Here is a 57,671-nt window from a genome sequence, read left to right as displayed (position 1 = left end):
CTCCGATCGCTTCAAGTTCTGGACTAGCGTTACCCCGAGGATGACTTTGCGCTTGGCGAATCGTAGCCACGCCCGCGTCAGCGTGGTCGGCGGCCGGAGGAGATGTTCCTATAGACAAGCCCAAACGCTGAATTTTCTCGACATTCACCCTTGGGACGCGGAGTAGACTCGCCGAAACGATCAAGAGTGGGGGACTCATAAGATGTCAGCAACAGCAGCTTCACCCGCCGAGGCCGGCTACAACCGAATGGCCATCCTGTCCCTGACTTGTGCCGTGGTGGCCGTAGCCGGATTCTTCTTTGGAGGCTTCACTAGTTTGGCGGTCTTCGCCGTCGGTGCGGGTCACGTTGCGCTCAACCAGATCAACAGCGACGGCGGCCAAGGGCGCCAGCTTGCACGTGTATCCCTCGCAGTCGGCTACGCCATCGCAATCTTCGGGCTACTCATCACAGTCATGTCTGTGTTGGGCCTTTACACCTAACAGCTAAGGTTGTTTGGGGCTGGTGCCTGCCCCTGGTCTCGGTGCCGTTGGGCGTCAGGCCGAACACTGCCGGGACGTACGGGAGCACAAAGATGATGAAGGCCGTCCCGCCGTCGCCGCTATCCAGCCCCGGGCGCTCATCCCTGCTCTCCGTTGCTGCGGACCATGCCAAGGGCGTTCTGCCGCCGCTGATCGGCCTGAAGGATGCCGTCACGGACCCCAGCGCGGATGACACCGTATAGGACGTAGAAGAACACTGCTCCGAGGACTGCGGCCAGGACAAGGCTATCGAGTGCCATCATTTCTGCCCTTCCTCGTCCGGCCAGTACTTCTGCACCGCTGCTGCGGCCGCCCGGAGCCGCCCTCCGTCCAGGACGATGGAGGATTCGGGCATGCCCATGCTTGTCCATTGGGCAAGCAGACGGAGCTCCCCGGCCGGAGGCAGCGGCCACAGCCAGAGCGCACCCATTGCCGACATGTCGTCCTCCCCGCCGTTGCCGCCTTTGGGGCGAAATTCGAAAACCGGGCCGTCAGGTTCCTGATCCAAGGGAGCGCCTTGCCCTTGCTCGTACATCGCCAGGGATGATGTGGTGGCCTTGGTTCCGTCCGGGAACTGCATACCGAACAGGAGGACGGAATCGACCGAAATGGCCCCGTCGCGCAATTGAGGCGCAGGCCGGTGAAAGACAGCGTTCATCTCGGACCATCGCCGGTCATCCTGGTCAGTGCGGCGCAGCATCCAGGACATTTCTAAGACGCATCCGGTCGAGTACACCTTGGCGGCTTCAATGGCCATCACAAAGGTCGGGGATTTGTAGATGAACTGGCCCACGGGAACGACAGGGGGCAGCTCGTACCGCGGGGCAGCGACCCAGGGAGGCGGTATGAACTGCGGCGTCCGTGGGCGCGGAGGCGGTGCAGGGATCGGGTAGTCCTGGAAGAAAGTCATGGCCGTTCCTTGGGTTCGCTGGCTGCGACCGACCAGCGGAACAGCGGCAAGCCGCCCTGGATCCCCCAATCCGTCCTTACCCGGCTCAGTCTAGCCCCGGGGCAATTACCGGCCCACCCTAGCCTTGCGCCGGCGAGGCTGACCGGCGAATGTATCTACAGTTCCACTGCTTACTCCGCTGGGTGTTAGGTCCCGTTTCAGGCTGTAGTAAATTTCACGGGCTACAAAGCGTTTGAGCAAGCGTATGGCGTCGGCTGATGAATGCCCTTGTGCCCTTTTCCGATCACGGTATGCCTGGGATCTTGGGTCATATCGAAGGCTTAGGCGCCGGCCATTCGCAGCCAGGTGGCGCCTGCGAGCAAAGCCAGGACCAGCACGAGGCCCGCGGACTGCCAGAGCCGGCGCTGCGGGCCGCGGGGAGCGTAGGCAATGGCTGCGGCGCAGGCAGCGCCTGTCACCAGGCCGCCAAGGTGGGCCTGCCAGGCAATCTGCGGGACGATAAAGCCGATGACGCCGTTGATGGCGATCAGGACCCACAGCTGCTTTGTGTCGCCGCCGCGGTGACGCTGGACCACCAGCATGGCCCCGAAGAGTCCAAAGATGGCTCCGGATGCGCCCACGACTCCGGCGAGGGGCTGGCCCGGGCTATAGGTCGGCGTCAGGACGAGGTAGCCGACCGATCCGCCGACGGCGGACAGCAAGTACAGCGCCAGGAAACGGATGCGTCCGAGGAGGGGTTCCAGCGCCTGGCCGAACATCCACAGCATGTACATGTTCAGCACGATGTGCAGGATGAAGCCTTGGGAATGGAGGAATGCCGAGGTCAGCATGCGCCACGGTTCAAAGACGCCGTACTCGGGGGTGGCGTAGACCGTTGCGAAAGCGAAGTTCTGGTAAATCCCGTCATTGGGGACTATCCACTGCAGCACAAAGACCAGCGCGCAGGCCGCGATGATCCCGAACGTCACCAGGGGCCGGCCGGCAACGGCGGTTCCGCCGTAAACGGTCCTGGCTGCCGGCGTCGTACGTTTTGTTTCGTTGACACAGTCAATGCATTGGAATCCGACGGCGGCCGCCCGCTGGCATTCCGGGCATGCCGGGCGCCCGCAGCGCTGGCACCGGACATAGGAAGGCCTGTCCGGGTGCCGGGGGCACACCGGAATCTGCGCGGACGGCTCGGCCGCCGGAATTCCGTAACTCATGGGGTGTTAGAGCTGCTCTACGTCGATGCTGTTGATGACGACGTCCTCGACCGGGCGGTCGCCCATTCCGGTGCGGACACCTTCGATGGCGTCGACGACCTTCTTGGATTCCTCATCGGCAACTTCACCGAAGATGCTGTGCTTGCCCTGCAGCCAGTCGGTGGGGATGGTGGTGATGAAGAACTGCGAGCCGTTGGTGCCCTTGCCCATCTGGATGCCGGCGTTGGCCATGGCCAGCTTGTAGGGCTGGTTGAAGGTCAGTTCGGGGTGGATCTCGTCGTCGAACTTGTAGCCCGGTCCGCCCACGCCGCGGCCGAGGGGGTCGCCGGCCTGGATCATGAAGTCCTTGATGATGCGGTGGAAGATGGTGCCGTTGTACAAGGGGGTGCCGGTCTTGTCCTCACCGGTTTCGGGGTGGGTCCAGGCCTGCTCGCCGGTGGCCAGGCCGACGAAGTTCTTGACCGTCTTGGGCGCGTGGTTGCCGAAGAGGTTGACGACGATGTCGCCGAGGCTCGTGTGGATGGTTGCTTTTGCAGTTGCGATGGCAGTCATAGGCCCATTGTTCCACGTCGGGCAATTGCACATCAGGCCTGCCGGGCAGTTCCGCGCTAGGTGAAATCGGCTGGAAATGGCCCTGATGAATAGCCGGTGCGGGGCAATCCACGTAGGCTAACAACAGAACCGTCACATTAATCGGGAGGTAGTTGTGAAGAAATCGGATCGTATTGCCCGTGACCTGGAGCAGTCAGTCAGCAGCGCGGTAGAGAACGCCAAGGATTGGGCAGCCCCCCGCGTTGAAGCAGCCGTCGACTGGGCGGTTCCCCGCCTGCAGCACGGCATTGACACCGCTTCCCCGAAGATCCAGGAAGGGCTCAAATCGGCAGCCCACAACCTGGCCGACGGCGTTGCCACCGTAACGCCTCGCATCCAGGACGGACTCGCCCACCTTGCGCCCAAGATCCATGACGTAGTGGACGGCGCCACACCGCGGCTCCACGAAGCACTGGACAAGGCCGCGCCCGTGATCTCACAGGCCCGCGACCGCGTGGTGGTGGAATACCTGCCCAGGCTCTCGGACCAGATCGGGCACGCCTCGGAGGCGGTGCACCGCACCCTCGAAAGCGCACCCGCCCACGTGGATGCCGTCGCGCAGAGGCTTGCGGACTCCGGCGTCGTTCATTCCCTCCAGGATCAGGCACAGGCCGCAGGCCACCAGCTCAAGGCTGCTGCCGCCGAGGCCACGCGCGTTGTTACCGGGGAAGTGGCCAAGCCGCAGAAGCCCAAGCACCGCGGATTGCTGATTTTCGGTGTAATCGCCGCAGCCGTCGCCGCCGGTGTGGCCGCATGGAAAGCCTCCAAGCCTGTGGAGGATCCCTGGAAGACACCTGCTCCGGTGACGCCCGCGCCCGTTCCGGCCACAACCGTCAATGACGTAAGTGCCGCGGCCGCCGCCGCCGCCGGTGAGAAGGCTGTTGACGCAGCGGACTCCGTTGCTGCGGCATCCGACGACGCCGCCGCGAAGACTGATGAAGCAGCCGAGGACGCCAAGGACCAGGCTGCCAACGTTGCCACGGACGCCAAGACTGCCGTGAAGAACATCGCTTCCAGCATGAACAACGGTGCCGCTAAGCCCGCCGACACCTAAAACCAGGCCTTCACCGGCCGGTACAACATCGGAGGAGCCCCGCACCCAAAATGTGCGGGGCTCCTCCGTTGTTTCCCGTATCTTCACCCGCCGTCCCGGGTTGGGACGCACAAGGGTGCTAAATTTGTGGTGATGTCACCCGATAGATCCGCCGAGGATGCCTCGCACGACGCTGCGCTTATGCCGGGCGTATCCATCGTCATACCGGCATATAACGAGGCCAGCGTCATCAGGCAGTGCCTTATTGCGGCCATCTACCAGTCGGTGCCGGCCACGGAGATCATTGTTGTGGACAACATGTCCAAGGACCGCACGGCAGAGATCGTCGGCCAGATGCAGCAGGAATATCCTGAAAGCCCCATCATCCTGCTCACCCAGGACAGGTCCCAGGGCCTCATTCCCACCCGTAACTTCGGCCTCAACCACGCCACGGGCGATGTTCTGGGCCGGATCGACGCGGACTCCGTGGTGGAACCGGACTGGGTGGAACAGGTCCAGAAAGCTTTCCACGACCCGTCCGTCCAGGCAGCGACCGGTCCGGTGGTGTACTACGACATGCCGATGCGCCGCTTCGGCCTCAAAGCTGATGACAAGATGCGCCAGCTGATGCTCAAGCTGGCCAAGCACCAGTACCACTTCCTCTTTGGCTCGAACATGGCGCTGCGCCGGTCGGCCTGGGAAACCATCCGCGACGAAACCTGCCGGGATGAGAAGGACGAAATGCACGAGGACATCGACCTGTCCCTGCACCTGGCCGACCATGACCTGCGTATCCAGTACTGGCCCCAGATGGTCTCCGGCATGTCCGCCCGCCGCCTCGAGGATTCCCCGCGCGACTACCGGTACTACGTGACCAGGTTCGACCGGACCTACAAGGCCCACAACGTCAAGAAGATGGCCCTCAAGGCTCCGATGGTGGTGTTCTTCTCCGTCTACTTCCCGGCCAAGCTCCTGCGCGCCATCCACACGGTGAGCTCCGCCCAGCCTGTGCGACGCGGCGGCCAGTAGCGTCAGTCCGTGCCAAGGTCCGCCACGCGGGCTTCACCGGCTCGTGCGGGCTTTCTGCGCCGTTGGCCTGCCACCACGACGGCGAGCCCGACCAGAATCAGCGCCAGGCCGGCGTAGGTGCCGCCCGGCAGGCTCTCATCCAGGAACACAGCCGCCAGCAGCGCGGCACCGGGAATCTCCAGCAGAATGATCATGGACACCAGCAGCGGGCTCATGGTGGCCAGCAAATGGTTGAACGCCGTGTGCCCCACCAGCTGCGCGCAGACGGTGATGGCAATGATTCCCAGCCAGCCGGCTGCCTCGAAGCCCACCAGCGGCTGCCGGGAGACCAGGGCAAGAAGCGCTACTACGGCCGCGCACATGCCGTAGCAAAGCGTTGTGTAGGTGCCTGTGCCCATGGTCTCCCGCGCCTTGCCGCCCGCGAGGGTGTAGAGGCCCGCCAGGGCGCCGCCAGCCACCGCCAGGAGGTCTCCCAGCAAGGCGTCCTGGGAGGTGCCCATGTCGAACCCGGTGATGGCCACGACGCCGCCGAAGGCCATTCCCAGGCCCACCAGGACCTGCCAGCGGTGCCGTACGCCCCGGAAAAGCTGGAACACCGCAATCCAGCCCGACTGGAGGCAGACCAGCGCGGTGGCCGCCGCTACCGAAGTGAGCTGAAGGGATGTGATGAAGCAGGCGAAGTGCAGTGCCAGGGCGACGGCGGCAAGGACCGCCCAGCGGAACTCGCGGGGCGTCACCCTGCCGAACTGCCGTGGATTGGTCACGAGGACCGGCGAGGCCATGACTGCGGCTCCAATGGCGTTGCGCCAGAAGGCGATGGCCAGGGCGCTGACAGAGGTGGCGCCCAGCGTGGCGGCAATGAGGGGCCCGGAAGAGGCCACGCCCAGGACGCCTAAAGCGGCGAGGAAGAGGTTCACCGTTCCAACAGTAGTGGCCGGGACAACAGCGCCGGGCCACCTGGCGGGCAAAGCAAAAGGCCCCGGACTGCGTTTCCGCATTCCGGGGCCTTTCTTATGGTGGAGGCACGGGGACTCGAACCCCGAACCCCCTGCTTGCAAAGCAGGTGCGCTACCAATTGCGCCATGCCCCCATAAGAAGCAACCCGTCAATCATACCCTAGTTCCGGAACGCTTCTGACCAGCGTCCGTACCAGGCTCGGGACTATTCGACTGTGTCAGTCGAATCGCTCCATACCGTCTTCCGGGCTTCGGACTCCTGCACTTTCTTGAAGAGCAGCGCGCCTGCGATAGCTACTGCAACAACCAGCAACTTCTTCACATGCACCCCGTTCCGGCCCGGTATTACCCGAACCATTTCCAAAACCTGTGCAGGTTCCGTGGGCGTACCAGGACTTGAACCTGGGACCTCTTCGTTATCAGCGAAGCGCTCTAACCGCCTGAGCTATACGCCCCGATGCCTCATCGGGCCGAGACATGACTTTACAGCACATCCCGGCCCGATCTCAAATCGAGGCATTTCGCCGGTGGAATTCCGGCGAAAATCCGCGGACTAATCGTCCGTGAGGGTCACGCCGATGCCACCTACGAGGGTGGCGGAGATGTTGTACAGCACGGCCGATAGCATCGACAGGGCGGTCAACAGGACCACGTTTACCACGGCGATGATCACCGCGAAGGAAGCCACCTGGCCCAGCGAAGCAACCTTCTTCAGTTCGAACCCGCCGCCTTCGGAGCCGGCAAGCGTTCCGAGCAGGCTGTCCACCTGGTCGAAGATGCCTGTCAGGTCCAGGACGGTCCACAGGACGATAGCCGCAACGACTGTGACGATGCCCAGGGCTACGGACAGCAGGAAGGCCATCTTCAGCACGGACCAGGGGTCCACCTTGCTGACGAGGAGCCGCGCACGGCGGACCTTCGCCTTCGGGGCCGGCTTGACCAGTCCGGGGGCGCCCTGGCCGGGTCGCTGACCGGGTACGCCGGGTCGCTGACCTTGGGGGGCCTGGCCCGGAACGCCGGGACGCTGCCCCTGCGTCGGACGCTGGCCGGGGACCACCGGGCGCTGCGCCGGGGCGCCCGGCGTCGACGGCCGTTGCTGGGGACGTACGGGGGCGTTCACGCGCGGAGCGGACGCCGGCTGCCTGATCCCGCCGGGAGTGTTGCTGTTCGGCTTGGGATATGAGTCGGAATTACTCACTCGTTACCTCCGGTATTTTCTTCGTCCAGCTCAGCGTCGTCCGATGACTCGTCGGATTCCTCGGCCGGTGCTGAATCTGCCTCTGCGGACCCATCATGTGATCCGGCACCTTCAGCCAACGTTACGTCATCCCCGGCCGCTGCCGGGCTTTCAGCCGGGTTTTCCGGGTCGGTGGCTTCCGTTTCCTCGCCCTCAAGTCCGCGTTCGCTGTTCCGCGCCACCTCGATGATGCGGTCGTTCTTATCCGGCTTGGCGAAGATGACGCCCATGGTGTCGCGGCCCTTGGCGGGCACTCCGGCCACCGAGGAGCGGACTACCTTTCCGCCTTCCATGACCACAAGGACTTCGTCTTCTTCCTGGACGATGAGGGCACCTACGAGGTGGCCCCGCTCTTCCTGGTATTTTCCTACCTTGATGCCGAGGCCGCCGCGGCCCTGGAGACGGTATTCCTCCACCGCGGTCCGCTTGGCGTAGCCGCCCTCGGTGACGATGAAGACGAACGAGCCGTCCTTGACGACGTCAGCCGCCAGCAGTTCATCGTCCTCGCGGAACTTCATGCCGGTCACGCCGGACGTGGCACGGCCCATGGGCCGCAGTGCGTCGTCCGTGGCCGTGAAACGGATGGACTGGCCCATTCGTGAAACCAGCATCAGGTCATCGGTTTCCGAAACGAGCTGGGCGGAGACGAGTTCGTCGCCGTCGCGCAGGTTGATGGCGATCACGCCAGCGGAGCGGTTGGTGTCGTAGTCCTCCAGGCGGGTCTTCTTGACGAGGCCCCGCTTGGTGGCCAGCACCAGGTAAGGGGCGTGCTGGTAGTCGCGGAGATCGAGGACCTGGGCGATGTGCTCATCCGGCTGGAAGGCCAGCAGGTTGGCCACGTGCTGGCCCTTGGCGTCACGCCCCGCTTCCACGAGTTCGTAGGCCTTGGCACGGTAGACGCGCCCCAGGTTGGTGAAGAACAGCAGCCAGTGGTGCGTTGTGGTGACGAAGAAGTGCTCCACAACGTCGTCCCCGCGCAGCTGGGCACCCTTGATGCCCTTGCCGCCGCGCTGCTGTGATCGGTAGTTGTCACTGCGCGTGCGCTTGACGTAGCCGCCGCGCGTGATCGTGACAACCATCTCCTCTTCCGGGATCAGGTCCTCCATGGACATGTCACCGTCGAAGCCCATCAGGATCTTCGTGCGGCGGTCATCCCCGTGCTTGGCCACGATCTCGGAAAGTTCGGTGCTGATGATCTCCCGCTGGCGCTCTTCCGAAGCCAGGATCGAGTTGTACTCTGCGATCAGGGCCTCGAGTTCGGCATGGCGGTCCTGGATCTTCTGGCGTTCCAGGGCTGCGAGCCTTCGAAGCTGCATGTCCAGGATGGCCCGGGCCTGCAGCTCATCGATGTCCAGCAGCTGCATCAGGCCGTCCCGGGCGGCTTCGGTGGTGTTGGACGCACGGATCAAGGCAATGACCTCGTCCAGCATGTCCAGGGCCTTGAGGAGGGCGCGCAGGATGTGCGCTTCTTCCTCGGCCTTGCGGAGGCGGTACCGGGTCCGGCGGGCAATGACATCCATCTGGTGGGTGACCCAGTGCCGGATAAAGGCATCGAGGCTCAACGTCCGCGGGACGCCGTCCACGATCGCCAGCATGTTGGCGGCAAAGTTGTCCTGCAGCTGGGTGTGCTTGTACAGGTTGTTGAGCACGACCTTCGCCACGGCGTCGCGCTTAAGTACGATCACCAGCCGCTGGCCGGTGCGGCCGGAGGTTTCATCCCGAAGATCGGCAATTCCGGAGATCTTCCCGTCCTTGACGAGTTCGGCAATCTTGATGGCCAGGTTGTCCGGGTTTGCCTGGTAGGGCAGTTCGGTGACCACCAGGCAGGTGCGTCCCTGGAGCTCCTCCACGTTCACCACAGCGCGCATGGTGATGGAACCGCGGCCGGTGCGGTAGGCATCTTCGATGCCCTTGTGGCCCAGGATGGTGGCTCCGGTGGGGAAATCCGGTCCCTTGATGCGGAGCAGGAGTTCTTCCAGCAGCTCTTCGCGGCTTGCAGTCGGGTTGGCGAGGTACCACTGCACACCGTCGGCAACCTCGCGGAGGTTGTGCGGCGGAATGTTTGTGGCCATGCCGACGGCGATACCCGAGGAACCGTTGACCAGCAGGTTGGGGAAGCGGGCCGGCAGGATGGTGGGTTCCTGGTTCTTGCCGTCATAGTTGTCCTGGAAATCGACGGTTTCCTCGTCGATGTCGCGGACCATTTCCATGGCGAGCGGGGCCATTTTGGTTTCGGTGTACCGGGGTGCTGCTGCGCCGTCGTTACCCGGCGAACCGAAGTTTCCCTGCCCGAGCGCCAGGGGGTAGCGCATGGTCCAGTCCTGGATCAGGCGGACCAGGGCATCGTAGATGGCTGTATCGCCGTGCGGGTGGTACTGGCCCATAACCTCGCCCACCACACGGGCGCACTTGTTGAACGAGCGGTCCGGGCGGTAGCCGCCGTCGAACATGGCGTAAAGAACGCGGCGGTGGACGGGCTTGAGGCCGTCACGGACGTCCGGCAGGGCGCGGCCGACAATAACGGCCATGGCGTAGTCCAGGTAGGAGCGCTGCATTTCCGTCTGCAGGTCCACCTGCTCCACGCGGTCGACCAGCACATCGCCCTCCAGGACGGGCTCGACGGGTCCGGTGGAGTCCGCGGGAACCTCGGGTGTTTCGTCACTCATAGTCTATATTTTCCGTTTCAGGTATATGTCGCTCAAGGAATATTTCGGGCTCTTGTAGAGCTCTAGATATCCAGGAACCTGACATCCTTGGCGTTCTGCTGAATGAAGTTTCGGCGCGATTCAACGTCCTCGCCCATCAGCACGGTGAAGATCTGGTCGGCCGCGAGGGCGTCATCCATGGTGACCTGCAGGAGTGTGCGGTGGTCAGGGTCCATGGTGGTGTCCCACAGTTCCGTGTAGTCCATCTCGCCAAGGCCCTTGTAGCGCTGGATGCCGTTGTCCTTCGGAATGCGGCGCCCGGCGGCCTGGCCGGCAACCAGCCGGGCATCGCGTTCGCGGTCGCTGTAGACGTAATCGTGCGGAGCGTTGGACCACTTGATGCGGTACAGCGGCGGCTGAGCCAGGTACACGTATCCGTTCTCAATCAGCGGGCGCATGTAGCGGAACAGAAGCGTCATCAGGAGCGTGGTGATGTGCTGTCCGTCAACGTCGGCATCGGCCATGAGGACGATTTTGTGGTATCGCAGCTTGCTGAGGTCGAAGTCCTCGCCGATACCCGTACCAAATGCCGTGATCATGGACTGGACCTCGTTGTTGCCGAGGGCCTTGTCCAGCCGTGCCCGCTCCACGTTCAGGATCTTGCCGCGCAACGGGAGGATGGCCTGCGTTTCGGGGTTGCGGCCGCGCTTGGCGGAACCGCCGGCGGAGTCACCCTCCACGATGTACACCTCACACTTCGCCGGGTCCTTGGAAGAGCAGTCTGAAAGCTTGCCCGGCATGCCGAAGGACTCCAGCGGGCTCTTGCGGCGGGCGTTGTCGCGGGCCTTGCGGGCGGCCATCCGGGCCTGCGCTGCGGAAATCGCCTTGCGGATGACATCGCGTGCCGGACCCGGATTGCGCTCCAGCCAGTCGCCCAGGCCATCGGTGACCACGCGCTGGACAAAGCCCTTGACCTCGGAGTTGCCGAGTTTGGTCTTGGTCTGGCCTTCAAACTGCGGTTCCGCCAGCTTCACGGAAATGACGGCGGTGAGGCCTTCGCGGATGTCATCTCCGGTGAGGTTGTCATCCTTTTCCTTGATGATGTTCTTCTCGCGCGCGTAGCGGTTGATGAGCGACGTCATCGCGGCACGGAAACCCTCTTCGTGGGTGCCGCCTTCGTGGGTGTTGATCGTGTTGGCATAAGTGTGGACACTCTCGGAATACGCGTTAGTCCACTGCATCGCCATTTCCAGGGCGATCTTCCGTTCCTTGTCCTCGGTTTCGAAGGCGATGACGTCCTCGTGGACAACGTCAACCTTCTTGCCGGAGTTAAGGTGCTTGACGTAGTCCAGCAGGCCGTCGTCGTACTGGTACACAACCGTGCGGAACTCTGCGGCGACTTCACCCTCGGTGGGAACGGCATCGAGATCCAGGTCCTCGTCCTCCGAACTTTCCTGGGCAACGCGGCGTTCGTCCGTCAGCGTGATGCGCAGGCCCTTGTTGAGGAACGCCATCTGCTGGAAGCGGGCACGAAGCGTCTCGAAGTCGAATTCCGTGCTCTCGAAGATGCTGGCGTCCGGGTAGAAGGTCTGGGTGGTACCCGTCTGGTCCGTCTCTTCACCCTGGACCAGGCTGCCCTGGGGCTTGCCGCCGTCGGCGAAGGACATCCGCCAGACGTGGCCCTGGCGCCGGACTTCGGTATCCACCCGGCTGGAGAGAGCGTTGACCACGGAGATGCCCACGCCGTGGAGGCCGCCGGAAACGGCATACCCGCCTCCGCCGAATTTTCCGCCGGCGTGCAGGATGGTCATAACAACCTCAACCGTGGGCTTGTGCTCGGTGGGGTGCATGTCCACCGGGATGCCGCGGCCGTCATCGACGACTTTGACGCCGCCGTCGGCCTGGAGAACAATCTCGATGTGGGTGCAGTAGCCGGCCAGGGCCTCGTCCACAGAGTTGTCCACCACTTCGTACACAAGGTGGTGGAGTCCGCGGGGTCCCGTGGATCCGATGTACATGCCGGGACGTTTCCGAACAGCTTCAAGACCCTCAAGGACGGTGATGTCGCTCGCACCGTATCCCTTGCGTTCGGCTGCCTCCGCCGGCGCATCAGTTGTACGGGCATCCTCAGCTACGGGTTCCACTGCCGGGATATCTGCATTGTCGTTAGCCACAGGCGCTTTCGACTCCTCTGTATTCGTATGGCCGGCCGTCACCGTCTCCGATAGAAGAGGCTCCTGCCAACAGGCACGTCACTGATAACGCCGATTACTTCGTTGACTGGCGGAACCGTGCCCGGCCGCAGGAAAAGCGCCGGAAAACGGACTCAGTCAACGTTTCACCGGCGCCCAGTTATCTACCCCGATTCTACCGTGCTGGAGAGCGTAATCCCGCATTCCAGAGCCGCAAACGCGCGGGAATATAGTGCTGGCAGGCCATTGGCCCCGCCTGCAAGGCTCCCGGGGTACCGTCTCTGGGTTCCTATACGGCCAAGGGGCGTTAGAGCGCCGTACACGCCGTTTGGCCATTTTTCAAGGGTCGAGGGTTGTGGCAGTGGAAATCTGGCGGGGCGCCACAGCCAGTGACTATCCGTAAGTGTCCCGGGGACCGCGGCCATTGACTGTCCGTCCGCCCTTCCGCCAGCTGGGCGCCGCAGGCCCGAGGACCTGGATCTTGGTCACGACGCCTTCCCCCAGTTCGGTCCGGAATTTCTCGAGGAGACTGAAGCTGAGCAGGCGCAGCTGGGTTGCCCACGCAGTGGAATCGCACCGCACATGGAGCGTGGTGTCGGTGAAGCTCTCCGGCGTGCAGTGCGCCGAAATTTCAGGGCCGACAAGCGTGCTCCACTCGGCCATCACGGATCCGACGGCAACCGGCGAAGTCCAGCCTCGTTCGGCCACGAGACGTCCCACCACTTTCCCCAGGCCCAACGGGTCGCGGCCCGTGCCGTGGAACTGGGTGAAGCCCCGCGTTCCGCCGGCGCTGCGGCCCGGCTTCTTGGCTCCGCCTCCCGGCAGCGGGTACTTGCGCCGGATTTCGCCGCGGGCAGCGGCAGCTTCGCGCATCCGGTTGAGCGCCGCCTGGGGCGCATCTATTTCGTCGGGATCGCGGCCCGGCTGCAGGCCGCCAGCGTCCTTACTCATCGGGATTCCGACTCATCGATTCCTCCGGGGACTACCTTCACCCGCCGCCCGGCCAGCTCTTCCGGAATGTCGGCGTCGACGGCGGCGGTCACCAGCACCTGTTCGGCGCCGGATACTATTGCCGCCAGTTTACGCCGGCGCTGGACGTCGAGTTCGGCAAACACATCGTCAAGGATGAGGATTGGGGCCGACCCGCCGGTGCGGGCGTCGTCGAGCATCACGTAGTAGGACGCCAGCCGCAGGGAAAGGCACATGGACCACGTTTCGCCGTGCGAGGCATACCCTTTGGCCGGCGCTTCGCCGAGGATGAGTTCGACGTCGTCGCGGTGGGGCCCCACCAGGGAAATGCCCCGTTCCAGTTCTTTGCGCCTTGATGCCGCAAAAGCCTGCACATAGCGATCAGTCAGGTCATCGACGGACAGTTCCCGGAGGTCCTCACCGCGTTCGACGGCGGCGGGTCCTGCAGCGTAACCCACACCGGCGGCGTCTTCGTCCATCATGTCCTGGAGCGTGGACCGATAGATCGCGTCCGCCTCCTTGGACCCGTCGGTCAGCTTCGCGTAAGCCGCCTTCAGGTGGGGCCGGATCCTTTCCACCAGCTCCAGCCGGGCGTGCAGCAGCTCGGCACCGGCCCGTGCCATGTGCTGGTCCCACACATCCAGGGTGGCCTCGTGCCCGGCAGTGAATTTGCCGGTCCGGCCTGATTTGAGGAGGGCGTTGCGCTGCTTGAGCACACGGTCGTAGTCAGTCCGCGTCGCTGAATGCAGCGGCATGAGGCTGACCATCAGCTCGTCGAGGAAGCGCCGGCGGTTGGACGGGTCGCCCTTCACCAGCGCAAGGTCCTCCGGCGCAAAAAGCACCGTCTGGCAGATGCCGAGGATGTCCCGGGCGCGGACGGGGTTGCTGCGGTTGATGCGTCCGCGGTTGGCGCGGCTTCCGTTGATTTCCAGTTCCAGGACGGTGGACTGCCCGCCCCGTACCAGCTTGGCCCGGATCAGTGCCCGTTCGGTACCGAAGCGAAGCAGCGGGGCATCCGAACTGACACGGTGTGAGCTAAGCGTGGCCAGGTACCCGATGGCCTCCATGAGGTTGGTCTTGCCGATGCCGTTGTACCCCACAAGGACCGTCACTCCGGGTTCGAAGGAGAGGTCCACCTGGGCATAGCTGCGAAAATCGGTCAGCGAAAGCTTTTCTAGGTACACGCCGTCTTCAGGATTCCCGGACTGCTCGGACTGCTGCTACTTGGCCGGGCGGGTGGCATGCCCGCCGAACTGGTGCCGCAGGGCGGATACCATCTTCATCGCCGGGGAATTGTCTTCGCGGGAAGAGAAGCGCGCAAACAGCGCCGCTGTGATGGCCGGCGCGGGAACGGCGTTGGCGATTGCCTCTTCAACAGTCCAGCGGCCTTCTCCGGAGTCCTCGACGTAGTCATCGATCGAGGCCAGGCCCGGATCCTCGTCCAGCGCCTTCACCATGAGGTCCAGCAGCCAGGAGCGGACAACCGTTCCCTTCTGCCAGGCGCGGAAGGTTCCGGGCAGGTCCGTCACGATGTCCTTGGCGGCCAGCAGTTCATAGCCTTCCGCATAAGCCTGCATGAGTCCGTACTCGATGCCGTTGTGCACCATTTTGGCGTAGTGTCCTGCGCCGATTCCGCCAACGTGGACGAAGCTGTCCGCGCGGTCGCCTTCGGGACGAAGGGCATCGAATGCGGGCATCGCCCGTTCGATGTCGGCTGCATCGCCGCCGGCCATCAGGCCGTAGCCGTTTTGCAGGCCCCAGACACCGCCGGAGACGCCGCAGTCCGCGAACCGGATTCCCTTCTCGGCCAGTGCGGCACCATGCTTCTGGTCTTCGGTGAAGCGGGAGTTGCCGCCGTCGATCACCAGGTCGCCGGCGTCGAGCTTGGAACCCAGTTCGGTGATCACTGCATCGGTGATCTCGCCGGCCGGAACCATGACCCAGATGACACGCGGAGCCGGAACGGCTGCGATGAGCTCATCCACCGTGGCGACGTCGGTGACGTCAGGGTTGCGGTCGAAGCCGGTGACCTCGATGCCGCCCTTGCGCAGCCTCTCGCGCATGTTGAAACCCATTTTTCCAAGGCCGATCAGTCCGATGTGCACGGTAGGAACTCTTTTCTGCGCTGGTGTGGTGGAGGGGCTGCGGTGGTGGGCCCAACTGGGTCGCAATAGATGTCGTTTTGGCTGCCCATAACGACATCAGCTGCTACCTAGTTGGGCAGGCGCACCGGCATAACCAAGTAACGGTAGTCGTCCTGGTCTTCGCCGTCGGCGTCGACCTGTGCCGTGATCATGGCGGGCTTGGGCGCCGTGGTGAAGGAGAACCGGACGTACTTGGTTTCGATGACGCTAAGGCCTTCGATGAGGTAGTGCGGGTTGAACGCAACCGTGATCTCGTCGCCGGTCAGTTGTGCTTCAAGCTCTTCCGAAGCCTGGGCGTCCTCACCGGTACCGGCATCGAGGTGGAGCTGGCCTTCGGTGAACGCCAGCCGGACCGGGGTGTTGCGTTCGGCAACGAGGGAGACGCGACGGACTGCTTCGACCAGTTCCTGGGTCTGCACTGTTGCGTGAATCGGGGTTGCATCCGGGAACAGCGAACGGATCTTGGGGTAGTCGCCGTCCACCAGCAGGGACGTGGTGGTGCGTCCGCCGCTTTCGAATCCGATCAGCCGGCTGTCATCGTCGGCCAGGGCGAGGTTGATGTCGCCGCTGTTGCCGAGAGTTTTGGCAACTTCGTTGAGAGTCTTGGCCTTGACCAGGGCACTGGTGGAGATTCCGGGGGTAACGGGTTTCCAAGGTACTTCGCGCATGGCCAGACGGTAGCGGTCCGTTGCCAGCAGGGTGATGAGGTCGTCCTCGATCTCCATCCGAACGCCAGTGAGGATCGGAAGGGTGTCGTCTTTGCTGGCAGCGATGATCACTTGGGACACGGCCTGGGCAAAGGAGTCACCCGGAACGGTTCCGCTGATGGTGGGCAGTGCGGGCAGCGGCGGGTACTCGGCCTCGGGCATGGTCGCGAGGTGGAAGCTGCTGCGACGGCAGGTGAGCGTGACTTTGTTGCCGTCGGTTTCGACCTCAACAGGGGCAGACGGCAGGCTTCGGCAGATGTCCGCAAGAAGGCGGCCGGAGACCAGGATGGTGCCTTCAACGCTGATATCAGCCGGGATTTCAAGGCGGGCCGACGTTTCGTAGTCGAAACTCGAGAGGCTGACTGTGCCGGCCTCAGCCTTGAGAAGAAGCCCGGAAAGCACCGGAACCGGCGGCCGCGGAGACAACGACCGGGCGGTCCATGTGACGGCTTCTGCCAGGACGTCCCGTTCGACTCTGAACTTCACGGAAGGGTGCCGCCTTTCATTGCTGCTGCCATTTTCTGAACGGGAACTCCCGCAGGGAGTTCGAAAACCTTGCCCCCGGACACCGGAACCTGCATGGTCCGCGCTTGCTGAACCACAAACAGACCCAAGGATGGGAGCGCTGCTGACAGCTTAGCCGGAAGATTCCGGTTTTCCCCATCCCCGGCCGGGACGCTGGCTCTTCGGAGCCGAGGCCACGAGGCTGTCCGGGGCTGGGAACGAGATTGTTGTTTGAGGGAATTTCAATTTTTTGGGATTAGTAGTGTTAATAACTGCTGTGGAAACTGTGGATAACCCTGTTTCACGGCAGGATTCCGCGGTTAAGCCCTGTTCATCCGTTGTGGGCGACGCAGGTTTTAAACAGGGTGTGGATGGGGACAACTTTTTCGGCCGTTTCGCTGATCCACAGATGCCTTAAGGGTTTTAAGCCCATTAACCGCGGTTGTCCCCTTAACTATCCACAGGCTTATCCACATGCGCCTGTTAATAAGGTAAGGAGGCGGGCGCGAAGCCCGGCTTAGGAATCCCGCTGCTGCTGCTTGATGCGGTTGGTCAGCTCCGTAACCTGGTTGTAGATCACACGGCGCTCGGCCATCAGTTCACGGATTTTGCGGTCTGCGTGGATCACCGTGGTGTGGTCCCGGCCGCCGAGCTCCTGGCCGATCTTCGGAAGTGACATGTCCGTCAGCTCGCGGCACAGGTACATGGCGATCTGGCGTGCGGTCACCAGGGTGCGGGTCCGGGACTTGCTGCAGAGCTCCTCCATGCTGAGCTTGAAGTAGTCGGCCGTCTGGGTGAGGATCTGGGCGGACGTGATCTCCTGGGCGCCGTCGTCCGTGATGAGGTCCTTGAGGACCATCTCGGCCAGGGCGACGTCCACCGGCTGCCGGTTCAGGCTGGCGAAGGCCGTGACCCGGATGAGTGCGCCCTCGAGTTCACGGATGTTGCTGGAGATTTTGGACGCGATGTACTCCAGTGCGTCATCCGGTGCGGACAGACCTTCGCTGAGGGCCTTCTTGCGGAGGATCGCGATCCGGGTTTCCAGCTCCGGCGGCTGGATATCGGTCAGCAGGCCCCATTCGAAACGGGACTTCATCCTGTCTTCGAAGCCGGCCAGCAGCTTGGGCGGCTGGTCCGAGGTGATGACAACCTGCTTGTTGTTGTTGTGGAGCGCGTTGAACGTGTGGAAGAACTCCTCCAGCGTGCGGTCCTTGCCGGCCAGGAACTGAATGTCATCGATCAGCAGGACATCCACGTTGCGGTACGTGGTCTTGAAGCTGGTGCCCTCATCGTCCCGAATGGAGTTGATGAAGTCGTTGGTGAATTCTTCGGAGTTGACGTAGCGGACGCGGATGCCGCTGTAGAGCCGGCGGGCGTAGTGTCCGATCGCGTGCAGGAGGTGGGTTTTACCCAGACCCGAGTCACCGTAGATGAAGAGCGGGTTGTAGGCCTTGGCCGGTGCCTCGGCGACGGCGACGGCGGCCGCGTGCGCAAACCGGTTCGAGGAACCGATCACGAACGTGTCGAAGACGTACTTGGGATTCAGCCGGCCGAATTCGTGGGAGGTGCTCGGCAGCATGGGCTGCGGCTTCTGCTCCACGGTTGGATCGGTCGCGAGGGAAAGTTCGACGGCGGGTTCCGGCTCCGTGTGGAGGGGCACCAGATCGGTGTCGACGTCGATGGCGCAGCGGATGTCGTCGGAGAAGACATTGTGCAGGGCGTCGTCAAGGGCTTCCTTGACCTGGGTTTGCAGGACTTCACGGGTGAGTTCGTTGGGCACCGCGACCAGGAGGGTTGAACCGATCAGTCCCTGCGCCTGGGCGAGGATTACGAAGCCGCGCTGCCGGGGTGAAACCCGGTGGTCCTGCTCCAGAAGGCTCACAACCCGCCGCCAGGAACTTCCGACAGTATTCGCGTGGTTGGCTTCGTCTACTGTCATCAATCAGTTCCTCAAACTTGCTTGCCTGCATTACCTGCAGCCACAAGTCCTGAACCAGGGGCTGGTTCCGGCTTATATCCACAGGGTTATGCACAGAGCGTGGATAATCGGCTACTGAGCCACTCTAGGGGATGAAAAGCCTAGAAGATAGCTGGGTAGAGCCTTGTGGATAATTACACCGTTGTGGTTCGAAAACGGGCCCTGTGAGCCACTTCATCCACAGGCTGTGGGCGGAGGTTAACCACAGCAGGTGCGGGGCAGTGAGGGGCAGCCCGGTTTGACTCTCGGATGCTTTTTGGCCTAACGTTGTGAAGTCCTTTGTGTCCGCTTTTCGACCTCATTTGAATCTCTCTGACGTTCTGCGTCCTACGAGCCGAGGGCAGCGTGTGCACATACAAAACTTAGCGTCGGCCAGTTCTTCCCCTTTTTGATCGGGTGGGCGCACCTTTGATCCACTGGAGTAACTAACGTGAGCAAGCGGACTTTTCAGCCGAATAACCGCCGTCGAGCCAAGAAGCACGGCTTCCGCCTTCGTATGCGTACCCGTGCCGGCCGTGCCATCCTGGCAGCCCGTCGTGGCAAGGGCCGCACCGAACTGTCGGCCTAAATACACTGACTCGTCGGTCAACACCCCTTTGCGAGTTTAACGGTGCTAGCCACCAGGAACCGTCTGAGGACCCCAACCGATTTTTCAACAACTGTACGTTCCGGCGTCCGCAATGGACGCCGGAACGTAGTGTTATATACGGTAGCTATTGCTGCTGACGAACCAAGCCGGATCGGATTCATCGTTTCCAAGAGTGTCGGGAACGCTGTTGTCAGGAACCTCGTTAAGAGGAGACTGAGGGAAGCCGGTGCTTTGTCGTTGCAGGAATACGGTACCGGGTTCGCCATTGTGGTCCGGGCACTGCCTGCGGCCGCGGCTGCCAGCTGGGACCAACTGCTGGCAGATTACAATGCCGCTCTGGAAACGACCATGAAACGGCTGGGCGGCCGCCTTCCTCGGGCCGCGTCAGCGGTTTCACGGGAAACAAGACAGGAAGGGACACCGCGTGCGTAACTCCATTGCCGCCGTCGTCCTCTTCCTCAAACCGGCAGCGGTCTTGGTGGGCACAGCGCTCTGGAACCTGCCCCGCAACTTTCTCATCCTGCTGCTGAAGGCCTACCGCAAGGTGATTTCACCCTTGTACGGCCAGGTCTGCCGCTTCTTTCCTTCGTGCTCGGCGTACGCCCTCGAAGCGATCACGGTGCATGGCGCCGTCAAGGGAAGCTGGCTCGCGGCCCGGCGCCTGCTGCGTTGTCATCCTTGGAACGCCGGCGGAGTGGACCATGTCCCCGCCGGTCACCGCCACTGGCCCGAAAACCGGACCCCCACAATTGTTGTGCTGAACAACCCGGACAAGTACCTGGCTGCTCAGACTGATGGAGAAGGCCGCACTGCGGCCTGACGAATAGGGATATCGTATGGACTTCTTTGAAACAATCATGTTTCCGTTCAAGTGGCTCGTGTCCATCATCATGGTGGGCTTCCATGAGGGACTGAGCACCATTGGCCTGCCGGCAGCGAACGGCTGGACGTGGACGCTGTCCATCATCGGCCTGGTGCTGGTCATTCGCGCCGCCCTGATCCCCGTGTTCGTCAAGCAGATCAAGGCCCAGCGCGGAATGCAGCTCCTGCAGCCGGACCTGAAGAAGCTGCAGGACAAGTACAAGGGCAAGACGGACCAGCTGTCCCGCCAGGCCATGGCCCAGGAACAGATGGCCATGTACAAGAAGCACGGCACCAACCCGTTCTCGGCCTGCCTGCCCATGTTGATCCAGATGCCTTTCTTCTTTGCGCTGTTCCAGGTGCTCTCCGGCATCACGGCGGCCCGCGATAAGGGTGCCGGCATTGGCGCCATGAGCCACGAACAAGTTGTCCAGTTCGACGAGTCGAGCATTTTCGGTGCCCCGCTGTCCGCCACCCTGCTTCACGGCACGCCTCCTGGCGGCAACGTGGTGGCTGTTTGGACCCTCTCGATCGTGATGATCCTGGCCATGACGGCATCGCAGTTCATCACGCAGAAGCAGATCATGGCCAAGAACATGTCCGAAGAGGCAATGGCCAGCCCGTTCATGCGCCAGCAGAAGATGATGCTTTACATCCTGCCGATCGTCTTCGGTGTGGGCGGCATCAACTTCCCCATCGGTGTCCTCATCTACTGGACCACCACCAACCTCTGGACCATGGCCCAGCAGTTCTTCGTCATCCGCCGCATGCCGACGCCGGGATCCCCCGCCGCCAAGGCCCTCGCCGAGCGCCGTGCCGCCAAGGGCCTCCCGGCCCTGCCCATCCTGGGAGGCAAGAAGGCCGACGTCGAGGCTGAAGCTGCCGCTGCCGCTGCAGCCGCGGTCGCCGAGGCCAAGAGCCAGCGCATCCAGCCACAACGTAAGAACAGGAAGAAGAAGTAATGTCTGTCGATAGCACCGAAAACGCCGTTTCCGCCGAGGCCATTGAAGACCAGGACGACGCCCAGGATGAGATCCAGGATGCAGGCAAGGGTTCTTCCGCCAGCCGGCTGGAAGAAGAAGGCGACGTCGCCGCCGACTACCTGGAGGAATTGCTTGACATCGCAGACATTGACGGCGATATCGACATCGAGGTCCGCAACGGACGGACATACATTTCCATCGTGGCAGAGGAAGAATCCGCGGGTCTTGAGAGCCTTGTTGGCCGCGACGGTGAAGTGCTCGAAGCCCTGCAGGAGTTGACCCGTCTTTCGGTCCTTTCCGCCACCGAGAACCGTTCCCGCTTGGTGCTGGACATCAACGGCTACCGCCAGGAGCGCGCAGGCCACCTCCAGAAGATCGCGGAGGACGCCGTGGCTTCCGTAAAGGAATCCGGTAAGACTGTGGCACTGGAACCGATGAGCGCCTACGAGCGAAAGATTGTCCACGACGCTGTGGCCGATCTCGGGTTCGTCAGCGAATCCGAAGGCGAAGGTGCCGGGAGGCACATCGTTGTCTCCGCAGACTGAAGATTCCGGGACGCTGACAATGGTTGACATTACCGACGCCGAGCTGAAGGCGGCTGAGGCGATCTTTGGCGACCGCCTCGACCTGGCCAAGCGCTACGTGGAGCACCTGGCCACCTCGGGTACCGAACGGGGCCTTATCGGACCGCGTGAGATCCCCAGGCTCTGGAGCCGGCATGTTTTGAATTGCGCCGTTATCGAGCGGGAAATTGCCCAAGGCAGCCACGTCGCGGATGTTGGCAGCGGTGCCGGACTGCCGGGACTGTGTCTGGCAATTGCGAGGCCTGACCTTGAACTGACGCTGATCGAACCGCTGGAACGCCGGGTGATATGGCTTCAGGAGGTTGTGGACGACCTCGGGCTGAGCAACGTAACGGTCATGCGCACGCGTGCTGAACTGGCCGTGGGTATGGTGAACGCCGACGTCGTTACCGCTCGTGCGGTTTCGGCTTTGTCCAACCTTGCCGGCCTGACGATCCCCCTGCTTGCTGGTAAGGGCGAGGTTGTGGCTATCAAAGGACGCAGTGCGGGGGAAGAGATCGAGAAGGCTGCCAAAGCCATCCGCAAGCTCGGCGGCGTTCAAACGTCCGTAGTGGTGGTCGGCGAGGACATCCTCGAAGAACCCACCACTGTGGTCCGAATCATCGTTAATAAGACGCAAAAGATTGCCTAACCGCTGGCCCGGTGCCGCAGGACTTTTGGGGGAACCAGTTAGGCTAGTGAACGGCAGAAAAAGCCGAATGAGAGTGAGTGTGTCACAGTGACCAGTAGCGAAGCCTCCACACAGCGGATACCCCCGTTCGTGTCCCTGGGGTCCGCACGGGCCATGGTTGCGCCCTCAATTGCGCCCACGGATTCGTGGAATCATCTGAATTCGGTTACAAACCGGTCTAAGTCCGCGGCAGTTTCACGTGAAACTGAATCGGTCAGTGGCAACATCATGGACTCCATTGATGACTCGAGCCCGATTGCCCGGGACCTGGCCCACGAAAACAAACGCCGCGAACGGTTGATCGGCCGCGAACTGCCGAAGCCGGAGAAAACGCGCGTCTTCACCGTCTCGAACCAGAAGGGCGGGGTTGGCAAGACAACCACCACGGTCAACATTGCCGCTGCCCTCGCTGCCGCCGGGCTGAATGTCCTGGTCATCGACATCGATCCCCAGGGGAACGCTTCCACTGCCCTCGGCATTGAACATCATGCGGACGTCGACAGCATCTATGACGTCCTGATCAACGACGTTCCCCTCAAGGACGTTGTGGCCCCGTGCCCTGACATCGATAACCTGATTTGTGCACCCGCCACCATTCACTTGGCCGGCGCTGAAATTGAACTTGTTTCACTCGTCGCCAGGGAACAGCGGCTCCGCCGCGCGATTGATGTGTATGCCAAGGAACGCGAGAAGTCGGGCGAGGCCCGTCTTGACTACATCTTCATCGACTGCCCGCCGAGCCTTGGGCTGCTAACGGTCAACGCGTTCTGCGCCGCCAGCGAGGTGCTGATTCCCATCCAGTGCGAGTACTACGCTTTGGAAGGCCTCAGCCAGCTTCTGAAGAACATTGAGATGATCCAGAAGCACCTCAACGCAGATTTGGTTGTTTCCACCATTCTTCTCACCATGTATGACGGCCGGACGAACCTGGCCGCTCAGGTGGCAGCCGAAGTTCGTCAGCACTTCCCGGACCAGGTCCTTGGTGCCGTGGTGCCGCGATCGGTTAGGATCTCCGAGGCACCCAGTTACCAGCAGACTGTGATGACGTACGACCCCTCCTCCAGCGGTGCACTGTCCTACTTGGAAGCCGCAGCCGAAATCGCTGAACGTTAGAATTTTCAACAATTGCACTAGCCAGAGCCGGGTCTGCCGGGCTCTTCCATTGGAGGGATTTATCCATGAGCGATAAGCGACGCGGCCTCGGTCGTGGTCTTGGCGCACTCATTCCAAGTTCCGCTCCGGCTAACGCTTCCGGCAACGGCGCAGCGCCTTCACGACCAGTGGACTTGTTCTTTCCCGAGGCACGCAAGACGTCCACGGCCACAGCCGTTCCCGTGGACGAAGAAACGTCTGTGCCGGCTTCCCCTGAACCCAAAAAGTCCGTCGGGAGCGCAGCGCCATCTGAGCTGAAGGCTCCGGCCCGGAAAGCAGCAGCCAACTCCGTCTCAGCCAAGCGAGCCGATACCGAGAAGCCTGACGAGGATGAGGTGGCTTCATCAGAGGCTGCCGTTGTCACCGATACCGGACCTGAACTGGTAGAAGTCCCGGGTGTCAGGTTCGCGGAAATTCCGGTCGGCGACATTCACCCGAACCGTAAACAGCCCCGCTCCGTCTTCGATGAGGACGATATGGCGGAGCTCATTCACTCTGTCCGCGAAATAGGCGTTCTTCAGCCAATTGTGGTCCGGACGTCAACCGAAAAGGGTGGCGAACCGTATGAGCTCGTCATGGGTGAGCGCCGGTGGCGTGCAGTGCAGGCCGCGGGGATGGAAACCATCCCTGCAATTGTCAGGGACACCACTGACGATGACCTGCTTCGAGATGCACTCCTCGAAAACCTTCACCGCAGCCAACTTAATCCTCTTGAAGAGGCGGCCGCCTACCAGCAGCTGTTGGAGGACTTCGGTACGACGCATGAACAGCTCGCAGATCGCATTGGTCGTTCTCGCCCCCAAGTCTCAAACACCTTGCGCCTCCTGAAGCTGCCGCCGCTGGTTCAGCGAAGGGTTGCAGCGAGTGTGCTGTCCGCTGGGCACGCGCGCGCACTCCTTGCGCTTCCCGATGCAGCGGCAATGGAACGCCTGGCGCAGAAGATCGTCGCAGAGGGAATGTCCGTTCGCGCCACCGAGGAAGCTGTCACTCTGTACCAGAGCCCTGCAACCACCGCGAAGAACAATGTCCCCCGTCCGGGCGCTCGTCATGAGCGGTTGGACTACCTCGCGTCGTCTCTGTCAGATCGACTGGATACTAATGTAAAGATCTCCCTCGGCGCCCGAAAGGGCCGCGTGAGTATCGAATTTGCCAGCGTGGAGGACTTGAATCGGATCATGGAAGTTCTTTCACCCGGATCTGAGAACTGAAACCTAGGCGACCGGAGAGGGCCTGTTTCACGTGAAACAGGCCCTCTTTTTTGTGTCCTCCTGCCGCTGGTCGACGACTCGGCCGGAGATCATTCCTGGTAGTACCTGGTCAGCATCAGTTTTGGGTTTCAGATGACCTCAAACAGCTGAAGTCTATGTCGGCGGGATGCCCGTCGTTTCGCCGTCGGGGAGTCCGCAGCTTCGGAGGAGGCAGACGGGCGCTTCCTGCCGACCGCGACTCGTGTCCGTGCTGTCGTCTCGCGCGGCGGCACTTAGCGGCCTGGAGAGCCGTCCTGGGCTCCCTGGGCTGTGAATACTGAGGTCCCTGCTAGAAGGGAGTATTGCGGGCTCACCGGGCCCACACCCCCCGCGGACGACCGAAAAATGGCTCACATGGCCCCGACTGCCCCACGCCGGCAAGATCTCGGCGCCGGATAGACGCAGGCACCCTGTGGCAAAGTCGGAGCCAAGTGATTCCTGAGGCTGGAGGGTAGGGATGTCGGCACCAGTTCACGTTTCGATCGCCGGCAGACGGTTGGTGGCAGTTGGTCTTCTGAGACGGCAATAGCGGAATCCACCGCATCGGGGCTTCTCGTCCTCGAGCTTTCTGATGTGGGCAGAGCCGGCGTTGTACTGGTGGATGAAGTTGTACTGGTGGATGGGCGGGTAGACCGGAAGGAGATGGGTGCGGAAGCCGTTCCAGTACAAATTGGTCCATCCGGGCACATTGTTTGACGCAGGGAAGATGGTTTTTCGCTAGGGCGAACGGTTGGTCTCGCGTTTCCCTTTGACCTCTCTCGCCGTGTCGAACCGGACGGATCGGCGTCCTTCTCGCGGAATTTCATTGGGCGGCGCAGACTAACTCAAGCTGTAGCCTCAATTGGATGCATGTGCTGTTTCACGTGGAACCATGCCAAGCACACACTGGAGTTGCTACACGCACCCTGTTGATCGCGAAATATCAGACTACGGCGGATCGCAAAGTGTGGACGTCTGCTGGAGCATCACGGCTTAGCCGGCGCCAGGGACGCTTTGCGGGCAATCTCCGGAGCCACTCAGGGGGCGTTTCCCGATGAAGATGCAGACAACAGGGTCCCTGTGCATCTCGGCTTCTGACAGCTATACCTCCTTCGGATCTTCAGTGGCTGCGCATGGCGATTATGGTGCGGTTAGATGTGCAGGACGTGGCAGTGGCCAGGCATTGCCATTGATCTGCAGACGAAATCCGACTGACAGAAGTACTGCCGACCGAGCGGGACTGCAGCTGTTTCCTTTGGATCTCAATTTCTCCGCTGAATGCCTTCCACAGTTCTCTCGACCGATTTTCTCGAGCGGCGCCCATGCCAGATGCCGACCCAGCGCGGTGCCCTGCCGTCGACCCAAGACTGAGTTGGTTCTGTGGCATGGTTCTGAATGGACTCGCTCATCGGGCACTCCCCCCGGAGCGTCCAGCGCTCGGTAAGTGGCACCCCCCCCGGAGCGTCCGGCGCTCGGTAAGTCGCACTGCCCCCAATTGCAGGGCCTGTTTATGTTTCACGTGAAACGTTGACTAGGCGGGTGAATCCACAACGGGCTACCCATCTGTCACGGGCGACTGTTTGAAGGGCCTGCTGCGCCGGGTCAAAGTTGTGACTAGGTAGCGGTTGGCAAGTAGCCTGTCCGACACTGTGACCTCGTCGGCTTGTGGTGAAACAGACACGGACCCCTGGGGACCCGGGTCGCGCATTGGAATTTGGCCAACTGTGGATAGGTCTAGGACAAGCGCAACCTGGACTGCTCCGGTCACCCGGAATGCCGATGGGCTGGCGTGATGTCAGACGAAGACGCGCTGCCGCCGACCCCCCCGACCCCTGGTGCAGTCGAGTTTCGGCGGCTACCGGAATGTCGCGGCTCCCCCGTTGCTCGACGAAGAGTACGCCTGGCTGCCCGGCCTGTCCGCGGTCGTCGGATCAGGCTTGAGGTACACATCAAGATTGGCTCCATTTGAGTGAATGATCGAGGTGTGGTCCACGCTCGGGAGACCGACTGATGGAGGAGCTTCAAGCCATGTCGCCCTTCTGATTTCCTTCGGTGATGTTCGCAGCGCGGATGGGCCTGCGTCTAGTTGGAGATCGGAACCTGTCGCGATCCCGAGCTCTCGCCATCGCTACATCCTGCGATCGAGACGCACACAGATCCAGCACGTTGGAGTCCGTGACGGGTCGGTGGCAGCACCTCCCATGACGGCCCAACTGCCAATCGTCAGTCAGTAGTGACCGGACTCGAGCTCTTCTGTGACGTGTGCGTTGATGTCGGAGAGCCGTCGTACAGGTCCGACATGAGTACGTCCATGTATCGTCGGACCTCTCCCGACTATGTGGACGGCGTGTCACTTGGTGCGGTGGTCGGTGCATAACCCGGTGGATATCACTGTGGATAACTTTGTGGACAATTGACAACAACACTCCGCTCGTGGTGATGTCACGGTGCTGTACATCCAAGGACGTCATGGTTTGGGCCCGCCAGCGGATTCCTGTGTTTCACGTGAAACATTGCAGGTGGCTGTTTTCAGCGAGAATTTGGCACCAAAGGCGCCATTTCCGTGGATAGTGGGCACTCTTTTCACCATTGGCAGGCAATTTCGGCCATTCTGAAGCTTCCGCGACTATAGAAGTCTATAGTGACTCCCGTCACGGGGTGCACTGGCTCCTTGTCACCACGGGCCATGGCGAAAATCACAGCAGCGCCCATGTGGAAAGAGCTGTGGATAAACCTGTGGATATCGGATGTGGACAAATGGCGGGCGCTTGGGGAAAAGTCCGCTCCGGAGCGGATCCGTGACAACTTTGCTGCTGGCTCTGACAGCGGAAGATCCCTCGCTCCGAGTTCTATCGCGGATGTTCACAGCATCAGAAGACAGCCACCACGCATCCCCCGCTCTTCCTCATCAGCACTTTCCGGTCAATTGGAAGGCACCACTGTACGGCTACTCGGTAACCGGATCGCGGCTAGATCGTCAGGAATTTGCGCTCGAATTGCGGAACCATGGGGCAGAGATAGACACGCAGACCGTACCGAGCGTATTACCGGGAAGCCAGAAAATCTCGAAAGCTATGCCCTCGTATACGAGGTGCGTGCTGAAAGTCGTGGAACCTGCCGGGACAGCCCGCGGGCGGATAACTTTTCTTCACCGAACTTCAAACGTCTCGCTTCGCGGAGGCGGGCCGACTTCTTCACCGGACACCTCGACGCATTCCTGGCGTTCATGAGGCGTCGTCGCAAGTGGCAGGCCGGTTCACAGTGGCCTGTTGCGTAGAATCTGCGTCTTCATTTTCGAGGGGATTCATCCGCGGCTGGGTTGCGGTCTTGGGTATCAAACCTAGGGTGCAAGACAAGATTGGGGTCGCATTGGAGCCCGCAAGATGGGCTGACGGGCCGGCGACGAGTCTCCCGTCTGTCTTGGCGATGTGCCGTTCTTCGATCGCGAACGTGCCAGCCGCGGTGCCCGCGGCATTCTCCAGTTCTACGGTGCCGAGTGATTGCCTGGTCCGCCAGGCGATCCACGGTGGGAAGTGCGCTGTACGCGAAGTGGAGAAGGTTAGGGTATTCCAATTGCTACTCGACGGGGGTTGCCGTGGCCGCAATTGGCACCGTGGGTTGGCTCCCCGTATAGGTTCGTTGGAGAACGCGCGCCCATATGTCGGAGGCCGCTGACTGCCAGGCCTGGGTCCTCCAGGTGGTGGTCTCCAGGTGGCATCACGTCAGCGGTACCCCCATTGGTCCGGGCAGCGGTTTTCAAAGGAGCGCCGAGTTGAATACTTCCCCAGACTCCTGCGGATTTCACTTTCGTCGGCTCTAGTTGGAAGAGTGGGCACCGAGTGCTGACCTGAGGCACCGAGACCATCTATCCTACGGACGGTCTCTTCGGCCATTGTTGTGCCCGATGGTAGCTAGGATTCACCTACGTGGGGTTAGCGGATTTGCAGAACCAGGGCCGAGTCGTGACGGTGGAGTGACAGTGCTCAGCAACAGTCATGAAATCCCTTTTGGGCGGTGTGTTCAGTTGCCATCAGCGTTGGAATCAATGTGTCTGTTGGCAGCTGGTGCGAATTGAAAACCGGATTGGTTACTAAGGGCCGGTGTAGCTTGTGTTTCACGTGAAACATGGGCGGGTGCACATGAACCCTTCCCGGACATCCCTAGTACACATCGTGGCGAGCTGGTGCGTTGGTGCGTTGGTGCGTTGGTGCGCTGGACCGCTGGTGCCCTGGTGCGGCGGTGCCTTGGTGCCGTTGTCCGGAGCTCCGCCGGCATAGGAAGCCGGTCTGATCGGCGGCGCATTTCTGCGGCGTCCCACTGTCTAGCGGCTCCATGAGAGCAGAGTGTCGTCCTGAACCGAGTTGCCGCACATCAGCCGCGGCTGCCTGCGGGCTGTATGGGCGGGGTTGTCCTGCCAGTTGATCCTCTTGGCCCCGGCGGGTTTCCACTCATGTGCACGGTGAACACCCCGTTCCATGTGACCAGGCGACGTCCACGACGGAGGATTCGGCCATTCTTGCGCACCTACGGGTGTTGGATTCGTTAGAGAGGTGCATCGCAATTATGAGGAGTTGTGGAGCTTGACCGTCGCAAGGTCGTTTCTGATGCTGCACGTGTTAGGTGGATGTTTCACGTGAAACAGCGGTGGTCGCGACTGACGGGACCGTGATGGGGTAGCGGTCATTGTCGGCTCCCCCCGGACTTTGTGCCCGGGCACTCCCCTGGAAGGATGTCAGATTGCTGGCTGTACTGACGGCATACCAGGATGCGACTCACAGACGCCAGACGCCGATTACCCTGAGTTATCAACGGGCTCCACAGGTGTCGGCACGTTTCTGGTACGCACAGGGCGCTCACTGGGAGATCCCTTAGGAATACGTTCAGATCAGTTGACGATCCGTTGACGCCCCCTGGAGTGGTCCCCTTGCATGTATCGCTGGCGCTGAGAGAGGCCCAATGGGCACGGGAGTCGCTAAATCGGACGATGTTAGAGTCCCAGAACTATACCCAATCGTGCGGTGTCGTCCACATCCATGCGGAATCGTCCTCTGCCCGGACTGGGCCCCTTCGTGGACCAATCGTGAAGTCGACCAGTCGAAGTCGGTTGAGTTGCGGGGCTATCCGCTTCCTGGCTGAAAGCACGTGCCCGAGGTTGTCAAGAAATCGGGCGTTCGACTCGTTTGTTCAGTGCAGGGCTTCAATGAGTGTGAGGTTGTTGGCACCGCAGCGATGAAGGTGTGGGGTCGCCATCCTATATGTCCCCGGGATCGAGAGCAGTTGGCGCTGCTTGTGAACTGGACCAGGTTCCCGGGGCTGGTGCATCGGGGTATTACGATCTTGGGATGAACTTTGACGCACGAAAGGGTCTAGTCAGAGCCGCAGGATCTTCCGCCAAGCTATGGCGCGTTGGCAGGATGAGTGCTCCTTGATGGGCTCGCGCAGCAAGTTCGAAATCCAAAGGGCCTCCCGATGCCAAATTCTCGAGCAGGTTAGCTGAGTGTTTCACGTGAAACTATTCTCACGGGAGGGGTGAGCCTGAACGCATCGACTGGGGACGATTTTCTTTTGGACTGTCTCTGAGAACCTGGTAGCTGAACAACCGTCGCCGTTCCGAGACTCCAGATTCAGCACCATGTGGACTCGCCCAGGTTCGCGTGGCCACTGGGAAGTTTGCGTGCCCACTGGGAACAGGGGTGACAGTGTTTCACGTGAAACACTCGCAGGCTTGGACGAGGATCGATCAGCATTTGGCGGCGACGCCCCAGATCGGATCTGGCCCCGACACAGTCAGATACCCAAGGAGCTCCTCGACTAGTTCAGCGAGACGACGGCGACGCTAGAATGCACGGCAAGTCCCCCAAGTGGCCCCGCCATTCGAGGCCGTGAGCCACTTCGCACCGTGGGCCAATCCTGAAGAGAATCTCGATCCGAAACAACCAGCCGGAGTTGTGGAATGCCGGTCACCCCGCTGGGCACGCTTCTATCCGATGGGAGTAGGTCGAGCGCTCCCCCGAAACAGCTCGTGGGCAGGTTGCCAGGCCGCCAGTGCCCCGTCCGCGAGGGCCTGCCGTCCGCCAGGTTGCCAGGCCGCCAGTGCCCCGTCCGCCAGGCTGCCGCCGGCCAGTCCCCTGACCGGCAACTCGTAGCCAGCCCTGTACGCCGTCACTCGCGACCCCGGCCATCGCGCCCGCTACTCGGCCATAGCCAGCAAAGCCAAGGACAGAAAAGCGGTGGCCACCACCTGTCCAGGTGATGGCCACCGCTTTTAGTATCCCGGGTTGCCGGGCTACGCATGATGCCGCTTAGACGGTCAGCGTACTACGACAGGACGTCAGCAAATTCCTTCTCAAAGAACTGCTTCGGCTTGGCGCCGATAACGGTGTTCTTCACCTCGCCACCCTGGAACAGGTAGACGGCGGGAATGGACGTGATGCCGTATTCGGCTGCGATTGCCGGGTTGTCATCTACGTTTACCTTGACGACATTGACCTTCTCGCTGTACTCAACGGAGATCTCGTCCAGGATAGGGCCCAGCTTGCGGCAGGGACCGCACCATTCGGCCCAGAAATCCACGATGACCGGCTTGTCGGCCGAGAGTACATCCGTGCTGAAGCTTGCGTCGGTTACGTCTTTCGCGTTGCTCATTGTTTTGTTGTTTCCCTTCGGATCAATAGTGCGCTGTTAGGCGTGGAAGTCTGCGAGATAGTGCTCGACGTCGATAGCTGCCACGCAACCGGAGCCGGAGGCGGTGATGGCCTGGCGGTAGGTGGGGTCTACAACGTCGCCGGCAGCGAATACACCCTTGACGCTCGTCTTGGAGCTGCGCCCTTCAACGGCAATGGTGCCGGCCGGAGTGATTTCCAGGGTGTCCTTGATGAGCTCGGTGCGTGGATCGTTTCCGATGGCTACGAATACGCCGGTGACAGCCAATTCGGATTCGCTGCCGTCAACGAGGTTCTTCAGCTTCAAGCCTGTGACCTTATCGCCGCCGAGGACATCTTCAACAGCGGTGTTCCACACAAAGTTGATCTTTTCGTGGGCCTGTGCGCGGTCACCCATGATCTTGGAAGCCTTGAGCGTGTCCCGGCGGTGCACCACGGTGACGGACTTGGCAAACTTGGTGAGGAACAGTGCTTCTTCCATGGCGGAGTCGCCGCCGCCGATGACCGCGATGTCCTGGTCCTTGAAAAAGAAACCATCACAGGTTGCACACCAGCTAACGCCGTGGCCTGAGAGTCGCTTTTCGTTCGGTAGGCCGAGCTCACGGTAAGCCGATCCGGTGGACAGGATAATGGCGCGAGCCTGGAAGGTCTCCCCCGTCGCGATGGTGACGGATTTGATGTCGCCGTCGAGATCCAAAGCCGTGACGTCCTCGAACTGGATCTCCGTGCCGAACCGGGCGGCCTGCTTTTCGAAGTTCTCCATGAGGTCGGGACCCATGATGCCTTCAGGGAATCCGGGATAGTTTTCCACGTCGGTGGTGTTCATCAACTCCCCGCCGGCAGTGACGGAACCGGCAAGGAGCAGCGGCTTAAGGTTGGCGCGTGCCGTATAAACTGCAGCCGTGTAGCCTGCAGGGCCGGAGCCGACGATGATGACATCACGTACTTGGGACGCGGTGTTTTCTGCGGTGCTCACTGAACGGTGAACCTCTTCCTTAGTCGATGCGCCTGCTTTTGCTGGCCGGCCACATGGCACAACCCATTGTTGATCCTGAATATTCCGGGCATGGAGGTAGGCCAACAAGACGCCACCACTCAGGGTACCGCCTAGTCGTTCCGGAAAAAGCCGTGTTACCGGGCACAGAAGGTGCTCTGGCCCGGGGCAGCCCCGTGTTGGCCGGGGGTCAGCCCGCTACTGGACCTTGATCTCGCCGAGGCGGAGACCATAGCCGAAGCGGGTTTTCGGTGCAGCCAGCTTGGGCAGGTTCTTGATGGACACGATCACGTACTGGGCAGTGACCGGCTCCGGGAGCGGCATGGTCAGATCCGGTGAGGTGAAGCTGTTGGTCCCGACCTGCTTGGCGCCTTCCAGGGACGGACGGTCATTTGTCAGCACGCTGATATTGCCTCCGGAGCCGCCAAGCTGGCTGAGCGTGATGGACGAAACCTTCGAGGGGCTCTTCAGCTTCACCACCAGGGAAACATCGGGAGCCAGCCCGCCCCAGTTGTCCGTTGCAAACTCCATGTCCGACCAGTAGCTTGCCGCATTGCCGTCGAACGTCTTTGAAAGGTCACCATCGTAGGTGGCGGCAAAATCGAAGTCGCCAAGGCGGGAGACGCCCTCGACGGCGGGCGGACCTGCGGCCGGCGCTGTGGACTGGCTTGCTGTCGGCTCGCCGCTGGTCTGTGGCTGGGACGCGCTGCTTGAGGTTCCGGGAGCGGGGTTGCTCTGGGGCTCGCTCTTGAAGAGGCTCCCGAGGTTGGAGACGGCAAAGATGAGGCCGACCACTAGCACGGCAGCAAGCAGCCCTCCTACGAGCCACCGCATTGACCGCGGCTCGCGCTCCGGTGGCTCGTCGTCGTCGTAATATTCGTCCGCTTCGTCGCCCCGACCGCCACCGGCGAATGCCGGGAATGTGGCTGCCATCCGTTCGCGGGCGGTCCTGGCCGGCCCGGTGGAGGGCGCCTCTTCTTCCGGGTAGTCATAGTCGTTGTTCGCCCACAGGGAGACTTTGGGCGATTCGGCTTCTGCGCGGGCCTGGGCGTTGGGGTTTTCGGTGTTCCGGCCGGCGGGTACGGCCTGCTGCGGGGTGGTCGCCTGAGGTGCAGTGGTGGGTTCCCGGGACGCTTTGCCAGCCGCTGCGCCACCGGCAGCGAGCCCGGCTGCGCCGGCAGCGGCTCCAGCAGCGGCAGCAGCGCCGGCTCCATGCCCGCGTGCCTGGCCCGAGTCGGATCCCGAGGAGCCGACGGAGGGGGCCGACGTCGGGCGAACGGGCGCGGTGCGGGGCGGCACCACGGGAGGGACAACCGGCGGGGACGTGGGCTTGCGGTCCTGGCCGGCCGGCTGGTTGTTGCCGTAGTTGATGTAGCCGGCGTCGACTTCTTCCTCGTCGTACAGGCCGTCATATGTTTCCGGCTCGTGGGACCGGGCGGTACCGAAAATCTCGCTGCCCAGCGTGTCCGTGAAGAAGGGCTCCACATAGGGCGGGTTGGAGGCAACCACGAGGTCCAGGAGATCGGCGGCTGACGTGTGGTTGGTGATCAGGTAGGTGGTGGACTCGCTGACGCCAAGATCGAGGATCTGCACGTTTCCGGGCCGTTCCCCGGTGGCAACCTCGCGGGCGCTCTGGGCCACCTGCTCCGCGTTATCCGGACCCGCAACCAGGATGCTCACCGGCCGGTTGAGGACCTGGTCAACACCATCCAGCACCAGATCATGGTCGTGTGAGGTCAATACGGTGGCGGTGACCTTGTAGCGGCCGCCGAGCACTGATCCAACATCGATCGGGTGGGACACGGGTTCCTCCTAGACTGCCCGGGGAATCCCCGCCTCAATCATGCCAAAGCGGATACGCCGGTTAGCCGGTTAATTTCTGGTCTGTTACTACTACCCTAGTTAGCTTCTGATCCTAGCCGATGGTGCGTTACGGCCGTGTGAGACAGGCACGGTGAAACCGCGGCAGTTCACCTCTTTTTCTTCCGCCGACCTCCCGAGCGGGTGCTGAAGTGCGGGTTGCGGCCGGCCGTTCCCTGGAAGGTACGGCGCCCGGGCAGCGGGATTTCCTCGCGCATGATGCTACCCCGCGCGGTGGTGGGCACATCCTCGGACGGAAGGTATTCACCCGCGGAAGCGGTTTGGTACGCGTCATGGTCCGGTGCCGGTTCCTCAACCTGCGGTCCCGCACGGAACGATGCCGCATCGAACTCTCCGGAAATTCGGGGGATCAGGCCGGTGTCAACCGAAACGGTGGCGCGCTCCGGCGTCGTGCGTCCCCGGAGCCCAGCGGTATCCCGCGCCTTATCCGCTGCGGTGTCCGCCGGTGCAGTTGGGGCGGACCGCCGCCCCAGCCTGCCGAGAAGCGGCTGCAGCAGGTCGCGGAGTTCCGTGACGCGGAAGAGCTTGAGCAGGAACAGGTACGCCACGAGCATCACAGGCCCGACGACGACGACGGTCACCAAGGCCTCGATCCGGCCGCTCCAGGCGAACCCGTCGGCGCTGTAGCTGCCCATGAGCCATAGCGCACCGGCGCCGGCCACGGCGGAACCCAGTGCCGCGTAACCCATCCGTATGTACGAATTGGCGATGCGGGGGCCGTCAAGGTGCCCCAGAAGGCGGCGGAGAAAGTGCGCACTCACAATCACGGACAGGATGTTGCCGCCCGTGTAAAGGATGGCTATGGCAAAGATGATCTGGTTGTACGGCAAGAACTGGATGGCGAAGGCCGCAACCACGTTGACGATCGCCAGGACCAGCTGGATGTAGAAGGGCGTGCGGGCATCCTCGTTGGCGTAAAAGACCCGGGACATCATGAAGTTGGCGCTCATGAACGGCGTGCTGAGGGCCAGGATGGTCAGGGTCTGCGCGAGCATCACGCCGTCCTGCACCTTGCCGCCGGAGAAGAACATGCCCAGCGGTCCGGCCAGTGCGAAGAGAGCCAATGCGCCAAAGACCGTGGCCACTGCCATGGTCCGCAGGCCGTGGGACAGGGCGTCCCGCAAGGCCGCACTGTCGCCGTCCTGGGAGGCCCGCGTCATCCTGTTGAACAGAACGGTGGCCAGCGAGAGGGCGATGATCGAGTGCGGCAGCAGGTATAGCTGGCTGGCCACTTCCAGCACGGCGTTGCCCGGGAGGAACCCGGCCGCCGGATCCCCGGCACGCTCGAGGCGCAGGCGTTCGGTACCCGGAATAGTGGCAATGCGCATTACGTACAGGAAGGCGAGCTGGCCGACGGCGGCAGTAAGGAGCGTCCAGACGCTCAGTTTTGCGGCCTGCCCCAGGCCCACTCCGCGCCAACCAAACCTTGGACGGAGTCCCAGCCGGAGCCGGAATACCGGAATCAGCAGGATGGCCGTCTGGGCCACCACGCCGATGGTGGAAAACCCGGCGATAAGGAACGTCTGGGTGGGTCCCCAGTTGTCCAGGGTGTGGGGATTTGTGACGTTGGCCCCGAGGATCCAGATGAACATGCCCAGGCCGGCGATGGCCACGATGTTGTTCAGGATAGGTGCCCACATTGCCGGTCCGAACGCCCCGTTGGCGTTCAGAACCTGCGTGAGCAGGGCATACAGGCCGTAAAAGAAGATCTGGGGCAGGCACCAGAAGGCGAAGGAAACCGCCAGTGATTTCTGTTCCGCCGAATAGCCCTGCGTGGTCAGCTCAATAACCCACGGCGCCAGGAGGGTCACCAGCAGCGTCAGGCTGAGAAGCACCAGGACAGCCAGGGTGAGCAGGCGGCTGATGTAGTCCGCTCCCCTGTCCGGGGCCTTGCTGGCCTTGATGATCTGGGGCACCAGGACGGCGTTGAACACACCACCGGCCACGAGGAGGAAGATCAGGTTGGGCAGGTTGTTGGCATTGATAAAGGTGTCATTGACCGTGGAGCCGAGGCCAAGGGCTGCACCCAGCATCCAGGTCTTGCCGAAGCCCAGGAACCGGGAGACGAGTGTTCCGGCCGCCATGACGGCACTGGAGCGGGCCTCGCTGGGCTGGACGGTCTTGGAATCAGTCACAGAACCTCAGAGGTGATCCGGCAGGACTTCCCTGGCGAGGTCCGCGATGCGGCGCTCATTCGGAAAAGACAGCTTGCGGGCGAGCTCCTGGATGGGCACCCAGGCGACATCCACGGCTTCCTGGTCGGGATCGTTTTCGATAGTCAGCTCGCCGCCCGTGGCCCGGAGCAGGTAGTGGTGGACGGTCTTGTGGACGCGGTGTCCGCTGACGGTAAACCAGTAGTCGATACTGCCCAGCGGGGCCAGGATGCTTCCGCTGATGCCGGTTTCTTCGGCGATCTCGCGGACGGCCGCTTCCTCGTTCTTTTCCTTGCCCTCCGGATGGCCCTTCGGCAGGCACCACTCGAGGCGTCCCCCGCGGTTGAGGCGGGCGATGATCGCAACCCTCAGTTCGCCGTCGGACGTGTCAACAACAACACCGCCGGCGGAGATTTCCTCAACGGTGGGCAGCGAGGCCGGTCCCGAGTGCTGGGCGGGCGCGACATGGGCACCGATTGCCGACGGCAACGGTGGGTTTGTCCTCCTGCCAGGAGCACTCGGTACGGGATGGGCCATGAAGTCCACTCTAACGACTCTTGCCCGTTCCTGATGACCGGAACATGACAAGAAAGTGGACTGCGTATGACGTAGATTCCGGAAGCCACGGTGTAACGGCGCGGTTAGGCGGCCCCGATTGGTGCTTGTTGGCATGGTTTTCTGACAAGCTTAAGTAACTATGGCGCACGCACATCAAAAGTCCGACCCGCACACCGTCGATTTCCAGGTGGCCCCGGTGGTCCTGGAGCTCGGGCAGCGCTTCGTCGACGCCGGACACGAATTGTCGCTGGTGGGCGGCCCCGTTCGTGACCTGTTCCTGGGCAGGCTCTCCCCCGACCTTGACTTCACCACGGACGCCACACCGGACCAGACTCTGGCGCTCATCAAGAAATGGGCGGACAACTTCTGGGAGATCGGACGGGCATTCGGCACCATCGGTATGCGGAAGTCCGGCTTCCAGATTGAGATCACCACCTACCGCGCCGAGGCTTACGACCCGGAGTCACGCAAGCCCGTCGTCGCGTTCGGGTCATCCCTCACGGATGACCTCCTGCGCCGCGACTTCACCATCAACGCCATGGCGCTGCGGCTGCCCTCGATGGAATTGGTTGATCCGTTCGGCGGCGTCCGCGACCTCCATGCTTCCGTTCTGGCCACTCCAAGTTCGCCGGAGTCGTCCTTTTCCGATGACCCGCTACGCATGATGCGGGCCGCCCGCTTCGCCTCCCAGCTCGGTGTGGCGGTCCGCGAGGACGTTAAGCAGGCGATGACGCAGATGGCGGAACGGATCACCATCATTTCCGCGGAACGTATCCGCGAGGAGCTGGTGAAGCTCGTCTGCGGAGCGCATCCCCGCGTGGGCATCGACCTCCTGGTGGACACCGGCCTGGCCGAATTCGTCCTGCCGGAAGTTTCCGCGCTGCGGCTCGAAGCGGACGAACACCACCGCCACAAGGACGTTTACCAGCATTCCCTACAGGTACTTGAGCAGGCCGCATCCCTGGAGACGGATTCCGACGGCGCCGTGCCCGGCCCCGATTTTGTGCTGCGGTTTGCTGCCCTTATGCACGACGTCGGCAAGCCTGCGACGCGCCGTTTCGAACCGGGCGGTGCCGTGAGCTTCCGCCACCACGACATGGTGGGCTCCAAACTGACCAAGAAGCGGATGAAGGCCCTCCGCTTCGACAACGACACCATCAAGGCCGTGGCACGCCTGGTGGAGCTGCATATGCGTTTCTACGGCTACGGCGAGGCCGGGTGGAGCGACTCCGCCGTCCGCCGCTACGTGACGGACGCCGGGCCCCTCCTGGAACGCCTGCACCGGTTAACGCGGTCGGATGTGACCACACGCAACCAGCGCAAGGCCGACAGGCTTTCCTTCGCCTATGACGACCTCGAGGCGCGCATTGCGGCGCTGCGCGAGCAGGAATCGCTGGAAGCGGTCCGGCCTGACCTTGACGGCGGCCAGATCATGGCCCTGCTCGGGCTGAAGCCCGGGCCGGTGGTGGGCAAGGCCTACAAATTCCTGCTTGAAGAGCGCATGGAGCACGGGCCGCTCGATCCCGCAGTGGCCGAGGCCAGGCTGCGCGAGTGGTGGGCAAGCCAGCCCGAGGCCGCAGAACAGCAGCCGGCCGCCGGCGTCGAACTTTCCACTACCGAGGAGTCATAAGTGATTTCACTTAACAGCACCGCACGCCCCCAGCTTTGGATCCTGCGCCACGGTGAGACTGAATGGTCCAAGAGCGGCCAGTACACCGGGCTCACCGACCTGCCCCTGACGGTGGAGGGCGAGCAGCAGTCCGTGGAGGCACGGAAGATTCTCGACGGTGTTGACTTCGACCTGGTGCTCACCTCACCCCTGCGGCGCGCCCGCCGGACGGCGGAACTGGCGGGATTCCCCGACGCTGAACAGGAACCCCTGGCAGTGGAATGGAACTACGGCGACTACGAAGGCATCAGTTCCGACCTGATCCGCAAGGACAACCCGGAGTACCTGATCTGGACGCACGGCGTGCCCAACGGCGAGGCCCTTGAGGAAGTGGCTGCACGGGCGGACAAAATTGTGGCCCGCGTGCTGGAATCCGGACTGGACAACGTACTGATTGTGGCCCATGGACACTTCTCCAGGATCCTGACCGCACGCTGGTTGGGACTGGACCCGCACGAGGGCCGGCATTTCATCCTGGGGACGGCCAAAGTCTGCACGCTGGGGTGGGACAAGAAGACCCCGGCCGTGGTCCGCTGGGGACTATAAAGACGATTTATCAAATATTTCCTGCAATTCTTCAAATCCGCTAGTCAAATGCACCAATGCTGGTGTAATTTTATTCCTGACTCCAGTGCGTTTTGCCAGGGTCATCGGCGCGTGCTGTCCGGTTAGTCAACCGAACAGCGGCAGAACAGAAAAGGAGGTTGGGAGAAATGATTACTTTGACTAGCGGATGGAAGATGACCATCACCGCCACCCCGGCCTCTGCTGCTGTCGCGCGCCCTTTTCACGGAGTGACTGCCTCCTAACCTGGCGATTCCGGCCTTCCGGCCGAATCCTTGTGGCGGCATCCTGACTCGGGAAGCTCCCCGGCAGCCAGCCGTAAAGCGGGCCCCATGCGGTTACGCAACACCCCATAGTTCGGAACCCGGCTTCTTGTTGGGGTCTGTGGCGTAGCTGCATCTTGGAGCCATTCTTCGCTTGGCGAAATCCACCAATTGCTTCGGTCTTTATTCCGGAGCCAATTCACCGGGCATTCCTATGCCTAATTACTGCCATTAATTCCGTCAATTAACTGGCCCTATTCGTCATGCCCAATTCCGGGCGCAAACACTCATCAAAGGACCCTAAGTGAGCAGCACTGCCAGCACCATGCAACACGTCGACCGTGGCCGACGACGCCTGACAACACCCCGGAAGGAGGTAACCATGATGAAAAGGCTCCGTGCCGTTCTGCGCTTTGGCTGGCAGCCGGCGATGAAGGAGAAGACGCTGTTCAACGGCCAGCTCCTCGACCAGAACCGTGAAGACGTGTATGTCGTCCTGCACCAGATGGGTGGCGTCATTCGCTGAGTAGGCGACCGTCGTTCCCTCAACTACCGCGCTGCAGCCGGTAACGGACATATCCAGGAGATCCAATGGCGGCGAGCAAAATTGATGCACAAAAGGCCCACGCGGCGACGCGTGGGCTTTTTGTTGGCCGGTACAGCCGTCAGGCCGGGACGACTGGTGCGCAGCTGCGACGGTAAGCTCGAGGCATGCAGGAGACAATGCCGCCGGCGCACCGGAAACGGTCCCGCCTGGTTATCCCGAGCCGAAGTGATCTCCTGCTCAGGAACTTCACCGAGCTGATCGGCGGGCCCATGGGGCGCCGGGCTGAACCCGGAGTCGTCTCGCCGGGTATTTTCACCGTTGAACGCGTTCTGATCATCCTCACGGTTCTGGCCGCCCTGGCAAGCATCATGGTCAAGAACTACTGCCGCGCAAACGGCTGGGAGTCGCCGGGACAGTTCTACTCCACCTGTTATTCGGATTTCCCGGAGCTTTTCCGCAACCGCGGACTGGGCGATGGCACCTTTCCCTTTTTCAGTGAAGGCAGCTTCTTCGAATATCCCGTCCTGATGGGAATCATCGCGGGCCTGACAGCCATGCTGGTCCCGGGGCAGGGCCCCACCGACGCACGCATTCTCGGCTACTTCGACGTCAATGCCACTCTCATCGCCGCCGTCTGGATCGTCACGGTCCTCGCAACTGCTCGCATGAGCCGGCGCCGGCCGTGGGACGCCGCTATGGTGGCGGTGGCCCCCGGTATCATCCTCGCCGGGGTGATCAACTGGGACATGTGGGCCGTGTGCCTGCTGGCCGTCGGGATGTATTTCTTCTCCCGTGACCGGCTGGTGCTGGCCGGCGTCCTGATCGGTTTGGGCACGGCCACCAAGCTCTACCCGGTCCTGATCTTCGGGGCGATCCTCCTGCTGGCGCTGCGGACCGGAAAGATCCGACCCCTGCTGGTCACCGCCGCCGCGGCCGCCGCCGCATGGCTCGCCATCAACCTCCCCATCGCCGCGATGAATCCCTCCGGCTGGAAGTACTTCTACCAGTTCACCGAGGACCGCCCGGCCGGCTACAGCTCCCCCTGGTTCGCCTACAACCTGGTGGCCGGGCGCCTGCAATGGATGCCTCTGGGGCCCGAAGCGATCAACACCCTTGCCCTCAACCTGTTCCTCATCAGCTGCGTGCTCATCGCCTTGCTGGCGCTGACGTCACCGCGCCGCCCCAGGCTCGCCCAGCTGGCGTTCCTGATAGTTGCGGCATTCATCCTGACCAACAAGGTCTATTCACCGCAGTTCGTTATCTGGCTGATCCCCCTTCTGGCCCTGGCCCGCCCGCGCTGGCGCGACTTCCTGATCTGGCAGGGCATCGAAGGCCTGCACTGGGCGGCGGTCTGGATGTACCTCGGGCAGGTAACGAGCGGGGGCCCGACCCAGCACAACATTGATATGCCCTATTACGTGCTGGCGGTGGGCCTGCACATGATTGCCACGGCATACCTGATGGTCCGGGTCGCCTGGGATATCTGGGACCCGGGCTACGACATCATCCGCCGCCACTCGCTGGACGATCCCCAAGGAGGGCCGTTCGACGACGCACCCGACTGGTTGCGACTGGATCCGGCGAACCCTGCCGCTTCGGTGCTCCCCTGGCGGAGGGCGGCCAGCGATGCCTGACGTCGCCGTCGTCGGCTCCGGTCCCAACGGCCTTGCCGCAGCGGTAACAATGGCCCGCGCCGGCCTCAAGGTTCATGTGTTTGAGGAGGCAGCCACTCCCGGCGGCGGCCTTCGGACCTCCGAACTGATGCAGCCCGGCCACCTGCATGATATTTGCTCGGCAGTCCAGCCGATGGCGCTGGCCTCCCCCTTTTTCCAGGCCTTCGAGCTGGCGCGGCGAATCCACCTCATCACGCCCGAGCTCTCCTTCGCGTCGCCCCTGGACGGGGGCCGGGCTGCGCTGGCGTACCGCTCCCTGGACCGCACTGCTGAGGGGCTCGGACGGGACGGCCCCGCGTACCACCGCCTGATGACACCCCTCGTCCGTCGGGCCGCCGGCGTTGCCGATTTCACCCTCAACCAGCTCTTGCGGATCCCGCACGACCCCGTTGCAGCAGTGCTATTCGGCCTGCGGACCCTTGAGCAGGGCTCACCGGCATGGAACACCAGATTCAGGGACGATCTGGCACCGGCCCTCCTGACTGGTGTTGCCGCGCATTCCGTGGGCGCCTTGCCGTCGCTGGCACCCGCCGGTGCAGGGCTCATGCTGGGCACGCTGGCGCATGCGCAGGGCTGGCCTATTCCGACGGGCGGGTCAGCTTCCATCGCCAGCGCCATGGTCCGGGACATCGAAGCGCACGGCGGGTCCGTGGAAACCGGGCGGCGGATCGATTCCCTGGCGGAACTGCCGGCGGTCAGGGCGACACTCCTGGATATAGCGCCCCCGGCACTGCTCAGGCTTTCCGGAGACAGGTTGCCCGCCGGGTACCGTCGGTCCCTGGCGTCATATCGGTTCGGGAACGCCGCCTGCAAGGTCGATTTCATCCTGGCCGGACCGGTTCCGTGGCAAGCGGCGGACTTGGCGGACGCCGGCACCGTCCACGTGGGCGGCACGCGAGCCGAGATGGCCGAAGCCGAAAACCAGGTGGCTGCCGGAAAGCACCCGGATCGTCCCTACGTCCTGGTGTCCCAGCCTTCGCGGTTTGACGATTCCCGCGCCCCGAAGGGACGGCACATCCTGTGGACGTACTGCCATGTTCCGGCTGGATCAACCAAGGACATGGCGGAGGCTGTGACGGCGCAATTGGAACGTTTTGCCCCTGGTTTCCGTGACCTTGTGGTCCAGGTGCAGGTGACGACGGCGGCCGGACTGGCTGTATACAACCAGAACTACGTGGGCGGCGACTTCGCGGCGGGTTTGATGGACCTCCGCGGGCTGATACAGAGGCCAGTGGTCAGTCCCGTCCCGTGGCGAACTCCCCTGCCGGGCGTGTACCTGTGCTCCTCCTCCACCCCTCCCGGTCCCGGCGTTACCGGCATGCCCGGCTTCCACGCCGCGAAATATGCCCTCAAAGACATATTCGGGTTGCCGCTTCCCCGGCTTGGCCTGTAGCGCCGGCTCCGGTGGCCTCGGCCTGCGGGGGCCGTGGTACGGTCCGCCAGATCAGGAAACGGGGTATCCCGGCTCGCCGACCGCGCTGGCGTCCGTGTTCGCAACTGTGAAGCGCGCCCGATGGTGGGCCGGATTTTCCAACTCGTCCAGCATTGCTGCGGCAAAGTCCTGGGTAGTGATGGACCGGCCGGCGGGTGAGTTGTCCGCCGTCACATACTTGCCGGTGCGGATGCCCGGCTGCATGACTGGGGCGGGCGCCAGCATGGTCCAGTTAAGCGACTCCGGAGCGGATCGAATTTCATCGTAGGCGGCGGCCATGGTGCGGGCTTCGGGGCGGTAGGGCTCAGGAAAATCGGGCGAATCACACAGGCGCACACCGTTGATTTCGAGTGCGCCGGCGCCCCCTACCACCAGCAGGCGCGTTGTACCGGCACTGCCGAAAGCTGCCTTCATGGCGGCCAGCCATTCGCCGTGATCACCGCCCGTGCGACTGGGCACCGTGGCCAGCACCACGGCGTCGTGATCGCTGGCAACGCTCGCGAACATGCGTGTGTCTGCCAGTTCCGCGCTGCAGGCCGTGGCGCCGGGGAGTGCAGCGCCTGTCCGCGAAATGGCGGTGACTTTGTGGCCCCGCCGCAGCGATTCCTTGACGATCTGGCCGCCCACCATGCCGGTGGCACCGTACACCGCGATTTTCATGCCGCTCCTCGGACTGGGTATCGTAGAAATTCACAGTATCTCTAGGATACCTAGGGGCGCAGAAGAAACGAGGCTGCCTAATCGATACCAACCAACTTGTCGCCTGGCCGGGCGGAGACATCATGGATCCGAAGTGCCCCTCGCGGGTTGTCTTTCAGAGGGTCGGTGACAAATGGGCCTCCCTGGTGGTGCAGGTCCTGGCGGACGGACCGGTCCGTTTCTCCGAACTGCGCAAGCATGTCCACGTAATTACCCCCAAGGTCCTTACCCAGACGCTCAGGGCGCTGGAACGGGACGGGCTGATCACCAGAACGGTGTTCGCCCAGGTCCCGCCCCGCGTTGACTACCAGCTGACTGACCTCGGGGTGTCCCTGTTGGGTCCGCTGACCGTGCTCAGGGAATGGGCTGAGTCAAATGTCGCCGGCATTCTGGGCGCCAGGGAAGCTTACGATGACGCCCGTGACGGGGCTTTGGCGGGCTGAAGGGCAGAAATCCGCCCGTCGCGCACGCTGGCCACGAGGTCTGTCATTGGCACGAATTCGGTGTCGTGGGTGACCATCACAGTGGCCACATTGAATTCGTCCGTGACCTCGCGCAGGAGCCGGATGATGCCCCCGCTCCGCTCGTGGTCCAGGGCGGCGGTAGGTTCGTCCACCAGAAGCACCTTGGGGCGGCCCATCAGGGCGCGGGCGATGTTGACGCGTTGACGCTGTCCGCCGGACAGCTGATGCGGACGCTTGTCCCGCACGGTACCGAGTCCGACGACGTCCAGAAGCTCGTCGGCGCGCCTGCGGGCCGCAGCCAGGGGTTTCCCGCGCAGATGGTCCGCGAGGAGAAGCTGCTCGGCCGCGGTCAGGGACGGCAGAAGATTCGGCTGTTGGAAGATGATGCCGATCCGTTCCCTGCGCAGGGCTGTCAGCTCAGCGTCGCGCAGGCCGTTGGCCTCCTGCCCGTCGATGGTCACCACGCCCGAGGTGGGACGGATGAGCGCCGCTGAGACTGCAAGGATGGAGGACTTGCCGGATCCCGACGGTCCTACGAGGGCGAGAAATTCCCCTGTGCCGAGTGCGAGGTTCACGCAGTCCAGTGCCTTGAGGGTGGTGTCTCCGTCCGGGTACTCGAGCGTCACGTTGACCAGGTTGAGCGGGGTATCCAATGGAGTATGCCTTTCAGGGAATATAAATGTGGAAGGATCATGGGGGCGGAGTCAGTTGCCGCCGAGGGCAAGCAGGGGGTCAACCCTGGTCACGCCGCGGACGGCCACTGCTGCACCGCACAGGCCCAGGAGCAGGATGCCGGCGATGGGCACCAGCGTGGTGGCGGGGGTGAGCAGGAACGGCGCCGCCTGTGCCGCCAGGTACCCGCCGAGCAGGCCCGTTCCGCCGCCGGCAAATGTCCCCGCGGCCAGCACCATCAGGGCCTGTCCCATTGCATCCCGGAGTACGTAGCCGGGCGACCCGCCCATCGCCTTGACCACGGCAATGTCCCGGGTCCGCTGAACGGTCCACACCGTCAGGAAGGCCACGATCACAAGGGCGGAGATGCCGTACAGGAACGCCTGCATCAACATCAGCGAGCCGTTCTCGCTCTTGAAGGATCCGAGGGCCTGGAACGAACCGTCGCGGGTGGTGCTGACCGTCCCGGCCGCAGCATCGGCGGCGTCCACGTCAACCTGGGCGCCGGCGTCGAACGTCACGGCCAGTACGGTGCCCAGGGACCCGCTGCCGATGCGGGCCAGTTGCCGCCAGTCACTCAACGAGGTCCAGACGACGCCGGTGTGTGAATACCACTGGTCAGAAACGATGCCCGCAACGGCAAGTTCGACGCCGCCCACTGCCAGGAGGCTGCCGGGGCTGAGATGCAGGTCCGCTGCGAGGGTTTCGCCCACCACGACCGTTCCGTCGTCCGCGGGATCAGGCATGGGGCTGGCCGGGCCCGCGGACAGCCCGTTACTGCCGCCGAAGACTGCCACGTTTGCGGTGCCGCCAGGCGAACCGGCCGTGCCAACGGCCTGCGCTCGGACCTGGCTGATCCCGAGCGCCTCCACCCCGGCAACGCCGTCCTGCGCGGACCAGGCGGCCAGCTGCTCCCGGGTCACTTCCGACTCGGTAAACGACGCCTTGGCCGGAGTGCCCGCCGGGGCCCCGAAGACTATCTGGTCGGTCCGCAGCCCGGCGATCGCCGAGGTTGACTGGTTGCCCAGGCCGGCAGTCAGTCCCGAGAGCATCACGAGCAGCAAGGTGATCAGGGCGATGACTGCTGCCATCAGGACGAAGCGGCCTTTGGCAAAGCGGAGATCGCGAATGGCGAGAAACACGTGGTTCCTTTCGTGGTGGTGTGGTGCTGTTTCCCACTCTTCCGCCACGGACGGCAGCGCACATCGGCCTCCCGGTTGGCCATCCGGAGACACCGGGTGGAGCAGCGGCTCAACCAAATGGTTGATCTCCGGCCGCCGGGCCCGATTTCACCGTGAAACGGGAGTCGTGGAGGATACGCTGGATTGATGCGAGGCACGTGGTGATCCAAAGCGAACCCAGCGGTTCGGCGATAATCCTGCGGCTCCTGAGAATCAGCCTCCACGTGGGCTTCGCCGTCTTGCTTCTGGTGGCCATGGCGCGCGTCCTGATGTCCGGTCCGGCGCTGTCGGGCTGGCTTTCCCTGGTCCTTGCCGTGGTGCTCGCAGCCGTCTACCTCACCGGCACGGTCCTGGAGAAACGCCACTCCACGGATGCGAAGCGCTTTGATCCGCGGCGATATGCACCATGGTGGCTCGGGGCAGTCTCGGCCTTGTGGCTGGTGCTCATCTGGTCCAGCGCGGATTTCGTCTGGCTGGCCTTTCCACTCTTCTTCCTGCAGCTCCACGTACTGCGGCGGCGTGCGGCCCTCCCGGTCATTGCGGCGTCCACCGTGCTGGTTGTGGTGGCGCTTTGGTTCCACAACAGAGGCGCGGCCGGCCCGGCCCTGGAGCTGCCGATGGTGCTGGGGCCGGTATTCGGAGCGGCGTTCGCCGTGGTTACCGGCCTCGCGTACCGGGCGCTGTACCTTGAGGGCGAGAACCAGCGCCTCGCGGCCGAGGAGTTGCGACGGACGCGCGGCGAACTGGCCCGCAGCCAGCACGACGCCGGAACCCTCACCGAGCGGGCACGGCTGGCCCGCGAAATACACGACACCCTGGCCCAGGGTTTCTCGAGCATCGTGCTGATGGGCCGCTCGGCTGAAAAGGCACTCGTCGACGGCGACACCGCCACAGCCCGCGAACGGCTCCGCACGGTGCAGGAAACTGCGTCCGCCAACCTTGCCGAGGCGCGCAACTTTGTCCGCGACCTGCAGTCCCCGGCGCTTGAGCAGATGTCCCTGGCGGGGAGCCTGCGCCGGCTCTGCGAGAAGACCGAGGCCGAGGCAGCGGCACGCGGGGCTGGCCTTCGGTGCCGCTTCGACCTCGAAGGCACTCCTGTGGAGCTGCCCAACCCGTACTCCACCGCCCTCCTCCGCGCGGCACAGGCGAGCCTGGCGAACGTGTGGGTCCACGCAAAGGCAAGCACCGCCGTCGTGACCCTGTCCTTTCTAGGCAGCGAAGTGGCCATGGACATCTACGACGACGGCGTCGGGTTCCGCCCGGAAGCGGCGGGATCCGGGGTCGACCCGAACAGACCACAACCGCAGGATGGTTCCGGATACGGCCTCCGGTCCCTCCGGGAACGGGTGGCGGCGCTGGCCGGCACTCTCGACATCGAGTCCGCTCCGGGCGAGGGAACAGTGGTGGCCATCCGGCTCCCGCTGGTGGACGCGTCGGCGACCGGGAAACTGGCAAACGGGGAGCGGCCATGAGCGGAATCCGAATCCTGCTGGTGGACGACCACCCGGTGGTACGCGCCGGGCTCCGGGCCATGCTGAGCGACTTCGAAGGCATCACAGTGGCCGCCGAAGCCGGCGACGGTGCTGCTGCGCTTGCCCAGCTGGCCAGGCTCCACACCCTGGGCGAGCCTGTGGACGTGGTCCTGATGGACCTGCAAATGGGAGCGGGCATGGACGGCGTCACGGCCACGCAAAAGATCAAGGCCGGCGAGGCGGGTATGCCGGCACCGCCCGTGCTGATCCTCACCACCTATGATTCCGACGCCGATATCCTGGCTGCCGTCGAAGCCGGCGCCAGCGGTTACATGCTGAAGGATGCCCCGCCCGAGCAAATCCGGCAGGCCGTCCTCTCCGCGGCGGCCGGCGGGACGGCGCTGGCTCCGGAGGTGGCCGCCCGGCTGATGGGCAGGATCCGGAACCCTGAACCGGCACTGTCCGCCAGGGAAATCCAGCTGCTGCAGCTGCTCGCCACGGGACTGCCGAACCGTGCCATCGCCCGGCAGCTTTTCATCTCCGAGGCCACCGTCAAGACCCACCTGGTGCACATCTACGGAAAACTCGGCGTGGACAACCGCACCGCTGCGATTTCCGTGGCCACGCAGCGCCGGATCATCCGGCCCTAAACACGGGCGGGTGCCATGTGACAAGAACATTGTCCGGGCTTGCGGGCATAATGGCGCGGTGGGGAACTTTCAGAAACTTTCGCTTGCCCTTGTCGGACTCATAATTGGCGGATCGCTGGTGGCTTGCGACGACGGCCGTGCCGGCGCGCAGGACGCAGCGAAGCAGCTCGCCTCTGCGATGACTGCGCTTGACGTCGGCTCCGTCGCTTTTGAGGGCAAGGACTCCGCAGCCGCCAACGAACAGCTGAAGGAAGTCTTCCAGGCTCTCGCCCCCGCCAAACCGGCCGTGGAAACCGGAGAGCTGACATTAGAGAAGGACACCGCGACGGTCCCGCTGAACTACAGCTGGAAGATCGGCTCCGGCGAGTGGAAATACACCGCCTCCGCCGAACTGAAGAAGTCCGGAGGCAAATGGCTGACCGTGTGGAAGCCTGCCCTGCTAGCCCCCGAACTGGCCGAAGGCGAAGTCATTGGCGCGGGCGCCCAGTCGCCCCAGCGTGCCGATATCCTCGGCGCCGGCGACGCGAAGCTCGTCACCTACCGCCCGGTGGTGAACGTTGGCATCGACAAGCCCAAGCTGGGTTCAGCCGACCCCGCCGCGTCCGCCGCCAAACTTGCCCAGCTGGTGGGAGTGGACCCCGCCGCGTACACCCAGCAGGTACAGGCTGCCGGCCCCGCCGCTTTCGTCACCGCCATCACCCTGCGCCAGGACGGCCGGACCATTACCGACGAACAGATTGCCCAGATCCCAGGCGCCTCGTCCATCGCCGACCTCCTGCCGCTGGCGCCGACCCGCACCTTCGCCCGCGCCCTCCTGGGCACAGCGGCCGAGGCGAATGCCGAACAGATCGAAAAATCCGGCGGGACGCTCAAAGCCGGGGACACCACCGGTACGGGCGGGCTCCAGCAGCAATACGACGCACAGCTCCGCGGCACCGACGGAATCCAGGTCTATGCCGAAAAGGCAGGGCTCTCGGCTGACGAGAAGCAGGCACTGCCCAACAAAGGCCGCCGGATTCTGTTCCAGGCTGATATGAAACCGGGAACGCCGGTGAAAACCACCTTGGACCCCCGCTTGCAGCAGCTCGCCGAAGATGTCCTGGCGGAAGTCGGTCCGGCGTCCGCCATCGTGGCCCTGCGCCCTTCCAGCGGCGCAGTTCTGGCAGCAGCTTCAGGACCTGGCAGCAACGGCTACAACACGGCCCTGCTGGGCCAGTATTCCCCCGGCTCAACGTTCAAGATGGTGGATTCCCTGGCCATGATCCGCAACGGCCTGACTCCGGACTCCAAGGTTGAATGCACGCCGACGCTCACGGTGGACGGCCGTACGTTCAAGAATGCGGAGGGCTATCCGGAAAGCTCCCTGGGATCCGTCACCTTGCGGGACGCGTTCGCGCACTCCTGCAACACAGCCTTCATTGCGGCCCGCGACACCGTCAGCCAGGCGCAGCTTGAATCCGCGGCCACCTCCCTCGGTGTTGCCGTTGAGGCGCCCGGCCTGGGGGCAGCCGCCTTCCTCGGCTCGGTTCCCGGCGAAGCGGAGGGCACCGAGCATGCCGCTTCCATGATCGGCCAGGGCAAGGTGCTGCTCTCGCCGCTGGCTGCTGCTGTAATGGCCGGCTCCGTGGCCAAGGGGTCCCCCGTGTCACCCGTCCTCGTGCTAAACGCGGAAGCCAACTCCGGCACGGCAGCCCCCGAGGGGTCCGGAACCCCGACGGCGGACGGAACATCGTCATCGTCCTCCACGGCTCCAGCTCCGGCCAAGGCCGCCGAGAAGCCGGTCACGGCGGCGGAAGCGGCCGCGCTGGCCGACATGATGCGCGCCGTGGTTACCTCGGGACACGCTGGATTCCTGGCCTCCGTGCCGGGGGAACCCGTGGGAGCCAAGACGGGCACTGCGGAATTCGGAAATGAGAACCCGCCCAAGACGCACGCCTGGATTGTGGCAGTGCACGGCGACCTCGCCGTCGCCGTCTTCGTCGAAGAAGGCGGCCTCGGAGCCACAACATCGGGTCCTTTACTCAAGAACTTCCTCGTCGCCGCCGGTTAACCCGGCGCCTTCTCGACCGGAGCTTCTGTCCAGGTAACGCGACTTCCGGGCCGGTATAGGCCGATATCTGGACAAAACTCCGAGACTCGGGCATGGGAAGATTGAACGCGTGGCTCATATTGACGTTTCCGGCATCGACTACTTCCTCTCCGACGGCACGCAACTGCTCAACGGGGTGAACTTCAAGGTCCCGGACGGCACCAAAACGGCGCTGATCGGACCCAACGGAACGGGAAAGACGACGCTTTTCCGCATCATTTCCGGCGATCTGGTCCCGGATGAAGGCGTGATCGGCCGGTCCGGCAACATGGGCATCATGCGCCAGTTTGTGGGGCAGGTCCGGGACGAATCCACTGTCCGCGACCTCCTGGTGTCCGCGGCCCCGCCGGCGCTGGCCGCCGCCGCGCGCGCCGTCGACGAGGCCGAGCTGGCCATGATGGAGCACGACGACGAGCCCACCCAGATGCAGTACGCCCAGGCGATCGTGGACTGGGGAGACGCCGGCGGCTACGACGTCGAAACCGTGTGGGACGAGGTCTGCATGGCCGCGCTGGGACTTCCGTTCGACCGCGCGCAGCACCGCCCGGCGTCGAGCCTTTCCGGTGGTGAGCAGAAGCGGCTGGTGCTGGAAGCGCTCTTCGCCGGCCCGGACGAACTGCTGCTCCTGGACGAGCCGGACAACTACCTTGACGTGCCGGGCAAGCGCTGGCTCGAGGCCAAGCTCAACGAGTCCAAGAAGACCGTCTTCTTCATCAGCCACGACCGCGAGTTGCTGAACAACGCTGCCGGCCGGATCGTGACGCTTGAGCCGGGCATCAACGGGGCAGGAGCCTGGGTCCACGGCGGCGGGTTCGGCTCCTATGTGGAGGCACGCGCGGACCGCAACGCCCGCTTCGAGGAGCTGCGCAAACGCTGGGACGAGGAGCACGTGAAGCTCAAAGAACTCGTCAACATGTACAAGAACAAGGCCGCGTTCCGCTCCGACATGGCCAACAGGTACCACGCCGCCCAGACCAGGCTGGCGAAGTTCCTGGAAGCAGGCCCGCCCGAGGCCCTGCCGATCGAGCAGAACGTGCAGATGCGGCTCAAAGGCGGCCGTACCGCCAAGCGTGCCATCGTGGCCGAAAAGCTGGAATTGACCGGGCTGATGAAGCCGTTCTCCACCGAGGTGTGGTTCGGCGACCGCGTGGGGGTGCTTGGCTCCAACGGCTCCGGCAAGAGCCACTTCCTGCGCCTGCTCGCCACCGGCGGAACGGATCCCGAGCGGGAACACCTGCCGGTGTCCGACGTCGACATCGCCGAAGTGCCGCACGAAGGCACCGTGAAGCTTGGCGCGCGCATCCGTCCAGGCTTCTTCGCGCAGACGCATGTTCGCCCCGACCTGCTGGGCAAGACGCTGCTGGAGATCCTGCACCGCGGCGACGAACACCGCTCGGGACTGGGACGTGAGGCAGCAGCCGGTGCCTTGGACGGATACGGCCTGGCATCACAGTCGGAGCAAAAGTACGAGTCCCTGTCCGGCGGCCAGCAGGCGCGGTTCCAGATCCTGCTGCTGCAGCTTTCCGGAGCAACCCTCCTGCTCCTCGACGAGCCCACGGACAACCTGGACCTGCACTCCGCCGAGGCCCTGGAGCGCGCCATCGACCACTTCGAGGGAACGGTCCTGGCCGTGACGCACGACCGCTGGTTCGCCCGGACGTTCGACCGCTTCCTGGTGTTCGGCTCCGACGGCAAGGTGTACGAATCCGCCGAGCCGGTCTGGGACGAGAAGCGCGTGGAGCGCGTCCGCTAGCCGCTCTCTACTCCGGGGGTGCGCTACTGGGGGCGCGGGCGCCTGTGTGCCGGCCCGGCTGCGGGCGTGCCGGTTATTCCGGCAGCAGTTCGGAGCGTGCGCCGGCTTCCGGACCGGCAGTGCCTCCCATGGCGGCGACCAGCCGTTCCCGCGCGCGCCCCAGGTGCTCGTCGAGCAGCTCGGCGGCGGCGTCCCCCCGGCCTGCTTCAATGAGTTCGAGGATCTTTTGGTGTTCGGCCTGGATCAGTGCGGTGTCCAGGAGGTGCAGGGACTGGATGCGGACCATGCACAGCCGCACCTCCCCTACGAGCGAGCGGTACATCCTGCTGATGCGTTCGTTGCCGACGGCGTCGATCAGGCTGGTGTGGAACCGCATGTCCGGTTCGATGACGTCGAGCGGGGCTCCGGTCTGCAGGGCCGCGATGTCCCGGTTGGCCTGCACGGCCGCTTCCGGCACGTCCCTGGTGCGCGCGAGCCGCCGGAGTACTTCGCTTTCCAAATAGGCGCGGGCCAGATAGATGTCCCGCACGGAATCCGGTCCGAGTTCCACCACGCGGGCGGTCTTGTGCGTCCCGCGGTCCAGCAGCCCCTCCGCGACGAGCTTCTCGATCGAGGCCTTTGCTGTGGGACGAGCCACCTCGTAGGAGGAGGCCACGTCTGTTTCGGTGAGGGTGTGGCCGGAACCGAGTTCACCGGAAAAGATCCGGCTCCGCAGATCCGCGGCGATCGCGTCCACGATCGAAACTGCTGTGATTCGCCCGGCCACCGGAGCTCCATTCCCGCCAAGAGTTGCTTGATTCATCTCAATCTTGCCAGACAAGTCAACAAGTCTCTCTTGACCAACATGTGTACTTGTTAGACAATCGAAGGGCGCCACGGTGTTGTGACGCCTAACACAAATCTGGAGACACATGTTTCAGCAGATCCTCGACCCCATTGCCGGGTCCCTAGTGATTTCAGCCCTTTGCGCTGCGCTTCCCCTCGTCCTGCTCTTCGTCCTGCTCGGCGTTTTCAAAGTCAAAGCGCCAAAGGCCGCCCTCGCCAGCCTGGCCCTCTCCCTCGTGCTGGCCATTCTGGGCTGGCAGATGCCGGTCAACCAGGCCCTGAGCGCCACCGCAGCCGGCATCTTCTACGGACTGTTCCCGATCCTCTGGATCCTGGTCAACGCGCTGTGGATCTACCGGCTCACCGTGGCCACACCCTGGTTCGAGGTGCTGGGTCAGACAATCCGCTCCATCTCCAACGACCTCCGCATCCTGTCCATCCTGATCGCCTTCTGCTTTGGTGCGCTGCTGGAATCCCTGGCCGGATTCGGCGCCCCCGTGGCGATCTCCGCTGCCATGCTGATGGCGGCTGGCATGAAGCCGCTGAAGTCGGCTGTGGTCTCGCTGCTGGCCAACACTGCTCCCGTGGCCTTCGGCGCCATGGCCGCGCCGATCATCGCACTGAACGGCGTCACCGGACTGCCGCTGCACGACCTGTCCTCGATGGCCGGACGCCAGACGCCGTTCATCGCCCTGATTGTGCCGCTGCTGCTGGTGTTCATCGTCGACGGACGGCGCGGCGTGAAGCAGACCTGGCCCGTAGCCCTGGTGGCAGGCGTCGCCTTCGGAGCGGCCCAGTTCGTAACCTCCAACTACTTCGCCGTGGAACTCACCGACGTTGTTGCCGCTGTCGTGACGGTGGCCGCCGTGCTGCTGATGCTGAAGGTCTGGCAGCCGAAAGAAACCGTCGGAATGGGCGGCACCGTCGAAGCCGCACCGAATGCCGAACCGGAAGCTGCGCACGCGGCTGCTGCCGTTGCCGTCGCCGGCGCCCGTGACGGCCGCTCCGCCGCCGGGTCCGTGACTGGCGCCGAACACCCGGCCTCCGTGCCCGCCTCGGGGACCGCGGTGCCCGCCGATAACTCACGGCCCGAACCACGGAAGATCTGGATGGCGATCGCCCCGTACCTGATCATCATCGCTGTGTTTTCGGTGGCCCAGATCCCGTTCGTCAAGACCTGGCTGGGCCAGGTGGGCAGCGTGACGTTCGCGTGGCCCGGCCTGGACATCACCGATTCCGCCGGCAAGCCTGTCGCGGCCACGAAATTCAAGCTGGACCACCTCAAGGCGACCGGCACCCTCCTGATGTTCTCCGGCTTGCTCACTATGGCGCTGTACAAAATCACTGCATCCCAGGGCCTGCGCATCTACCGGGATACGATCGTGCAGCTGCGGTGGACGATCGTCACCGTCACCGCCGTCCTGGGGCTGTCCTTCGTGATGAACCTGTCCGGCCAGACCACCACCCTTGGCTTCGCGCTAGCCTCCGCGGGTGGCTTCTTCGCCATCCTCTCACCGCTGATCGGATGGATCGGCGTGGCCCTCACCGGCTCCGACACCTCCTCCAACTCCCTGTTCGGCCAGATGCAGGCCACCGCCGCGGCGCAGACCGGCCTGTCTCCGGTGCTGATGGCGGCCTCCAACTCCTCCGCCGGTGTGATGGGCAAGATGCTATCGCTGCAGAACCTTGCCGTGGCCTCGGCGGCGGTGGGCCTTGACGGTGCCGAGGGCGCCCTCTTCCGGAAGCTCCTCGGCTGGAGCCTCGGCCTGCTGGCGCTCATCACTGTCCTGATCTTCCTGCAGTCCACCCCCGTCCTCGGCTGGATGGTCCCCTGATGGCACCGCTGGACATGGCCGGCCTCCGCGCAGCTGTGAAGGATCCGGCCCAGGCAAGCACCCGGGCCATCGACCTGCACGCGAACGCCCACGACGCCTCGCATTTCCTCCTGCTCCCGCAGGCCGTGGTGACGGCCGGGAGTGCCGCCGAAGTGGGCGGGCTGCTGCGGGCCAGTGCCGCCCAAGGCGTGCCATTGACGTTCCGCTCCGGAGGGACCAGCCTGAGCGGCCAGGCGGTCACCGCCGGCGTGCTGGTGGATGTCCGCCGCAACTTCCGGGAGATTGAAGTGCTCGACGACGGCGCGCGGGTCCGCGTTCAGCCCGGCGTCACGGTACGGGCACTCAACGCGAGGCTCGCCCGCTACGGGCGGAAGTTCGGCCCGGATCCGGCCAGCGAGGCGGCGTGCACCGTCGGCGGCGTGGTGGCGAACAACTCCTCCGGGATGAACTGCGGCACGGTGGACAACACCTACCGCACCTTGGAGTCACTGACTGTGGTGCTGCCCTCCGGCAGCGTCATCGATACCGGAGCAGCCGACGCCGACCAAAGGCTCCGCGCCCTCGAACCGGAACTCCACGCAGGCCTGGTCCGGCTGGCCGGGCGGGTCCGTAACAATGCGGACTCCGTGCGCAAAATCCGGCAGCAGTTCTCGATGAAGAACACCATGGGTTATGGCCTGAACTCCCTGCTGGACTTCCAGTCCCCGGTGGACATCATGGCCCACCTGATCATCGGCAGCGAAGGCACCCTGGGGTTCGTTGCAGAGGCGGTCTTCCGCACCATCCCGCGGCTCCAGCACGCGGCCGCAGGCTTGCTGGTGTTTCCGGACCTCGAAGCCGCCAACGCTGCCCTGCCCGCCCTCGTTGAAACCGGTGCCGCCACCATTGAGCTGATGGATGCGCTGTCCCTCAAGGTGGGCCAGACGCTCAAGGGAACGCCCGCCGTCGTGCAAGACCTGGCAGTCCGGGAGCATGCCGCCCTGCTCGTGGAGTATTCTGCCGGCAGCGCCGGTGACCTCGTGGAGCTCCAGGCCCACGGCGAGGGTCTCCTCCCGGACCTCGGCCTGTCTGCGCCCGCCCGGTTTACGGGCGACGCCCGGGAACGTGGGCAGCTCTGGCAGTTGCGCAAGGGACTCTACGCATCGGTTGCCGGTGCCCGTCCCCAGGGCACCACTGCCTTGTTGGAAGACATCGTGGTTCCTGTTCCGGTGCTGGGCAGGACGTGCCGGGAACTGAACCGGCTCTTCGACAAATACAGCTACAGCAACAGCGTGATCTTCGGCCACGCCAAGGACGGCAACGTTCACTTCATGCTTACTGACGGTTTCGCCTCTCCGGCCGAACTGGACCGCTACAGCGCCTTCACGGAGGACATGGTGGACCTGGTCCTGGGCGAGGGCGGATCGCTGAAGGCCGAGCACGGGACGGGGCGTGTAATGGCTCCCTTCGTCCGCCGGCAGTACGGCGATGAGCTTTACGACGTCATGCGAACCATTAAGCGGCTCTTCGACCCCGCTGCGATGCTCAACCCGGGCGTGCTGATGGACGAGGACCCGCTGGCTCACCTGCGGCACATCAAGACGGCGCCGCCCGTGGCCGAGGAGGTGGACCGCTGCGTCTCCTGCGGCTACTGCGAGCCGGTGTGCCCCAGCAAGGACATCACGCTCACGCCGCGCCAGCGGATCGTGACGCTGCGGGCCATCGAATCCGCCAGGCTGGCCGGGGATACGGCGCTGGTGCGAGAACTGGAAAAGGACTACGAGTATGAATCCGTGGACACCTGCGCCGTGGACGGGATGTGCCAGACCGCCTGCCCGGTGGACATCAACACCGGATCGCTCGTGAAACGCCTGCGGAAGGCCGACGCCGGTCCGCTCGCCAACGGTGCGTGGAACGCCGCCGCCAAGCACTGGGAGGGTGTGACCCGTGGCGCCTCGCTGGCCTTGACCGTGGTCGACAAGCTCCCGGCAGCTGCCATCACGCCGCCCAACAAGGCCGCCCGGGCAATCCTCGGGAAGGACACGGTACCGCTGTACTCCGCCGAACTGCCCGGCGGCGGTTCGGTTCGCAAGCGTCCGACGCCGGCGGCCCGAGCTGACGCCGTCTACTTCCCGGCATGCGTAGGGACCATGTTCGGACCCGCAGGCGCGGGTCCCGACGCAGAAGGCCATGGCGTCCAGTACAGCTTTGAACAGCTATGCGGCCGCGCCGGGCTCACGCTCCTCGTCCCGGAAGGGATCGACGGCCTGTGCTGCGGTACCCCCTGGTCCTCCAAGGGCATGTCCGCGGGCCAAACAACCATGCGCCGGAAGACCCTGGCCGCCCTCAGGGAAGCCACCCGGGACGGTGAACTTCCCATCGTCTGCGACGCGTCCTCGTGCACCGAAGGGCTGCGGCAGGCCGTCGAATCGGACATACCCGCGCCGGGGCAGCGTGCGCTCCGCATGGTGGACGCCGTCGACTTCGCTGCGGAAAAGATCCTGCCCCGGCTGCCTGACCACGGAAAGCTGGAGTCCCTGGCACTGCACCCCACCTGTTCGTCCACCAGGATGGGCCTCAACGATGCCTTGGGTGCCATTGCCGGAGCGGTGGCCGAGCGGGTGGACATCCCGGAAAACTGGGGCTGCTGCGCGTTTGCCGGGGACCGGGGCATGCTGCACCCCGAACTGACGGAATCGGCGACTGCGAGACAGGCTGCGGAGGTGGCTAAGATGGGCGCCGCCGCCCACGCCTCATGCAACCGCACCTGCGAACTGGGCATGACACGGGCTACGGGCGCCCAGTACCGGCACGTGCTGGAGCTGCTGGAGGAAGTCACCCGGTAAGCCGGACGCTCTCTCACTTCCTGCACGTTTTGCACCGACGCTCCTTCACCATGAACTGGTCCCCGGAGGTTGGACTGGTTAAATGAGATCCTAAGCCGCGAGGGCCTGGGCACGGTATTGCGCCGGGC

At 63.5% G+C, this 57,671-nt stretch carries 46 protein-coding genes and 2 tRNA genes; 23 read left to right on the top strand and 25 right to left on the bottom strand.

What is annotated here, in order from left to right:
• Positions 1–202: 202 nt before the first annotated feature.
• On the top strand, positions 203–481 hold the full coding sequence (locus tag AC07YR_RS16875; protein WP_055797428.1) for a DUF4190 domain-containing protein: 279 nt from the start codon (positions 203–205) through the stop codon (positions 479–481).
• Positions 482–618: 137 nt separating this feature from the next.
• Here AC07YR_RS16875 and AC07YR_RS16870 read toward each other — a convergent pair whose 3' ends face one another.
• The 4 genes from AC07YR_RS16870 to AC07YR_RS16855 form a co-directional block, all read right to left on the bottom strand.
• Entirely contained in the window at positions 619–783 is a 165-nt protein-coding gene (locus tag AC07YR_RS16870) for a hypothetical protein (protein WP_494734632.1), read from the bottom strand.
• Positions 780–1,430 (bottom strand): hypothetical protein, encoded by a 651-nt coding sequence (locus AC07YR_RS16865; protein WP_436056197.1) that lies wholly within the window; start codon positions 1,428–1,430, stop codon positions 780–782. Before AC07YR_RS16865 ends, AC07YR_RS16870 begins: the two co-directional genes overlap by 4 nt.
• Before the next feature lie 320 nt (positions 1,431–1,750).
• A complete protein-coding gene (locus tag AC07YR_RS16860) occupies positions 1,751–2,632 on the bottom strand; it encodes a rhomboid family intramembrane serine protease (RefSeq protein WP_494734631.1) in 882 nt (293 codons plus the stop codon).
• A gap of 6 nt (positions 2,633–2,638) precedes the next feature.
• Positions 2,639–3,184, bottom strand: coding sequence for a peptidylprolyl isomerase (locus tag AC07YR_RS16855; protein ID WP_028271893.1), 546 nt, complete (start codon positions 3,182–3,184; stop codon positions 2,639–2,641).
• Positions 3,185–3,338: 154 nt separating this feature from the next.
• Here AC07YR_RS16855 and AC07YR_RS16850 point away from each other — a divergent pair, with 154 nt between their 5' ends.
• Both AC07YR_RS16850 and AC07YR_RS16845 read left to right on the top strand, forming a co-directional pair.
• Positions 3,339–4,277, top strand: a complete 939-nt coding sequence (locus tag AC07YR_RS16850; RefSeq protein ID WP_494734630.1) for a hypothetical protein — start codon at positions 3,339–3,341, stop codon at positions 4,275–4,277.
• 132 nt (positions 4,278–4,409) lie between these two features.
• Positions 4,410–5,285: a glycosyltransferase family 2 protein gene (locus AC07YR_RS16845; RefSeq protein ID WP_494734629.1), complete on the top strand. Its 876-nt coding sequence runs from the start codon at positions 4,410–4,412 to the stop codon at positions 5,283–5,285.
• Positions 5,286–5,287: 2 nt separating this feature from the next.
• On the opposite strand, the gene AC07YR_RS16840 is transcribed toward AC07YR_RS16845, so the two are convergent.
• From AC07YR_RS16840 to dnaA, 12 genes are all read right to left on the bottom strand, one after another.
• Positions 5,288–6,202, bottom strand: a complete 915-nt coding sequence (locus AC07YR_RS16840; RefSeq protein ID WP_494734628.1) for a DMT family transporter — start codon at positions 6,200–6,202, stop codon at positions 5,288–5,290.
• 97 nt (positions 6,203–6,299) lie between these two features.
• Positions 6,300–6,375: transfer RNA gene (locus AC07YR_RS16835), tRNA-Ala, on the bottom strand.
• Between the two features lie 71 nt (positions 6,376–6,446).
• A complete protein-coding gene (locus tag AC07YR_RS16830) occupies positions 6,447–6,599 on the bottom strand; it encodes a DLW-39 family protein (RefSeq protein ID WP_235505590.1) in 153 nt (50 codons plus the stop codon).
• 23 nt (positions 6,600–6,622) lie between these two features.
• A tRNA-Ile gene (locus AC07YR_RS16825) sits at positions 6,623–6,696 on the bottom strand.
• A 98-nt stretch (positions 6,697–6,794) separates the two neighbouring features.
• Positions 6,795–7,439, bottom strand: coding sequence for a DUF3566 domain-containing protein (locus tag AC07YR_RS16820; protein WP_494734627.1), 645 nt, complete (start codon positions 7,437–7,439; stop codon positions 6,795–6,797).
• Positions 7,436–10,144, bottom strand: coding sequence for a DNA gyrase subunit A (gene gyrA, locus AC07YR_RS16815; RefSeq protein ID WP_494734626.1), 2,709 nt, complete (start codon positions 10,142–10,144; stop codon positions 7,436–7,438). Before gyrA ends, AC07YR_RS16820 begins: the two co-directional genes overlap by 4 nt.
• A gap of 62 nt (positions 10,145–10,206) precedes the next feature.
• A complete protein-coding gene (gene gyrB, locus AC07YR_RS16810) occupies positions 10,207–12,297 on the bottom strand; it encodes a DNA topoisomerase (ATP-hydrolyzing) subunit B (RefSeq protein WP_055797412.1) in 2,091 nt (696 codons plus the stop codon).
• Between the two features lie 411 nt (positions 12,298–12,708).
• Entirely contained in the window at positions 12,709–13,266 is a 558-nt protein-coding gene (locus AC07YR_RS16805; protein WP_494734625.1) for a DciA family protein, read from the bottom strand.
• Positions 13,263–14,468: a DNA replication/repair protein RecF gene (recF, locus tag AC07YR_RS16800; protein WP_494734624.1), complete on the bottom strand. Its 1,206-nt coding sequence runs from the start codon at positions 14,466–14,468 to the stop codon at positions 13,263–13,265. The genes AC07YR_RS16805 and recF overlap by 4 nt, the downstream gene beginning before the upstream one ends.
• A 36-nt stretch (positions 14,469–14,504) precedes the next feature.
• Positions 14,505–15,389: a phosphogluconate dehydrogenase (NAD(+)-dependent, decarboxylating) gene (gene gnd / locus AC07YR_RS16795; protein ID WP_055797403.1), complete on the bottom strand. Its 885-nt coding sequence runs from the start codon at positions 15,387–15,389 to the stop codon at positions 14,505–14,507.
• A 107-nt stretch (positions 15,390–15,496) separates the two neighbouring features.
• Entirely contained in the window at positions 15,497–16,621 is a 1,125-nt protein-coding gene (gene dnaN, locus AC07YR_RS16790) for a DNA polymerase III subunit beta (protein ID WP_436056189.1), read from the bottom strand.
• 535 nt (positions 16,622–17,156) lie between these two features.
• Positions 17,157–18,578 (bottom strand): chromosomal replication initiator protein DnaA, encoded by a 1,422-nt coding sequence (dnaA, locus tag AC07YR_RS16785; RefSeq protein WP_043479795.1) that lies wholly within the window; start codon positions 18,576–18,578, stop codon positions 17,157–17,159.
• A 469-nt stretch (positions 18,579–19,047) separates the two neighbouring features.
• On the opposite strand from dnaA, the gene rpmH reads away from it, so the two are divergent.
• The 8 genes from rpmH (at position 19,048) to AC07YR_RS16745 (ending at position 24,664) form a co-directional block, all read left to right on the top strand.
• Positions 19,048–19,185 (top strand): 50S ribosomal protein L34, encoded by a 138-nt coding sequence (gene rpmH, locus AC07YR_RS16780; RefSeq protein ID WP_003800212.1) that lies wholly within the window; start codon positions 19,048–19,050, stop codon positions 19,183–19,185.
• A 42-nt stretch (positions 19,186–19,227) separates the two neighbouring features.
• A complete protein-coding gene (rnpA, locus tag AC07YR_RS16775) occupies positions 19,228–19,638 on the top strand; it encodes a ribonuclease P protein component (RefSeq protein WP_436059226.1) in 411 nt (136 codons plus the stop codon).
• Entirely contained in the window at positions 19,631–20,026 is a 396-nt protein-coding gene (gene yidD, locus AC07YR_RS16770; protein WP_055797397.1) for a membrane protein insertion efficiency factor YidD, read from the top strand. The genes rnpA and yidD overlap by 8 nt, the downstream gene beginning before the upstream one ends.
• A 16-nt stretch (positions 20,027–20,042) precedes the next feature.
• Entirely contained in the window at positions 20,043–21,029 is a 987-nt protein-coding gene (gene yidC, locus AC07YR_RS16765; protein ID WP_494734623.1) for a membrane protein insertase YidC, read from the top strand.
• Positions 21,029–21,595: a Jag family protein gene (locus tag AC07YR_RS16760; protein ID WP_494734622.1), complete on the top strand. Its 567-nt coding sequence runs from the start codon at positions 21,029–21,031 to the stop codon at positions 21,593–21,595. Before yidC ends, AC07YR_RS16760 begins: the two co-directional genes overlap by 1 nt.
• A 19-nt stretch (positions 21,596–21,614) precedes the next feature.
• Positions 21,615–22,265: a 16S rRNA (guanine(527)-N(7))-methyltransferase RsmG gene (rsmG, locus tag AC07YR_RS16755; RefSeq protein WP_055797387.1), complete on the top strand. Its 651-nt coding sequence runs from the start codon at positions 21,615–21,617 to the stop codon at positions 22,263–22,265.
• Between the two features lie 87 nt (positions 22,266–22,352).
• On the top strand, positions 22,353–23,417 hold the full coding sequence (locus AC07YR_RS16750) for a ParA family protein (protein WP_494734621.1): 1,065 nt from the start codon (positions 22,353–22,355) through the stop codon (positions 23,415–23,417).
• Positions 23,418–23,482: 65 nt separating this feature from the next.
• The gene (locus AC07YR_RS16745; RefSeq protein ID WP_436059221.1) at positions 23,483–24,664 is read left to right on the top strand and encodes a ParB/RepB/Spo0J family partition protein; all 1,182 of its coding nucleotides are present in this window, start codon (positions 23,483–23,485) and stop codon (positions 24,662–24,664) included.
• 6,336 nt (positions 24,665–31,000) lie between these two features.
• On the opposite strand, the gene trxA is transcribed toward AC07YR_RS16745, so the two are convergent.
• The 5 genes from trxA to AC07YR_RS16720 form a co-directional block, all read right to left on the bottom strand.
• Positions 31,001–31,327, bottom strand: coding sequence for a thioredoxin (trxA, locus tag AC07YR_RS16740; RefSeq protein WP_011693983.1), 327 nt, complete (start codon positions 31,325–31,327; stop codon positions 31,001–31,003).
• Between the two features lie 36 nt (positions 31,328–31,363).
• Positions 31,364–32,320, bottom strand: a complete 957-nt coding sequence (gene trxB, locus AC07YR_RS16735) for a thioredoxin-disulfide reductase (RefSeq protein WP_055797377.1) — start codon at positions 32,318–32,320, stop codon at positions 31,364–31,366.
• A gap of 216 nt (positions 32,321–32,536) precedes the next feature.
• Positions 32,537–34,141 carry an ABC transporter substrate-binding protein gene (locus tag AC07YR_RS16730; RefSeq protein WP_436059219.1) on the bottom strand — a complete coding sequence of 535 codons (1,605 nt, stop codon included), beginning with the start codon at positions 34,139–34,141 and terminating at the stop codon, positions 32,537–32,539.
• 167 nt (positions 34,142–34,308) lie between these two features.
• Positions 34,309–36,303, bottom strand: coding sequence for a murein biosynthesis integral membrane protein MurJ (gene murJ / locus AC07YR_RS16725; RefSeq protein ID WP_494734672.1), 1,995 nt, complete (start codon positions 36,301–36,303; stop codon positions 34,309–34,311).
• Positions 36,304–36,360: 57 nt separating this feature from the next.
• On the bottom strand, positions 36,361–36,861 hold the full coding sequence (locus AC07YR_RS16720) for an NUDIX hydrolase (protein ID WP_055797368.1): 501 nt from the start codon (positions 36,859–36,861) through the stop codon (positions 36,361–36,363).
• A gap of 208 nt (positions 36,862–37,069) precedes the next feature.
• Here AC07YR_RS16720 and AC07YR_RS16715 point away from each other — a divergent pair, with 208 nt between their 5' ends.
• The 5 genes from AC07YR_RS16715 to AC07YR_RS16695 all read left to right on the top strand — a co-directional run bounded on the left by AC07YR_RS16715 (position 37,070) and on the right by AC07YR_RS16695 (position 43,039).
• The gene (locus AC07YR_RS16715; protein WP_494734620.1) at positions 37,070–38,560 is read left to right on the top strand and encodes a CCA tRNA nucleotidyltransferase; all 1,491 of its coding nucleotides are present in this window, start codon (positions 37,070–37,072) and stop codon (positions 38,558–38,560) included.
• The gene (locus AC07YR_RS16710) at positions 38,561–39,145 is read left to right on the top strand and encodes a histidine phosphatase family protein (protein ID WP_436059217.1); all 585 of its coding nucleotides are present in this window, start codon (positions 38,561–38,563) and stop codon (positions 39,143–39,145) included. It begins immediately after the preceding gene.
• Positions 39,146–39,808: 663 nt separating this feature from the next.
• Positions 39,809–39,952, top strand: a complete 144-nt coding sequence (locus AC07YR_RS16705; protein WP_436059216.1) for a hypothetical protein — start codon at positions 39,809–39,811, stop codon at positions 39,950–39,952.
• Between the two features lie 185 nt (positions 39,953–40,137).
• A complete protein-coding gene (locus AC07YR_RS16700) occupies positions 40,138–41,607 on the top strand; it encodes a glycosyltransferase family 87 protein (RefSeq protein WP_494734619.1) in 1,470 nt (489 codons plus the stop codon).
• On the top strand, positions 41,600–43,039 hold the full coding sequence (locus AC07YR_RS16695; protein WP_494734618.1) for a phytoene desaturase family protein: 1,440 nt from the start codon (positions 41,600–41,602) through the stop codon (positions 43,037–43,039). Before AC07YR_RS16700 ends, AC07YR_RS16695 begins: the two co-directional genes overlap by 8 nt.
• A gap of 51 nt (positions 43,040–43,090) precedes the next feature.
• Here the strand turns inward: AC07YR_RS16695 and AC07YR_RS16690 are convergent, their stop codons facing one another.
• The gene (locus tag AC07YR_RS16690) at positions 43,091–43,738 is read right to left on the bottom strand and encodes an NAD(P)-dependent oxidoreductase (protein WP_436059213.1); all 648 of its coding nucleotides are present in this window, start codon (positions 43,736–43,738) and stop codon (positions 43,091–43,093) included.
• A 122-nt stretch (positions 43,739–43,860) separates the two neighbouring features.
• Between AC07YR_RS16690 and AC07YR_RS16685 the strand changes: the two genes are divergently transcribed.
• Positions 43,861–44,220 (top strand): winged helix-turn-helix transcriptional regulator, encoded by a 360-nt coding sequence (locus tag AC07YR_RS16685; protein WP_436059212.1) that lies wholly within the window; start codon positions 43,861–43,863, stop codon positions 44,218–44,220.
• Here AC07YR_RS16685 and AC07YR_RS16680 read toward each other — a convergent pair.
• Positions 44,184–44,894, bottom strand: coding sequence for an ABC transporter ATP-binding protein (locus AC07YR_RS16680; protein WP_436059211.1), 711 nt, complete (start codon positions 44,892–44,894; stop codon positions 44,184–44,186). The genes AC07YR_RS16685 and AC07YR_RS16680 overlap by 37 nt on opposite strands.
• A gap of 51 nt (positions 44,895–44,945) precedes the next feature.
• Positions 44,946–46,055 carry an ABC transporter permease gene (locus AC07YR_RS16675; RefSeq protein WP_494734617.1) on the bottom strand — a complete coding sequence of 370 codons (1,110 nt, stop codon included), beginning with the start codon at positions 46,053–46,055 and terminating at the stop codon, positions 44,946–44,948.
• Between the two features lie 200 nt (positions 46,056–46,255).
• Here AC07YR_RS16675 and AC07YR_RS16670 point away from each other — a divergent pair, with 200 nt between their 5' ends.
• From AC07YR_RS16670 to AC07YR_RS16655, 4 genes are all read left to right on the top strand, one after another.
• Positions 46,256–47,566, top strand: coding sequence for a sensor histidine kinase (locus AC07YR_RS16670; protein ID WP_494734671.1), 1,311 nt, complete (start codon positions 46,256–46,258; stop codon positions 47,564–47,566).
• Positions 47,563–48,216 carry a response regulator gene (locus AC07YR_RS16665; RefSeq protein ID WP_055797348.1) on the top strand — a complete coding sequence of 218 codons (654 nt, stop codon included), beginning with the start codon at positions 47,563–47,565 and terminating at the stop codon, positions 48,214–48,216. The genes AC07YR_RS16670 and AC07YR_RS16665 overlap by 4 nt, the downstream gene beginning before the upstream one ends.
• A gap of 58 nt (positions 48,217–48,274) precedes the next feature.
• Positions 48,275–50,266 (top strand): penicillin-binding transpeptidase domain-containing protein, encoded by a 1,992-nt coding sequence (locus tag AC07YR_RS16660; protein WP_494734616.1) that lies wholly within the window; start codon positions 48,275–48,277, stop codon positions 50,264–50,266.
• Between the two features lie 109 nt (positions 50,267–50,375).
• Positions 50,376–52,058 (top strand): ABC-F family ATP-binding cassette domain-containing protein, encoded by a 1,683-nt coding sequence (locus AC07YR_RS16655; RefSeq protein WP_494734615.1) that lies wholly within the window; start codon positions 50,376–50,378, stop codon positions 52,056–52,058.
• Positions 52,059–52,131: 73 nt separating this feature from the next.
• Here the strand turns inward: AC07YR_RS16655 and AC07YR_RS16650 are convergent, their stop codons facing one another.
• The gene (locus AC07YR_RS16650; RefSeq protein ID WP_494734614.1) at positions 52,132–52,824 is read right to left on the bottom strand and encodes a GntR family transcriptional regulator; all 693 of its coding nucleotides are present in this window, start codon (positions 52,822–52,824) and stop codon (positions 52,132–52,134) included.
• Between the two features lie 145 nt (positions 52,825–52,969).
• Here AC07YR_RS16650 and AC07YR_RS16645 point away from each other — a divergent pair, with 145 nt between their 5' ends.
• Both AC07YR_RS16645 and AC07YR_RS16640 read left to right on the top strand, forming a co-directional pair.
• Positions 52,970–54,718, top strand: coding sequence for an L-lactate permease (locus tag AC07YR_RS16645; protein ID WP_494734613.1), 1,749 nt, complete (start codon positions 52,970–52,972; stop codon positions 54,716–54,718).
• Positions 54,718–57,543 carry an FAD-binding and (Fe-S)-binding domain-containing protein gene (locus AC07YR_RS16640; protein WP_436059204.1) on the top strand — a complete coding sequence of 942 codons (2,826 nt, stop codon included), beginning with the start codon at positions 54,718–54,720 and terminating at the stop codon, positions 57,541–57,543. Before AC07YR_RS16645 ends, AC07YR_RS16640 begins: the two co-directional genes overlap by 1 nt.
• Positions 57,544–57,671 lie beyond the last annotated feature (128 nt).

This window comes from Arthrobacter sp. GW460-12-1-14-TSB2 (assembly GCF_059423525.1).
Note: the sequence above shows the minus strand (reverse complement) of the source record. Positions and strands in the feature narration are given on the sequence as shown.

Coding starts and splice junctions, on each gene's coding strand:
- AC07YR_RS16700 (WP_494734619.1), top strand. CDS start 40,138: ATGCAGGAGACAATGCCGCCGGCGCACCGGAAACGGTCCCGCCTGGTT.
- AC07YR_RS16870 (WP_494734632.1), bottom strand. CDS start 783: ATGATGGCACTCGATAGCCTTGTCCTGGCCGCAGTCCTCGGAGCAGTG.
- AC07YR_RS16760 (WP_494734622.1), top strand. CDS start 21,029: ATGTCTGTCGATAGCACCGAAAACGCCGTTTCCGCCGAGGCCATTGAA.
- AC07YR_RS16685 (WP_436059212.1), top strand. CDS start 43,861: ATGGATCCGAAGTGCCCCTCGCGGGTTGTCTTTCAGAGGGTCGGTGAC.
- AC07YR_RS16845 (WP_494734629.1), top strand. CDS start 4,410: ATGTCACCCGATAGATCCGCCGAGGATGCCTCGCACGACGCTGCGCTT.
- dnaA (WP_043479795.1), bottom strand. CDS start 18,578: ATGACAGTAGACGAAGCCAACCACGCGAATACTGTCGGAAGTTCCTGG.
- AC07YR_RS16830 (WP_235505590.1), bottom strand. CDS start 6,599: ATGGTTCGGGTAATACCGGGCCGGAACGGGGTGCATGTGAAGAAGTTG.
- AC07YR_RS16690 (WP_436059213.1), bottom strand. CDS start 43,738: ATGAAAATCGCGGTGTACGGTGCCACCGGCATGGTGGGCGGCCAGATC.
- gyrA (WP_494734626.1), bottom strand. CDS start 10,144: ATGAGTGACGAAACACCCGAGGTTCCCGCGGACTCCACCGGACCCGTC.
- AC07YR_RS16745 (WP_436059221.1), top strand. CDS start 23,483: ATGAGCGATAAGCGACGCGGCCTCGGTCGTGGTCTTGGCGCACTCATT.
- AC07YR_RS16855 (WP_028271893.1), bottom strand. CDS start 3,184: ATGACTGCCATCGCAACTGCAAAAGCAACCATCCACACGAGCCTCGGC.
- rsmG (WP_055797387.1), top strand. CDS start 21,615: ATGGTTGACATTACCGACGCCGAGCTGAAGGCGGCTGAGGCGATCTTT.
- AC07YR_RS16860 (WP_494734631.1), bottom strand. CDS start 2,632: ATGAGTTACGGAATTCCGGCGGCCGAGCCGTCCGCGCAGATTCCGGTG.
- AC07YR_RS16645 (WP_494734613.1), top strand. CDS start 52,970: ATGTTTCAGCAGATCCTCGACCCCATTGCCGGGTCCCTAGTGATTTCA.
- trxA (WP_011693983.1), bottom strand. CDS start 31,327: ATGAGCAACGCGAAAGACGTAACCGACGCAAGCTTCAGCACGGATGTA.
- AC07YR_RS16875 (WP_055797428.1), top strand. CDS start 203: ATGTCAGCAACAGCAGCTTCACCCGCCGAGGCCGGCTACAACCGAATG.
- AC07YR_RS16695 (WP_494734618.1), top strand. CDS start 41,600: ATGCCTGACGTCGCCGTCGTCGGCTCCGGTCCCAACGGCCTTGCCGCA.
- AC07YR_RS16865 (WP_436056197.1), bottom strand. CDS start 1,430: ATGACTTTCTTCCAGGACTACCCGATCCCTGCACCGCCTCCGCGCCCA.
- AC07YR_RS16715 (WP_494734620.1), top strand. CDS start 37,070: ATGGCGCACGCACATCAAAAGTCCGACCCGCACACCGTCGATTTCCAG.
- AC07YR_RS16640 (WP_436059204.1), top strand. CDS start 54,718: ATGGCACCGCTGGACATGGCCGGCCTCCGCGCAGCTGTGAAGGATCCG.
- AC07YR_RS16665 (WP_055797348.1), top strand. CDS start 47,563: ATGAGCGGAATCCGAATCCTGCTGGTGGACGACCACCCGGTGGTACGC.
- AC07YR_RS16705 (WP_436059216.1), top strand. CDS start 39,809: ATGATGAAAAGGCTCCGTGCCGTTCTGCGCTTTGGCTGGCAGCCGGCG.
- murJ (WP_494734672.1), bottom strand. CDS start 36,303: ATGGCGGCCGGAACACTCGTCTCCCGGTTCCTGGGCTTCGGCAAGACC.
- yidC (WP_494734623.1), top strand. CDS start 20,043: ATGGACTTCTTTGAAACAATCATGTTTCCGTTCAAGTGGCTCGTGTCC.
- AC07YR_RS16805 (WP_494734625.1), bottom strand. CDS start 13,266: ATGAGTAAGGACGCTGGCGGCCTGCAGCCGGGCCGCGATCCCGACGAA.